This is a genomic window from Methylopila capsulata, from assembly GCF_016907975.1.
Lineage (GTDB): Bacteria > Pseudomonadota > Alphaproteobacteria > Rhizobiales > Methylopilaceae > Methylopila > Methylopila capsulata.
The window spans coordinates 1009698-1065535 of sequence record NZ_JAFBCY010000002.1; the positions used below are offsets into that span (position 1 = coordinate 1009698).

Annotated in this window: 54 protein-coding genes and 1 tRNA gene (1 of these 55 only partly in view); 25 read left to right on the forward strand and 30 right to left on the reverse strand. The window is 70.5% G+C overall.

What is annotated here, in order from left to right:
- The 7 genes from JOD31_RS10445 to JOD31_RS10475 form a co-directional block, all read left to right on the forward strand.
- Positions 1 to 650 carry the 3' portion of a pyruvate, water dikinase regulatory protein gene (locus JOD31_RS10445; protein WP_204950248.1) on the forward strand. It extends 217 nt beyond the left edge of the window, so only the last 650 of its 867 coding nucleotides appear in the window; its start codon lies off the left edge, out of view; its stop codon occupies positions 648 to 650.
- Positions 651 to 744: 94 nt separating this feature from the next.
- Positions 745 to 1365 (forward strand): Maf family protein, encoded by a 621-nt coding sequence (locus JOD31_RS10450; RefSeq protein WP_204950249.1) that lies wholly within the window; start codon positions 745 to 747, stop codon positions 1363 to 1365.
- The gene (locus JOD31_RS10455; protein ID WP_204950250.1) at positions 1362 to 2219 is read left to right on the forward strand and encodes a shikimate dehydrogenase; all 858 of its coding nucleotides are present in this window, start codon (positions 1362 to 1364) and stop codon (positions 2217 to 2219) included. Before JOD31_RS10450 ends, JOD31_RS10455 begins: the two co-directional genes overlap by 4 nt.
- Positions 2220 to 2233: 14 nt before the next feature.
- A complete protein-coding gene (locus JOD31_RS10460; protein ID WP_204950251.1) occupies positions 2234 to 2446 on the forward strand; it encodes a hypothetical protein in 213 nt (70 codons plus the stop codon).
- Positions 2443 to 3048: a dephospho-CoA kinase gene (gene coaE, locus JOD31_RS10465; protein WP_204950252.1), complete on the forward strand. Its 606-nt coding sequence runs from the start codon at positions 2443 to 2445 to the stop codon at positions 3046 to 3048. The genes JOD31_RS10460 and coaE overlap by 4 nt, the downstream gene beginning before the upstream one ends.
- A complete protein-coding gene (gene dnaQ, locus JOD31_RS10470; RefSeq protein WP_204950253.1) occupies positions 3041 to 3751 on the forward strand; it encodes a DNA polymerase III subunit epsilon in 711 nt (236 codons plus the stop codon). The genes coaE and dnaQ overlap by 8 nt, the downstream gene beginning before the upstream one ends.
- A gap of 80 nt (positions 3752 to 3831) precedes the next feature.
- Positions 3832 to 4506, forward strand: a complete 675-nt coding sequence (locus JOD31_RS10475) for a YggS family pyridoxal phosphate-dependent enzyme (protein WP_204950254.1) — start codon at positions 3832 to 3834, stop codon at positions 4504 to 4506.
- A gap of 325 nt (positions 4507 to 4831) precedes the next feature.
- Here the strand turns inward: JOD31_RS10475 and JOD31_RS10480 are convergent, their stop codons facing one another.
- The 9 genes from JOD31_RS10480 to hemC form a co-directional block, all read right to left on the reverse strand.
- The gene (locus JOD31_RS10480) at positions 4832 to 5320 is read right to left on the reverse strand and encodes a tellurite resistance TerB family protein (RefSeq protein WP_204950255.1); all 489 of its coding nucleotides are present in this window, start codon (positions 5318 to 5320) and stop codon (positions 4832 to 4834) included.
- 128 nt (positions 5321 to 5448) lie between these two features.
- Positions 5449 to 5524: transfer RNA gene (locus tag JOD31_RS10485), tRNA-Thr, on the reverse strand.
- Positions 5525 to 5590: 66 nt separating this feature from the next.
- The gene (locus tag JOD31_RS10490) at positions 5591 to 7225 is read right to left on the reverse strand and encodes an OpgD/OpgG family glucan biosynthesis protein (RefSeq protein WP_246482417.1); all 1635 of its coding nucleotides are present in this window, start codon (positions 7223 to 7225) and stop codon (positions 5591 to 5593) included.
- Between the two features lie 137 nt (positions 7226 to 7362).
- Positions 7363 to 7815: a DUF302 domain-containing protein gene (locus JOD31_RS10495; RefSeq protein WP_204950257.1), complete on the reverse strand. Its 453-nt coding sequence runs from the start codon at positions 7813 to 7815 to the stop codon at positions 7363 to 7365.
- Positions 7816 to 7875: 60 nt separating this feature from the next.
- Entirely contained in the window at positions 7876 to 10113 is a 2238-nt protein-coding gene (locus JOD31_RS10500; protein WP_204950258.1) for a heavy metal translocating P-type ATPase, read from the reverse strand.
- Positions 10114 to 10179: 66 nt separating this feature from the next.
- Complete coding sequence (locus JOD31_RS10505) at positions 10180 to 11877, reverse strand: heme biosynthesis protein HemY (protein WP_204950259.1); 1698 nt, start codon at positions 11875 to 11877, stop codon at positions 10180 to 10182.
- A 12-nt stretch (positions 11878 to 11889) separates the two neighbouring features.
- Entirely contained in the window at positions 11890 to 13494 is a 1605-nt protein-coding gene (locus JOD31_RS10510; RefSeq protein WP_204950260.1) for a COG4223 family protein, read from the reverse strand.
- A 61-nt stretch (positions 13495 to 13555) separates the two neighbouring features.
- A complete protein-coding gene (locus tag JOD31_RS10515; RefSeq protein WP_204950261.1) occupies positions 13556 to 14305 on the reverse strand; it encodes a uroporphyrinogen-III synthase in 750 nt (249 codons plus the stop codon).
- 12 nt (positions 14306 to 14317) lie between these two features.
- Positions 14318 to 15247, reverse strand: coding sequence for a hydroxymethylbilane synthase (hemC, locus tag JOD31_RS10520; RefSeq protein ID WP_204950262.1), 930 nt, complete (start codon positions 15245 to 15247; stop codon positions 14318 to 14320).
- A 203-nt stretch (positions 15248 to 15450) separates the two neighbouring features.
- Between hemC and JOD31_RS10525 the strand changes: the two genes are divergently transcribed.
- The 3 genes from JOD31_RS10525 (at position 15451) to JOD31_RS10535 (ending at position 18381) form a co-directional block, all read left to right on the forward strand.
- Positions 15451 to 16212: an alpha/beta hydrolase gene (locus JOD31_RS10525; RefSeq protein ID WP_204950263.1), complete on the forward strand. Its 762-nt coding sequence runs from the start codon at positions 15451 to 15453 to the stop codon at positions 16210 to 16212.
- A 99-nt stretch (positions 16213 to 16311) separates the two neighbouring features.
- On the forward strand, positions 16312 to 17085 hold the full coding sequence (locus JOD31_RS10530; protein ID WP_204950264.1) for a M48 family metallopeptidase: 774 nt from the start codon (positions 16312 to 16314) through the stop codon (positions 17083 to 17085).
- Between the two features lie 93 nt (positions 17086 to 17178).
- On the forward strand, positions 17179 to 18381 hold the full coding sequence (locus JOD31_RS10535; protein ID WP_204950265.1) for a multidrug effflux MFS transporter: 1203 nt from the start codon (positions 17179 to 17181) through the stop codon (positions 18379 to 18381).
- Between the two features lie 4 nt (positions 18382 to 18385).
- On the opposite strand, the gene trmB is transcribed toward JOD31_RS10535, so the two are convergent.
- The 8 genes from trmB to miaB all read right to left on the reverse strand — a co-directional run bounded on the left by trmB (position 18386) and on the right by miaB (position 26531).
- On the reverse strand, positions 18386 to 19075 hold the full coding sequence (gene trmB, locus JOD31_RS10540; RefSeq protein ID WP_204950266.1) for a tRNA (guanine(46)-N(7))-methyltransferase TrmB: 690 nt from the start codon (positions 19073 to 19075) through the stop codon (positions 18386 to 18388).
- A gap of 42 nt (positions 19076 to 19117) precedes the next feature.
- Positions 19118 to 20290, reverse strand: a complete 1173-nt coding sequence (gene metK, locus JOD31_RS10545; RefSeq protein ID WP_204950267.1) for a methionine adenosyltransferase — start codon at positions 20288 to 20290, stop codon at positions 19118 to 19120.
- A gap of 96 nt (positions 20291 to 20386) precedes the next feature.
- A complete protein-coding gene (locus JOD31_RS10550; protein ID WP_204950268.1) occupies positions 20387 to 20794 on the reverse strand; it encodes a helix-turn-helix domain-containing protein in 408 nt (135 codons plus the stop codon).
- Positions 20795 to 20936: 142 nt separating this feature from the next.
- A complete protein-coding gene (gene lnt / locus JOD31_RS10555) occupies positions 20937 to 22532 on the reverse strand; it encodes an apolipoprotein N-acyltransferase (RefSeq protein ID WP_204950269.1) in 1596 nt (531 codons plus the stop codon).
- A 31-nt stretch (positions 22533 to 22563) separates the two neighbouring features.
- On the reverse strand, positions 22564 to 23562 hold the full coding sequence (locus tag JOD31_RS10560; RefSeq protein WP_204950270.1) for a transporter associated domain-containing protein: 999 nt from the start codon (positions 23560 to 23562) through the stop codon (positions 22564 to 22566).
- A gap of 4 nt (positions 23563 to 23566) precedes the next feature.
- Positions 23567 to 24082, reverse strand: coding sequence for an rRNA maturation RNase YbeY (gene ybeY / locus JOD31_RS10565; protein ID WP_204950271.1), 516 nt, complete (start codon positions 24080 to 24082; stop codon positions 23567 to 23569).
- Positions 24079 to 25149, reverse strand: coding sequence for a PhoH family protein (locus JOD31_RS10570; RefSeq protein WP_428980904.1), 1071 nt, complete (start codon positions 25147 to 25149; stop codon positions 24079 to 24081). The genes ybeY and JOD31_RS10570 overlap by 4 nt, the downstream gene beginning before the upstream one ends.
- Positions 25146 to 26531 carry a tRNA (N6-isopentenyl adenosine(37)-C2)-methylthiotransferase MiaB gene (gene miaB, locus JOD31_RS10575; protein WP_204950272.1) on the reverse strand — a complete coding sequence of 462 codons (1386 nt, stop codon included), beginning with the start codon at positions 26529 to 26531 and terminating at the stop codon, positions 25146 to 25148. Before miaB ends, JOD31_RS10570 begins: the two co-directional genes overlap by 4 nt.
- A gap of 158 nt (positions 26532 to 26689) precedes the next feature.
- Between miaB and JOD31_RS10580 the strand changes: the two genes are divergently transcribed.
- Positions 26690 to 27751: an FUSC family protein gene (locus tag JOD31_RS10580; protein ID WP_204950273.1), complete on the forward strand. Its 1062-nt coding sequence runs from the start codon at positions 26690 to 26692 to the stop codon at positions 27749 to 27751.
- Positions 27752 to 27761: 10 nt separating this feature from the next.
- Here JOD31_RS10580 and JOD31_RS10585 read toward each other — a convergent pair whose 3' ends face one another.
- The 3 genes from JOD31_RS10585 to JOD31_RS10595 all read right to left on the reverse strand — a co-directional run bounded on the left by JOD31_RS10585 (position 27762) and on the right by JOD31_RS10595 (position 29404).
- Positions 27762 to 28175 carry a dihydrofolate reductase family protein gene (locus tag JOD31_RS10585; RefSeq protein ID WP_204950274.1) on the reverse strand — a complete coding sequence of 138 codons (414 nt, stop codon included), beginning with the start codon at positions 28173 to 28175 and terminating at the stop codon, positions 27762 to 27764.
- A gap of 60 nt (positions 28176 to 28235) precedes the next feature.
- Entirely contained in the window at positions 28236 to 28670 is a 435-nt protein-coding gene (locus JOD31_RS10590) for a GlcG/HbpS family heme-binding protein (protein ID WP_204950275.1), read from the reverse strand.
- Positions 28671 to 28750: 80 nt separating this feature from the next.
- Positions 28751 to 29404 (reverse strand): pyridoxamine 5'-phosphate oxidase family protein, encoded by a 654-nt coding sequence (locus tag JOD31_RS10595; protein WP_204950276.1) that lies wholly within the window; start codon positions 29402 to 29404, stop codon positions 28751 to 28753.
- Between the two features lie 220 nt (positions 29405 to 29624).
- On the opposite strand from JOD31_RS10595, the gene rimP reads away from it, so the two are divergent.
- From rimP to JOD31_RS10640, 9 genes are all read left to right on the forward strand, one after another.
- On the forward strand, positions 29625 to 30374 hold the full coding sequence (gene rimP, locus JOD31_RS10600) for a ribosome maturation factor RimP (RefSeq protein ID WP_428980905.1): 750 nt from the start codon (positions 29625 to 29627) through the stop codon (positions 30372 to 30374).
- Positions 30375 to 30379: 5 nt separating this feature from the next.
- Complete coding sequence (gene nusA, locus JOD31_RS10605) at positions 30380 to 32002, forward strand: transcription termination factor NusA (protein WP_204950278.1); 1623 nt, start codon at positions 30380 to 30382, stop codon at positions 32000 to 32002.
- A gap of 20 nt (positions 32003 to 32022) precedes the next feature.
- Positions 32023 to 32712, forward strand: coding sequence for an RNA-binding protein (locus JOD31_RS10610; protein ID WP_204950279.1), 690 nt, complete (start codon positions 32023 to 32025; stop codon positions 32710 to 32712).
- Positions 32709 to 35444 carry a translation initiation factor IF-2 gene (infB, locus tag JOD31_RS10615; protein ID WP_204950280.1) on the forward strand — a complete coding sequence of 912 codons (2736 nt, stop codon included), beginning with the start codon at positions 32709 to 32711 and terminating at the stop codon, positions 35442 to 35444. Before JOD31_RS10610 ends, infB begins: the two co-directional genes overlap by 4 nt.
- A 143-nt stretch (positions 35445 to 35587) precedes the next feature.
- Positions 35588 to 36019, forward strand: a complete 432-nt coding sequence (gene rbfA, locus JOD31_RS10620) for a 30S ribosome-binding factor RbfA (protein ID WP_204950281.1) — start codon at positions 35588 to 35590, stop codon at positions 36017 to 36019.
- The gene (gene truB, locus JOD31_RS10625; RefSeq protein WP_204950282.1) at positions 36016 to 36945 is read left to right on the forward strand and encodes a tRNA pseudouridine(55) synthase TruB; all 930 of its coding nucleotides are present in this window, start codon (positions 36016 to 36018) and stop codon (positions 36943 to 36945) included. The genes rbfA and truB overlap by 4 nt, the downstream gene beginning before the upstream one ends.
- A 42-nt stretch (positions 36946 to 36987) precedes the next feature.
- Entirely contained in the window at positions 36988 to 37257 is a 270-nt protein-coding gene (gene rpsO / locus JOD31_RS10630; protein ID WP_020187213.1) for a 30S ribosomal protein S15, read from the forward strand.
- A gap of 332 nt (positions 37258 to 37589) precedes the next feature.
- Positions 37590 to 39815, forward strand: a complete 2226-nt coding sequence (gene pnp / locus JOD31_RS10635; RefSeq protein ID WP_204950283.1) for a polyribonucleotide nucleotidyltransferase — start codon at positions 37590 to 37592, stop codon at positions 39813 to 39815.
- A gap of 274 nt (positions 39816 to 40089) precedes the next feature.
- Positions 40090 to 42858: a response regulator gene (locus JOD31_RS10640; RefSeq protein ID WP_204950284.1), complete on the forward strand. Its 2769-nt coding sequence runs from the start codon at positions 40090 to 40092 to the stop codon at positions 42856 to 42858.
- A gap of 6 nt (positions 42859 to 42864) precedes the next feature.
- On the opposite strand, the gene JOD31_RS10645 is transcribed toward JOD31_RS10640, so the two are convergent.
- The 8 genes from JOD31_RS10645 to fabA all read right to left on the reverse strand — a co-directional run bounded on the left by JOD31_RS10645 (position 42865) and on the right by fabA (position 49423).
- On the reverse strand, positions 42865 to 43056 hold the full coding sequence (locus JOD31_RS10645; protein ID WP_204950285.1) for a hypothetical protein: 192 nt from the start codon (positions 43054 to 43056) through the stop codon (positions 42865 to 42867).
- 74 nt (positions 43057 to 43130) lie between these two features.
- Positions 43131 to 43910 (reverse strand): anti-sigma factor family protein, encoded by a 780-nt coding sequence (locus JOD31_RS10650; protein ID WP_204950286.1) that lies wholly within the window; start codon positions 43908 to 43910, stop codon positions 43131 to 43133.
- Positions 43897 to 44433 carry a sigma-70 family RNA polymerase sigma factor gene (locus JOD31_RS10655; RefSeq protein ID WP_204950287.1) on the reverse strand — a complete coding sequence of 179 codons (537 nt, stop codon included), beginning with the start codon at positions 44431 to 44433 and terminating at the stop codon, positions 43897 to 43899. Before JOD31_RS10655 ends, JOD31_RS10650 begins: the two co-directional genes overlap by 14 nt.
- 61 nt (positions 44434 to 44494) lie before the next feature.
- A complete protein-coding gene (locus JOD31_RS10660; protein ID WP_204950288.1) occupies positions 44495 to 45145 on the reverse strand; it encodes a YitT family protein in 651 nt (216 codons plus the stop codon).
- Positions 45146 to 45193: 48 nt separating this feature from the next.
- Complete coding sequence (locus JOD31_RS10665) at positions 45194 to 46453, reverse strand: beta/alpha barrel domain-containing protein (RefSeq protein WP_204950289.1); 1260 nt, start codon at positions 46451 to 46453, stop codon at positions 45194 to 45196.
- A 63-nt stretch (positions 46454 to 46516) separates the two neighbouring features.
- Positions 46517 to 47356 (reverse strand): enoyl-ACP reductase FabI, encoded by an 840-nt coding sequence (gene fabI, locus JOD31_RS10670; protein ID WP_204950290.1) that lies wholly within the window; start codon positions 47354 to 47356, stop codon positions 46517 to 46519.
- Positions 47357 to 47574: 218 nt separating this feature from the next.
- Positions 47575 to 48786, reverse strand: a complete 1212-nt coding sequence (fabB, locus tag JOD31_RS10675; RefSeq protein WP_204950291.1) for a beta-ketoacyl-ACP synthase I — start codon at positions 48784 to 48786, stop codon at positions 47575 to 47577.
- A 115-nt stretch (positions 48787 to 48901) separates the two neighbouring features.
- Positions 48902 to 49423: a 3-hydroxyacyl-[acyl-carrier-protein] dehydratase FabA gene (fabA, locus tag JOD31_RS10680; protein ID WP_020187203.1), complete on the reverse strand. Its 522-nt coding sequence runs from the start codon at positions 49421 to 49423 to the stop codon at positions 48902 to 48904.
- Positions 49424 to 49672: 249 nt separating this feature from the next.
- On the opposite strand from fabA, the gene irrA reads away from it, so the two are divergent.
- Both irrA and JOD31_RS10690 read left to right on the forward strand, forming a co-directional pair.
- Positions 49673 to 50176 (forward strand): iron response transcriptional regulator IrrA, encoded by a 504-nt coding sequence (gene irrA / locus JOD31_RS10685; protein ID WP_246482419.1) that lies wholly within the window; start codon positions 49673 to 49675, stop codon positions 50174 to 50176.
- 252 nt (positions 50177 to 50428) lie between these two features.
- Positions 50429 to 51304 (forward strand): alpha/beta hydrolase, encoded by an 876-nt coding sequence (locus tag JOD31_RS10690; RefSeq protein WP_271206126.1) that lies wholly within the window; start codon positions 50429 to 50431, stop codon positions 51302 to 51304.
- Between the two features lie 17 nt (positions 51305 to 51321).
- Here JOD31_RS10690 and JOD31_RS10695 read toward each other — a convergent pair whose 3' ends face one another.
- Complete coding sequence (locus tag JOD31_RS10695; RefSeq protein WP_204950292.1) at positions 51322 to 51888, reverse strand: SH3 domain-containing protein; 567 nt, start codon at positions 51886 to 51888, stop codon at positions 51322 to 51324.
- A gap of 179 nt (positions 51889 to 52067) precedes the next feature.
- Here JOD31_RS10695 and JOD31_RS10700 point away from each other — a divergent pair, with 179 nt between their 5' ends.
- Both JOD31_RS10700 and JOD31_RS10705 read left to right on the forward strand, forming a co-directional pair.
- A complete protein-coding gene (locus tag JOD31_RS10700; RefSeq protein WP_204950293.1) occupies positions 52068 to 53063 on the forward strand; it encodes a 2-hydroxyacid dehydrogenase in 996 nt (331 codons plus the stop codon).
- Positions 53064 to 53184: 121 nt separating this feature from the next.
- On the forward strand, positions 53185 to 53553 hold the full coding sequence (locus tag JOD31_RS10705; protein WP_204950294.1) for a hypothetical protein: 369 nt from the start codon (positions 53185 to 53187) through the stop codon (positions 53551 to 53553).
- A gap of 159 nt (positions 53554 to 53712) precedes the next feature.
- Here JOD31_RS10705 and JOD31_RS10710 read toward each other — a convergent pair whose 3' ends face one another.
- Positions 53713 to 54531, reverse strand: a complete 819-nt coding sequence (locus tag JOD31_RS10710; protein WP_204950295.1) for a HesA/MoeB/ThiF family protein — start codon at positions 54529 to 54531, stop codon at positions 53713 to 53715.
- Positions 54532 to 54822: 291 nt separating this feature from the next.
- On the opposite strand from JOD31_RS10710, the gene JOD31_RS10715 reads away from it, so the two are divergent.
- Entirely contained in the window at positions 54823 to 55830 is a 1008-nt protein-coding gene (locus JOD31_RS10715; RefSeq protein ID WP_204950296.1) for a TraB/GumN family protein, read from the forward strand.
- Positions 55831 to 55838: the final 8 nt, after the last annotated feature.

Genomic DNA, 55838 nt, shown 5'->3' on the forward strand with positions numbered 1-55838 from the left:
ACCTGATCGGGAAGCTCGAGAGCCGCTGCCGCGACCTCGGCTGTCCCTGTCTGTCGGTGCTGGAGCCGGTGTTCACGCTGCTGCGCTCGTATCTCGGGACCGAGCAGAACAAGCAGCCGGGCGCCCAGCACGTGCTGAACGCCGACTACTTCAAGCGCATCGACGCCCTCAACTACACCATGGCCCACGACGACGGGCAGTACGCCGACGACCTCGCCGCGGCGGACGTGGTGCTGCTGGGCGTCAGCCGCACGTCCAAGACGCCGACGTCGATCTATCTGGCGAACCGCGGGGTGAAGACCGCGAACATTCCGCTCATTCCCGATCTTCCGCCGCCGCATGGGCTCGAGAAGCTGAAAGGCCCGCTGATCGTCGGCCTGGTGGCGTCGCCCGAGCGCATCGTCGCCATCCGCCACAATCGCGTGCTCGGTCTCGAAGGCGCCATGCCGGGCCGGCTGCAGGACGGGGCCTATGTCGACCCGGATCTGGTGGCCGCTGAGATCACCGCGTCGCGTCGGTTCTGCGCCCGCCACGGCTGGCCCACGATCGACGTCACGCGCCGCTCGATCGAGGAGACGGCCGCCGGCGTCATCGCCATGCTGAACGAGCACCGGGCCAAGCGCTTGGCCGCCGTGATCGCGACGACGTAAAGCTTATGGCGTCGCTTCTGGGCGCTGGCCGGACCCCAGGCTGTGTCGTGAACCGCTCCATCGTCCAGACAAGTCTCACTCCCGGAATGTCCGTATGACCCACCCGCTCTGGCTCCCGTCCGCGCCCCTCGCGCTCGCCTCGAAGAGCGCGATCCGGGCCAAGGTCCTCACGGACGCCGGCCTGCCGGTGGAGGCGTTGCCAGCGGAGATCGAGGAGCGCGAGGTCGAGGCCGGCCTGACCGGCGACGGCGCGACGCCGGCGAACGTGGCGGGCGCGCTGGCGGCCGCGAAGGCGGTGGACGTGTCGCTGCGGCTGCCGGGGCGCCTCGTGGTCGGCGCCGACCAGACCCTCGCGCTCGATGGCGAGCGCTTCACCAAGCCCGTCGACCGCGACGCGGGACGCCGCCAGCTTCAGCGGCTATCGGGCCGCACGCACACGCTGTCGTCGGGCGTGGCGCTTGCGCTCGACGGCGTCGCGCTCTGGACCGATGTCGCCGAGGCGCGTCTCACCATGCGCGCGCTCTCCGACGCCTTCATCGAATCCTATCTCGACGCCGCCGGGGAGGGCGCGCGCCTGAGCGTCGGCGGCTATCAGTTCGAGGGCGTCGGGGCGCATCTGTTCGAGGCGGTGGACGGCGACTTCTTCACCATCCTCGGACTCCCGCTTCTCCCGCTGCTCGCGGCTCTGCGTCGCGCGAAGGCGGTCGCCGCGTGAGCACGGAGCCGCGCGCCTGCGTGCTTGGATGGCCCGTCCGCCAATCGCGCTCGCCGATGATCCACGGCCACTGGCTGAAGATCTACGGCCTGCTGGGCTCCTACGAGCATGCCGAAGTGCCGCCTGAGGATTTCGAAGCCTTCGTCCGCGCCTTCGCGGAAAACGGCTTCGTGGGCGGCAACGTGACGGCTCCTCACAAGGAGGCGGCTTTCGCGCTGCTCGACCATGCGGAGCCGAGCGCGGCTGCGCTCGGGGCGGCCAACACGCTGTGGTTTGCGGACGATCGGCTTCACGGCGCGAACACCGACGGCTTCGGCTTCCTCGCCAATCTCGACGACCGCGCGCCCGGCTGGGAGGGCGGTCGCAAGGTCGCGCTCGTGCTGGGCGCCGGAGGCGCGTCGCGGGCTGTGGCGCATGCTCTGGCCGGGCGCGGCTTCGAGCGGGTCGCCGTCGTGAACCGGACGGTGGAGCGGGCCGAGACGGTCGCTGCGCTCGCCGGCGCGGCGGGCGTCGCCTGCGGCTACGACGAACTCTGGCGCTGGCTGGCGCTGGCCGACGTGGTGGTCAACGCGACCTCGCTCGGCATGGCGGGCAAGGGCGCGCTGGACGTTCATCTCGGCGAGATGAGGGACGAGGCGGTGGTGACCGATCTCGTCTACGTGCCGCTGGAGACGCCGTTTCTCGCGGCGGCCAAGGCGCAGGGCAACCGCACTGTCGACGGCCTGGGGATGCTCCTGCATCAGGCGGTCCCCGGCTTCGAACGCTGGTTCGGCGTCCGCCCCGAGGTGACGCCGGAACTGCGCGCGCTGGTGATCGACGATATCCTGCGCGGCCAGGACGGCGGCCGCTCGTAGGAAGGGAGACGCTCGTGGGACTGACGTTCGCGCTTCTGGCGCTGAAGCTTGTGTCGCTTGCCGGTTCGATCGCGACCACCGCGGGTTTTGTCGGCCTGTTCGCCTTCAAGGACCTGCTCGGCCCCCACGTCGCGACGCTGCTGATCGGCGGGTTCCTCGCGATCGCGGTCGGCGAAGGCGCGGCCTGGCTGGTCGCGCGGAACGCCAAGGCCAAGGTTGAGGCGTGATCGTCATCGGCCTCACCGGCTCCATCGGCATGGGCAAATCCACCACCGCGAAGCTGTTCGCGGAGGAGGGCGTTCCGGTGCACGACGCCGACGCTGTGGTCCACGCGCTCTACGCCGGCCGTGCGGTCCCGTTGGTGGAGGCGGCGTTTCCGGGCGTCGCGCGCGACGGCGCGGTGGACCGGAAGGAGTTGGGGACGAGGGTGATCGGGGACGCCGCCGCTCTGGCGAAGCTGGAGGCGATCGTCCATCCTCTCGTGCGTGAGGCCGAGGCCGCCTTCCTCGCCGCCCGCCGCGCCGAGGGCGCCGACGTCGTCGTGCTCGACATCCCGCTGCTGTTCGAAAGCGGCCGAGACGGCGCCGTCGATCTCGTCGTCGTGGTCAGCGCCGGCCCCGGGGAGCAGCGCCGCCGGGTGATGCAGCGGCCCGGAATGACCGAGGAGACCTTTCGCGCCGTGCTCGCCCGCCAGACCCCCGACGCCGACAAGCGCGCCCGCGCCGACGTGGTGATCGACACCGCGCAAGGTATCGAGCCTGCCCGCGCGCAAGTGCGCGCGCTGCTCGTCCGCCTCCGGTCGCGCGACGGAGGCCTGACCGATGCGTGAGATCGTCCTCGACACCGAGACCACCGGCCTCGATCCGCTCAAGGGCGATCGGGTCGTCGAGATCGGGTGCGTCGAGTTGCTCAACCGCATCCCGACCGGCGCGCATTGTCATCTTTATGTTAACCCCGAGCGCGACATGCCGGAGGAAGCGTTCCGTGTCCACGGCCTGTCGGCGGAGTTCCTGAGCACCAAGCCGGTCTTCGCCGCGGTCGCCCAGGAGTTCCTGGAGTTCATCGCCGACGATGCGCTGGTGATCCACAACGCGGCCTTCGACGTCGGCTTCCTGAACATGGAGCTCCGGAAGATCGGCCAGCCGGAACTCGCCCAGCACCGCATCGTCGACACCCTGCAGCTCGCGCGCCGGCGCAATCCCGGCGGCTCAGCCTCGCTCGACGCGCTCTGCCAGCGCTATGGCATCGACAACTCGCGCCGCACCAAGCACGGCGCGCTGCTCGACAGCGAGATTCTGGCGGAGGTCTATCTCGAGCTGTTGGGCGGTCGTCAGGCGACGCTCGGCCTCTCGCACCTCACCGACCGCAACCTCCGCGGCGGCCGCGCCGTCGCGCCGCGTCCCACGCCGCTGCCGTCGCGCCTGACGGCCGACGATCTCGCCGCCCACGCCGCCTTCATCGCGACCCTCGGGGGCGGCTCGCCGATGTGGCGGGAGTATCTGGACGCGCCGGACGCGGTCGCCGCCGAGTAGCGACGCCCCTTGATCTCGTTTACGTTTCGGCGTTTCGCACGCGCGTGAAGGGCGTGTTCTGCGTGTCCCGAGGAGCCGTTATGTCCGACGCCCCCGCCCGTCTCGCCCTGGTGCGCGCCGCCCTCGCCAAGGCGGAGCGCGCCGCCGGCCGCCCGGAGGGCGAGACGACGCTGATTGCGGTGTCCAAGACCTTCGACGCGGCGGACATCCTGCCCGTGCTCGAGGCCGGCCAACGCACGTTTGGCGAAAACCGGGTGCAGGAGTCCCAGGCCAAATGGCCGGAGCTCAAGGCGCAATTTCAGGACGTCGAGCTCCACCTCATCGGCCCGCTGCAGTCCAACAAGACGGCGGAGGCGGTCGCGCTGTTCGACGCCATCCACACCGTCGATCGGCCGAAGATCGCCCAGGCGATCGCCAAGGAGATGGCCGCGCAGGGCCGCAGCCTGAAGCTCTTCGTGCAGGTGAACGTGGGGTCCGAGCCGCAGAAGGCCGGCGTCGATCCCGAGGACGCCGACGCCTTCGTCGCGCAATGCCGAGACGCCTACGGCCTCGAGATCGAAGGGCTGATGTGCATCCCGCCCGTGGACGAACCGCCTGCGCCCTACTTCGCGCTCCTCGACCAGATCGCGCGACGCAACGGGCTCAAGGGCCTGTCGATGGGGATGAGCTCCGACTTCGCGGACGCCGTGCCGTTCGGCGCGACGCATGTGCGCGTCGGCAGCGCGATCTTCGGGACGCGGCCGAAGCCGGAGTGAAAGTCGGGATGCGGAGGGGGGTCCCAAAACGCGACGACGAAACCCCGCCTCCGCCCGAACTGACGCCGGTACGCATGAACCAGATCCGGCGATCCTGAGTGTGCAAGCGCCTTGCCAGTCCACGATGGCGCCTTCGCGCCCAAGATGTGGGGCTTTGAGGGCGCAGACGGTCAACAGCTAGTGAGTCTGCCAAGAGCGTTTCGCAGCGCGCGTCGCGTTTTGCGACGCGGTTCGCAAATTGCGAAACCGACGGAATGATCGGCGTCCCGGTTCGGATCGGGTCTCGCGCCCGCGCCGTCGTCGACCGGCAAGCCGCGCGTGGACGTCAGTCCCTGACGGGCGTGTCCGACAACGGACGGGCGCGGGCGGCGATGCGTCGTTTCAGCTCGACGCGTTCCCGCGTCGAAACGCCGAGCAGTTCGGCGACGCGCCACACCACGTTGTCCTCGAGCTCGTTGACCGCGCCGTCCGAGAACACGAGCTCCCACATCATCTCGATGACGCCGGCCCGGCCCTCCGCGTCCAGCGAGCGCTTGAGCACGCTCGTGAAGGCATAGAGGTCGACCGCCTCCTGATCGCGCCGGCGGGCGAGGGCGAGAAGCTCGTCGGTCTCGCTTTCGGACAGACCGAATCGCGACCGCACGATCCCGTGCAACGCGTCGCGCTCCTGCTCCTCGACGACGCCGTCGACGCCCAGCAGGTGAACCATCAGCGCTGCGGCCGCGACGCGGTGGTCGGACACCGAAAACGGCTCCGTCGCCTCCTCGCCGGTGCCGGCGAGCTCGTTCATGAAATGCCGCAGACTGTCGAACATGCGTCCCCGCTCCGCCCAAGACGCCGATCAGCGTCCGTCCCGCAGGGCGTCAGCGGCAGGTATAGACGGCCGCCGCCCAGGTCCGGTAGGACGCGGAAGCGACACTGACGCGATTTCGAACGGAGGAATGGTGCCGCTTGCGTGACTCGAACACGCGACCCCGTCATTACGAATGACGTGCTCTACCAACTGAGCTAAAGCGGCGACGGCGCACCCTCTACCGAAAGGGCGCTCCGAATGCAAGGCGCGACGTGCGAAGCGTCGCCGAAATCAGGCCGGCGGGATGTACTGGTACAGCCACGTCTCGGTCAGCACCCGATCCCCGACCTTCATGTAGCAGCGCATTTCGACCGGCTCCGTCCCCTCCGCCGTCAGGTCGAACTGCGCGCGCCAATGGCCCGGAACGTCGCTCGGCACCGCCTCGGCGAAGACGTAGGAGAACGTCCCGCGGGACGCCCAGAGCACCGGCTCCACGGTCTGGCCGTAGGGGATGTCGGTCAGCGGCCCGCCGAGGAACTCGATCATGAACTTGCGCACGCCCGGCGGCCGCGGCAGGCCGGGCTGGCCGCCCCGGCCGAGCCTGGTGGCCACCACGCGGCCGAGCGGAGTGGGGTAGGGCTCTTCGTCCAGCCAGTGCAGCTTGTAGGCCAGCGCCACGGTGTCGCCCGCCTTGGTGGGCTCAGAGGGGATCCAGTAGGCCACCACGTTGTCGTGGATCTCGTCGTCGGTCGGCAGCTCCACGAGCTGCACCACACCCTTGCCCCAGTCGCCCACCGGCTCGATCCAGGTCGAGGGGCGATCCTGGTACTTCACGCCGTCCTGGTAGTGGTCGAACACCCGGTCGCGCTGCAGAAGGCCGAAGCCGCGCGGGCGCTCGTCCGTGAAGCTCGAGGTCATGATGCGCGGCGGGTTGTTCAGCGGCCGCCAGATCCGCTCGCCGGCGCCGGTCCACATGGCCAGGCCGTCGGAGTCGTGCACCTCGGGGCGCCAGTCGATTAGCGACGGCTTCTGCGCTTCCGAGAACCAGTACATTGAGGTCAGCGCGGCAAGCCCGAGCCGCGGCACGTCCTGGCGCATGGTCACGGTCGCTTCGATCTCCATCAGCGTGCCGGCGGTGCGATGGATCAGGAAGCGATAGGCGCCGGCGAGCGACGGGCCGTCGAGCAGCGCGTAGACCGTGACCGGGTCGCCGTCGGTCTTTGCCGGTTCGAACCAGAAGGCGGTGAAGTCCGGGAACTCCTCCGCCGCGCCGGGCTGAGGAAACAGCGCCACGCCGCGCGCGGACATGCCGACCTGTCCCTTGCCCCCGATGGCGCGGAAGTAGGAGGCGCCGAGGAAGGTCGCGAAGGGCTCGCGCGTCTTCCAGTCGCCCTTGTCGGTGACCTGGTCCTTGGCCTCGCGGACCCAGAGGCCCGCGTAGGCCGAAGGCTGCGGCGGCAGGCCCTTGGCGACGTGGTCGGCCGGCATGTCGAAGTAGGCGGGATCGTAGAGGATCTCGCGCGACTTGCCCTCGGCGACCGCGTGCATGCGGACCGTCTTGGGGAAGAACTGGCCGACGTGCATGAAGGTGATGGGATAGGCGCCCGGCGATTTGCCGTAGAGCGCGTGCTCCGGGTTGAACTTCAGCTTGCCGTGGGCGTCGTAATCGATCTTCCGGACGATGTCCGGGTTCGGCCGCGGGGGCTCGGCGTAGGGCTTCGAGGCCTTCGCCTTCGCGAGCGCCTTCAGCCCGTCGTAGGAGAAGGGCTCTGCCGGACCGAATTTCAGGTCGTCGCCGGCTGCGCCTTGCGCAAAGGCGGGCGTCCCCAACGCGATCGCCGCCTGCGCGGCGAGGCCGATCTGCAGCAGCGCGCGGCGGTCGAGGAGGGAAACGGAGGAGGCGTCGGGCGAAGGCCGGCGGGACATGAAGCTCTCAAGCGTCGAGGAAGGACGGTGGAGCTTCGTGATATAGCGCGATTTCGGTCGCGAGAAGGCCAAGGCGCTCGCGAGCGATCACGTGTCCGCGCCGACGCGGGAGCGCGTCGACGACAGAGAGCCCGCTGTCAGGAGCCGGCGGCCTCGGCCACCACGGCGGCGACGGCGCGGCCGGCGGCGGCGGCCTCGTCGGCGCTGAGGCCATGGCGCTTCGACAGCGCCTTCGGATCGTCATAGGCGATCGAGACGAAGTCGCCTTCCATGTAGACAAGAGCACGCAGCGGCAAGTCGAGCGCATCGAGCGCACGGGCGGAGGCGTCGGCTGTGTGATGGGGGTCGGCGAAGAGCACGAGGGTCGCCGGGGTGGCGGAAGCGGACTGCTCGACCTTCACGACCGTGGAGACGCCGCGGCGGCGGAGCGAGGCTTCGAGCGCCTGGACCGTGGGGGCCACGCCGTGGGCGCTGCGCACCACGATTGGCTCTCCGGATTTGGTGACGGCCTCGGCCGGTCCGCTCATCGGCAGCAGAGCGACGGCGAGCACGAAGAGCAGGATCGCCGAGACGAAAATCGCGACGCGCATTTTAGAACCCCCGAGAGACGCAAACGCCCGTGTGACGCGCCTATAACGCGCTCGGAGGGATTAAGGATCCATTCTCCAACGCGAAAGCCTCAAGGCGTTGAGGACCACGCTCACGGAGGACAGCGCCATCGCGGCGCCGGCGAGCGCGGGGGACAGAAAGCCAAGAGCCGCAAGGGGCAGGCCCACCACGTTGTAGGCGAAGGCCCAGACGAGGTTCTGGCGGATTGTCGCCACGGTGCGGCGCGAAAGCGACAGTGCTGCAGGCGCGAGAAGCAGGTCCGGACGCAACAGGGCGATTCCGGCGGTCTCGAGCGCCACGTCCGCGCCGCCGCCCATCGCGACGCCTATGTCGGCGGCCGCAAGCGCCGGCGCGTCGTTGATCCCGTCGCCGACCATCGCGACGACGCGGCCTTCCGCCTGAAGCCGCGCGATCGTGGCGAGCTTGTCGGCCGGTCGGGCGCCGGCCTCGACGCGCTCGATGCCGACGCCTCGGGCGATCGGGGCCGCCGCCTCCGCCGAATCGCCGGTCAGCATCACGATCTCAAGGCCGTCGTCGCGCAGCCGGCGCACGGCTTCCGCGGCGTTCGGTCGGGCGGCGTCGGAGAACGCCAGCACGCCCTTGGCGCGGCGCCCTTCCGAGATCGCCACGGCGGTGCGGCCCTCGGCGGCGTGCCGCGCGAGCATCGCCTCGATCGGCGCGGTGTGGGCGCCGATCTCCGTCAGCAACCGCACGCCGCCGATGGCGATCCTCGACCCGTCGACGGTGCCGGTGATGCCCTCGCCGGACACGGCGCGGATGTCGTGGGCGACGGGAATGTCGAGGCCCTGACCCTCGGCGGCTTCCACGACGGCGTGCGCCAGCGGATGCTCCGATCCCCGCTCGATCGCGGCGGCGAGAGCGACGAGCCGCTGGCTGTCGCCGTCGAGCGCGTCGGCCGCAACCAAGGCGGGCCGGCCCGCAGTCAGCGTTCCCGTCTTGTCGAACACGACCGTGTTGATCCGCGCCGCGCGCTCGAGCGCTTCGATGTCGCGGACCAGGATGCCGGCGCGCGCGCCCGCGCCGGTGCCGGCGACGAGCGCGGCCGGAGTCGCGAGGCCGAGCGCGCAGGGGCAGGCGATGACGAGCACGGCGATGGCGTGGCCCAGCGCCGCGCCCGCTCCGGCCCCCGCCAGCAGCCAGCCGACGAAGGTCGCGGCCGCGATCCCGACCACCACCGGCACGAACACCGCGGTGACCCTGTCCACCAGTCGTTGCACGGGCGCCTTGGCGAGCTGCGCGCGCGCCACGAGCCGGCCGATGCGGGCGGGGGTGGCGTCCTCGCCGACGGCCGAGGCCTCCACCAGCAACGACCCGGAGCCGTTCATCGCCCCGGCGATCACGGCATCTCCCGCGGCCTTGGCGACCGGCTTGCTTTCACCCGTGACGAGCTGCTCGTCGGCCTCGCTGCGCCCCTCCACGACCAGACCGTCCACCGGGAAACGCTCGCCCGGCCGCACGCGCACGATGTCGCCGGCATGCAGAGCGCCCACCGCGACGTCCTCCTCGCGGCCGTCGGGCCGGTGGAGGCGAGCGTGCGCCGGAGTGAGTTCGCCGAGCGCCGTCAGCGCCGCGCTGGCCCCGGCGGTGGCGCGCGCCTGAAGCAGGTTGCCGAGCAGGACGAAGCCCAGCACGGCCACCGAGGCTTCGAAATACAGGGCCCTGTGTCCGCCGTAGACGAGCACCTCGACCGCGCTCCAGCCATAGGCGGCGGTCACCCCGAGGGCGACCAGCACGTCCATGTTGGCGGCGCCGCCCCGCAACGCCGCCCAGGCGCCGCGGTAGAACCGCGCGCCGACGAGCAGTTGGACGGGGGTGGCGAGCGCAAGCTGGAGCCAAGGCGGCAGCAGTCCGTGGGCGCCCACCGCCATGCCCGCCATTTCGACGAGGAAGGGCGCGCCCAAGAGGGCCGTCATGATCAGGAGGGCGGCGGTGCGACGCTCGTCGGCGCGGCGGGCGACTGCGCGCGCCTCGTCGGCCGCGCGCCGCGCCTGCGAACCTGACGGGCGAACATGCGCCTCGTAGCCGGCGCGCCGCACCGCGGCGACAGCGGAGGCCGGATCGGCTGGTCCGTCGAAGCGGACGTCGGCGCGTTCCAGCGGCAGGTTCACGACGGCAGAGGCTATGCCCGGCGTGCGACCCAGCACGCGCTCGATCCGCTCCGCGCAGGCGGCGCAGTGCATCCCCTCGACGTCGAGCGTCACGCTCGCCGGCGCAGAGGCGTCGGCGGCGAAGGCGTGTGCGGGTTCGGGCCGTGTCATGGGTCTTGTCCTCGGGTCGCTCCTAAATGCGGCGTGGAGCGTCGTGGGACAAGGTGAGGTCGAAGGCTAGAAGCTCGGCCGGTCCGCTGGAAACCGTTTGGTCGCGACTGCGTCGACGGGCTCCGCGGCGCCTGGACCCGGGTCGTCGGGCGCGCGGGTCAGCGGAAACACGGCCGCGGTCGGCTTGGCCGCCAAGGGCTTCGACGGCATCGGCATGGCGGTCGCGACGGCGGGGGCCTCGCTCTTCGGGGGCGGGACCACCTCGACGACGCCGGTCTTCACCGCATCGGTCTTGGGCGCTTCGGCCTTCGAAACGACGGGCTTGGCGACGACCGCCTGCGCAGCGGGCGGCGCATCCGCGGGGTCCATCAGTTCGGGCATCTTGCGCGGCAGCACCGAGGACGGCGCGCTGGGCGCGATCATGCTGGCGTCGGCGCCCGGCCGCTGGTCGAGCCAGGCGTCCGCAGCGAGCTTCGGGCGCGTCTCTTCGACCGGAACCTTCCAGACGAAGGCGTCGAGCCGGCCGGTGACGGGCGACACGGGCGCCCATGTGTCGCTGGCCACGCCGTCGGCCACCCAGGCCGGGTCGCGCGCGGCACGCAGCGCGCGGGCGAGCCACTGGCGGGCGCTGCCGGTGTCGCCGCTCTCGATGTCCTCGAGTTCGGCCATAAGCAGGCAGGCGCGGGCGGTCGGACGGATCGAGATCAGCTTGTCGGCGGCGGCGCGGGCGGTCTCGAACTCGCGGGCCGCGATCGCGGCGCGGGCGACCGCCAGCAGCCCTTCCGGATCGTCGCCGGAGCGTTCGGCGAGGGCCTTGGCGCGCTTCAGCTTGGCGAGCGCCGGGTCGCCGGGCTTCACGTGCACGTAGACCTCGGCGAGATCGGGATGGGGCGCCTTGGCCCAGGTCGCTTCGACGATCTTCGACGCCTTGCGCGGGTCGCCCTGCTCGGCGAGCAGCCGTCCCGCCAGCGCAGCCGCAGGCACGAAGTCCGGAGCCAGGCCGTGGGCCTCACGGGCACGCTTCACGGCGAGCGCGGGGTCGGCGGCGGCGCCGTCGGTCGCCTGGGCCGTCAGCAGCACGGCGCGCCGGCGCTTCACCTCGGCCTTGTCCATCAGGCGGTTGGCCGACAGCCGCTCGAGCGTCGAGAGCGCCCCGCCCCAGTCGCGCTCGGCGCACTGGAAATCGAACAGCGCCTGGCCGGCCCAAGGGGTCTCGGGCGACTGGCGCGCGGCCTCCTCGGCGAGGGCCTTGGCGCCCGCGCGGTCGCCGCGGCGTTCGGCCTCGACGAACAGCCCGCGCAGGCCGAGCGAGCGCGTCTCGGGCGAATCGGTCATGGCGCGGAAGGCGGCTTCGGCGCCGGTGCGGTCGCCCGCGAGTTGCGCGGCCTGCGCCGCCAGCACCAGAGTCAGCGGCTCCTTGCCAAGCAGGCGTCGCGCCTCGGAGGCCTCGCGCCCGGCCTGGCGGGCGTCGCCGGTGCCGACCGCCACCACTCCGCGCGCGATGGCCTTATAGCCCTTGGCGCGGCGCCGGTTGCGCCGGAACAGCGCAAAGGCCTCGGGCCCCGCGAGGATCCAGCGCATCACGTTCCACAGCACGACGGTGGCGCAGACGAGCGCCGCCACGAAGGCGAGCGCGACCGCGACGCTGGTCTCCACACGGTAGCCCTGCCAGGTGAGCACCAGCTCGCCGGGGCGGTCGACGATCCAGACGGCGCCGAAGGCGAAGACCCCGACAAGAGCGAGGTAAATCAGAACGCGAACCATGTTCGATGGACCTCAGTCGGTGGCGCCGAGGCGCGCAAGCGCGGCGGTGCGGGCGGTGGCGAGGGCCTCGTCGGCGGCGAGACGGGCTTTCGCCTTGTCCGCCCACGCGGCCGTGGCGGCCTTGGCGTCCGGATCGAGCGCCTCAATGTCGGCAAGGGCGCCCTCGACGTCGCTGGCGGAAGCCTTGGCGGCGACCCGGGCGCGTACGTCCGCGGGCGCCGATCCGGCCGGCGCGGTCGCCGGCGTGACCTTGACCACCGAGCCCGCGCTCGCGACGAGGCGGTCGAACACGGACGCGTCGGCAGCTGGCTTGAGCGACGGCAGCTTCGCCATCACGTCCTTAAGCTCGGCGCCGAGCGCGGCCTTGGTGGGCGCGCCGCCAGCCGCATAGGGCTCGAGCGCAGCGACGTCGCCGCCGGCGGCCTTCGCGGCGGCGAGCTCCGTCGGAAACGGCCGGCCGGCGGCGACGGCCTGGTCGATGGCGGCGAAGGCCGTCACCAGCCGCGCCGCGGGATCGCCCACCGGGCGGGCCTTGAGCGCGGCGTCGAGCGCCGCGATCTTCTCGTCCAGCGGCTTCACCGCGGCGTCGATCCGGGCGCCGAGTTCGGCGATCGCTTCGCGGGTCGGCATGTCGGCGATCTTCGACTCGAGTCCGTCGACGCGCTTCGTGAGGGCGTCGACGGCGGCAGGGTCCACGGTCGGCGCCTGTTCGCGACCCGCGAGGCCGCGAATCTCGCCCTCGAGCGCTGCGACGCGCGCGCCGGAGCCGTCGATGGTCCGGGCGAGCTCGGAGATGCGGGCTTCGATGGCCGAAGTGTCGGCGGTCTGGGCGGTCTGGCCCGAACGTTCGCGGAGAGCGGCCACATCGAGGCCGACCGCGTCGAGCTTGCTCTCGACCTCAGTGACGCGCATCGACTGGCTCCCGTCCCCGCCAATGAGCTCCTGGCCATAAAGCGCGACCACGCCCAGCGCGATCGCGGCGCCGAACAGCGCGGACCCGGCGAGGCCCAGCACCCCGGCGCCGCCGCGCGCCGGGGTCACGGCCGCCGCGACGCGGGTCGGGGCGCCGGTGTCCGCAGGCTTCGGATCGACAGGCTTGGACTCCGAAGGCTTGGACTCCGAAGGCCTGAGGTCCGCCGGCTTGCCGGGCTCGCCTTTGCCGAGGTCCGACTTCGAAGAGTCGGACTTGGCGCCGGTCTTGGACAGGTCAGGCCCCGTGGCGGCGCCTGGTTTGGGCGAGCCGGATTCGGTCGGCTTCGCGCCGCCGAAGCTGGGCGTCGCGCCGGCCGGGCGCGCGCCGGGACCGCCGGCCGACGTCGGACCAGCCGACGCGGGAGCCGCGGCGCTCGAGGACGGCTGTTTGACGTCGGCCGCTTTGGCGTCAGGCGCGCCTGTGGGCGATGCGGCGCCCGACTGCGGCGCGCTCGCCGTCGAGGCCGGGCTGGAAGGCTTGGGCGCGTCTTTGGGGTCGGCGGGCGTCGCCGTCGCGGAGGACGGGTCCTTCGCCGCATCCTTGGGCGTCACGTCGGCGGCCTTCAGGTCGAGCGTCGGAGCCTTCGGCCGCGCGGAGGGCGCGCCGCCGCCGGTCGTGGTCTCGGGTCCTTTGGGGTCCGCCATAGGCCGCTCCTGACTGGTCACGGGAAGATCGGGCCGTCCGTCTCCGGGCGTCCGCCGCTCCCTAATTAGAACGCTCGCCCCCGGATTGCGAGCCGGGGTTGATCACGCCGGCGAGCGCGTCGAACAAGGCGGCCTCGTCCGGTCGCGTCGCTACCCCAACGATCGGGCAACCGGCCGCGAACAGAGGCTCCGCCACCCGCAGCGCCAGCGCCGCGTGGGGGAGGGGACGGATCGCCTCCGTCAGCCCCGCGGCGGCTGCAAGCGTCAGGAAGGTCTCGGCGATGCGCCGGGAGTGGTGCAGCACGGCGTCGACTTCGCCGGCGGAAAGCGCGGTCCGCGCCGCGTCCGGCAGGGCGGGGGCCGCGGTCGCCCGATAGAGCTCGACCACGTCGATCGCATGGCCATGCGCGGCCAGCGCGCCCGCCACGTCGAAGGCGCGGTCGGCGCCGGCGGCGTGCAGGAAACGCGACGGCGTCGGAAACCGCGCGGCGGCGTCCGCCACCAGCGACCGGCCGTCGCCCTCGGCGACGTGCACGACGGCGAAGCCCGCCTCGCGGCCGGCCTCCGCCGTGCGGTCGCCGACGGCGATCAGCGGAACCCGGCGCAGGCGTCCGATCTCCGGCCGGCCCTTGAGCTTGCGCAGGCCGTTGGCGCTGGTCGCGAGGACGGCGTCATAGACGACCTCGGGAATGACCGCGTCGAGCGTCTCGATCGCGAGCACAGGCGCGAGGACCGCCGTCATCCCGCGCGCCTCGAGCGCACGGGCGGTGCGTTCCGCGGCGCGTTCGGGGCGAAGGACGAGGACCTTCATCGCCGCCGCCCGTCAGCCGAAGGCCGCGAGCAGATCGGCGGGCGTGCGCGCCTTGACGTCCCGGCCGAGCTCGGCGCCGAGCCGCGCGGCGTCCGCGGCGTCGCCCTCGATCGCGCCTTCGACCGTGCGCGCGCCGTCGATCGACAGCACCAGCCCGAGGAACCGGAGCCGGCCCTCCTCGGCGCGTGCGAGGCCCGCGATCGGCGTGCGGCACGAGCCGTCGAGGACGGCGAGGAAGCTGCGTTCGCAGGCGAGAGCGGCCGCCGTCGCCGCATGGTCGAGCGCGCGCAGGGCCTCGCGGGTGGCGTCGTCGTCCTCGCGCGCCGTCACCGCGATCGCGCCCTGCCCAAGCGCCGGGGGAAAGTCATCGACGTCGAGGATCTCGGTGGCGTGGCCCTGGAGGCCGAGGCGGGTCAGTCCCGCGAGCGCGAGGAGCGTGGCGTGGGCCTCGCCGCGCCCGAGCTTGTCCAGCCGGGTCTGCACGTTGCCGCGAAAGGAGACGACCTCGAGATCGGGCCGGAGGCGCCGCACCAGCGCGCCGCGGCGCAGCGAAGCGGTGCCAACGATCGCGCCGGCAGGCAGCTCCTTCAGAGTCCGCGCCGACCCGCCGATGAGCGCGTCGCGCACGTCGGCGCGCTCCAGCGTGGCGGAGAGCGCAGTGCCGGGCGCAAGCTCGGTGGGCAGGTCCTTGGCGGAATGCACGGCGAGGTCGACGCGCCGGTCGAGCAGCGCCTCGTCGATCTCCTTGACGAACAGCCCCTTGCCGCCGGCTTCCGACAGCGGCCGGTCCTGGATGGCGTCGCCCGTGGTCTTGATGGTCACAATCTCGACCGCCTCCGGCGCAAGGCCATGGGCTGCGATCAGGTCGTCGCGCACCCGGTTCGCCTGCCAGAGCGCGAGCGGGCTGCCACGGGTGCCGATGCGAAAGCGAGGAGAGGTCATGAAGGAGGTCTTCCGCCGCAGAACGTCGCCTGCGGGGTTAGCAGCCTCCGCCGGGCTTGCGCAATGAGCCTGGACTGAAGCGCGGTGCCGGGCCCTCCTTCCCGTCGCCGACGGCGTGACGTCCGCGCCGTCCTGTGGCAAGCGTGCGCGCCATGATCCTCCGCACCCCCGCGAGGATCATTCCAACGCAGCGGGGCGAGCGCATGTCCGAGATCACCTCCCTCAGACTGACGGTGGGCGAAGGCGCGAAGGCGCGCGAGATCGCGCTGCTCGTGCGGCCCGGGACGGGTCCTTGCGTGGTCTGGCTCGGGGGCTTCCGCTCCGACATGACGGCGACCAAGGCGACCGCGTTGGATTCCTGGGCGGCCGAGAGAGGTCGCGCGGCGCTGCGGTTCGACTATTCCGGGCATGGCGCCTCCGGCGGGAGGTTCGAGGACGGCACGATCGGTTCCTGGACCGAGGACGCGCTCGCCGCGATCGAGGCGCATGCCGGTCCGGCGCCCGTGCTGGTCGGCTCCTCGATGGGCGGCTGGATCGCTCTGCTGGTCGCGCGGCGCATGGCGCGGCCCCCCTCCGGCCTCGTACTGATCGCGCCGGCGGTCGATTTCAGCGAGACGCTGATGTGGGACCGCTTTTCGGAGGAGGTTCGCGCCGAGATCCTGGAGACCGGCCGGTGGCTTCGCCACAGCGACTACGCGCCGGAGCCGTACCCGATCACGCGGCGGTTCATCGAGGAGGGCCGCGCCCATCTGCTGCTCGGCGGTCCGATCCGAGTCGGCGCGCCGATCCACATTTTGCAGGGCATGCGCGACCCGGACGTGCCGTGGGAGCACGCCCTCCGCACGGTCGAGCGCCTCGCCGAGGACGACGTGGTGGTCACGCTGATCAAGGACGGCGACCATCGCTTGTCGCGCGACGAGGACATCGCGCGGCTGCTCGAAGCCGTGGACGGCGTCGCGAGCTGAGCATGAAGGGGTCGCGCAGCTGGAATCCGCGCGGCTAAAGTCGGCGGCGACGCTGATTCGCCGCCTCGCCGGCCGTCGGCCCACCACCGTCCGGTCGCCATGTCGCTGTTCCGCGCCTTCCGTGCCCTGCCGCTTCTCGCGCGTCCCGACGCGCGTCTGCAGGACGACGCGCTGCGCGTCGACACCCGGCTCGGAGAGGTCGCGATCGCGATCCGACGGAACGCCCAGGCGCGGCGGATGACGCTGCGGGTGCGCTCCGCCGCACGCGACGTGACGCTGACCTTGCCGGCGCGCACGTCGCTCGCGGCCGCGCGCGACTTCGTGGAGCGTCATGTCGGCTGGATCGAGCAGCGGCTCGCCAGACTGCCGGAGCACGTGCCCTTCGCTCATGGCGAGATCATTCCGCTGCGGGGAGAGCCGCACCGCATCGTGCTGAAGGAGAGCGTTCGCGGGCTCGTGCGCGTCGAGCCGGGCCTTCGGGGGGACACGCCGATCCTCGCGGTCTATGGCCTCGCCCCGCACGCGGCGCGCCGGCTCGGCGACTTCCTGAAGCGCGAGGCGCGCGACGACCTCACGGAGGCCGTCCGGCGCCACGCCGCGGCGCTCGGCGTGATGGTCGGACGCATGACGATCAAGGACACCAAGAGCCGCTGGGGCTCGTGCTCGGTCGCCGGCGATCTCGCGTTCTCCTGGCGGCTCATTCTGGCGCCGCCGTACGTGCTCGACTACCTCGCCGCGCACGAGGTCGCGCACCGAAAGGAGATGAATCACGGGCCGCGTTACTGGGCGCACGTCGCCCGCATCGTTCCCGACTACGACCGCGCGGAGGCCTGGCTCAAGGCCCACGGCGCGACGCTGCACCGGTACGGCTGAGACGTCGCGCATCGGCGCCATGCCGCGACGCGCCTCGACCTCGCCGGTCCCCGGCCTATCTGCGCAGCCTCCCGCCCCGTCTCCCGGCGTCCGATGCATCTGCGGCCCGACACCTTCGCCCTGACCTGCCTGCTCGCGCTGCTGACGGCGGTCGGGCCGCTTGCGATCGACATGTATCTGCCGTCGCTGCCCCATCTGACGGCCGCGCTTGGCGCAAGCCCGGCCGCGGGACAGCTCACGCTCTCCGCGTTCCTGCTGGGGTTCGCGGCGGGGCAGATCGTCTACGGGCCGATGTCGGACGCGCGAGGCCGCAAGCCCACGCTGATCCTGAGCCTCGCGCTGTTCACCTTTGGAAGCGCGCTGTGCGCGCTCGCGCCGTCGATCGAGATGCTGATCGCCGCCCGCTTCGTGCAGGCGTTGGGAGGCGCGGGGCCGGTCGTGCTGGCGCGGTCGATCGTGCGCGATCTCTATTCCGGGCCGCGCGCGGCCCGCGAACTCGCGCGGATGGCGACGATCCTCGGGGTGGTGCCCGCGGCGGCGCCCCTGATCGGCGGCGTGCTCGAGACGACCTTCAACTGGCGCGCCACCTTCGTGCTGCTGACCGTCGTGCTCGCCCTCGAGATGCTCGTCGTCGCCTTCCTGCTGCCGGAGACTCTCAGGACGCGGACCACCGGCGCGCTCAGCCCGCGCACGGTGCTCGCAAGCTACCAGGTGCTGCTGCGGCACAAGGGGTTTCTGTCCTATCTTGGCCTGACCGTGATCGCCTTCGGCGGGCTGTTCGCCTACATCTCGACGTCGTCTTTCATCCTCCAGTCGGTCTACAGGCTGTCCGAGATCGCCTACGGCGCGGCCTTCGCGATCGGGGTCATCGGCTTCATCGGCGGCACGCTCGCCGCAGGACCGCTTGTTAAAACGCGGGGCCTCGACGGCGCGATTGGCGTCGGCGCCTGCGCGGTCGCCCTCGGCGGTTGCCTGATGCTGGGCCTCGTGACCCTGGGGCCGGGCTCTCCCGCGGAGGTGGTCGTGCCGATGATGATCTACATGTTCGGTGTCGGGCTGGTGATGCCGCAGAGCATGGCGTCCGCGCTGCAGCCGTTCCCGGAGCGCGCCGGCGCGGCCTCCTCGCTCGTCGGCTTCAGCCAGATGGCCTTCGGGGCGATCGTCGGCGTCGCGCTGGGCCGCACGATCGGCGCAGGCGGCGTTCTCCCGCTGCCGCTCACCGTCGCGTTCTTCGGCGTGGCGACGCTCGTGCTGTTCCGCCTGTCGCGGGCGGCCCGGCGTGGAACGGCGGTCTGAGGCGTCAGACCCGGCGGAAGATCAGATAGCTCCCGCGCCGCCCTTCGCGGATCGCCTTCGCCTCGTAGCGGGTGCCCGGCCATCCGGCCCAGGGCTCGCGCCAGTCGGCGGCGCGGCGCGCGGTCCACTCAAAAGCGTCCGAACGGCGCGCATGCTCCAGCGTCCAGGCGACGTAGGTGTCGATGTCGGAGGCGAAGCGGAACGGCGCGCCGGGCTTCAGCGCGCGGGCGATGCGGCCGAGATTCTGGTCCGAGACGAAGCGGCGCTTCCAGTGGCGCGTCTTGGGCCAGGGGTCGGGATAGAGCAGATCGACGCGCGCCAGCGAGGCCGGCGGCAGCCGGTCGAGCAACTGGGTCGCGTCGTCGTCGTAGAGACGAACGTTGCGCAAGCCGCGCTCGGCGACGCCCGCCAGGCCCTTGGCCAGGCCCGAGAGGAAGGGCTCGACGCCGATGAAACCGATGTGCGGGTTGGTCTCCGCCTCATGCAGCAGGTGCTCGGCGCCGCCGAAACCGATCTCGAGGCGCACTTCGGAGACGGGGGCCTCGAACAGCCGGGTCAGATCGTCGGGGATAGCCTCGAGGTCGACCCTCAGCCGGGGCAGGTCGTCCTCGATCCGCGCCGCGCGGCCGGCGCGGAGCGGCTTGCCGCGGCGGCGGCCGAAGAACGAGCCCTCGTAGCGCGTGTCGTCGGACATGGGACGTTCGATCGCTCGCGCGGAAAAGACGTCTGGCCGAACTCAGCCGACCGCGGACTTCAGGGCCTCGGCGAGGTCCGTCGCTTCCCACGAAAAGCCGCCGTCGGCGTCCGGCGCGCGGCCGAAGTGGCCGTAGGCCGCGGTGCGCGCATAGATCGGGCGGTTGAGCTGAAGCTTCTCGCGAATGCCCCGCGGCGACAGGCTCATCGTGTCGCCCAGGATCTTTTCGAGCTTCGCCTCGTCCACTCGGCCGGTGCCGTGGAGGTCGACATAGATCGACAGCGGCTGCGACACGCCGATGGCGTAGGATAGCTGGATCGTGGCCCGGTCCGCGAGGTCGGCCGCGACGACGTTCTTCGCGAGGTAGCGCGCGGCATAGGCGGCCGAGCGGTCGACCTTGGTCGGGTCCTTGCCCGAAAACGCGCCGCCGCCGTGCGGGGCCGCCCCACCGTAGGTGTCGACGATGATCTTGCGGCCGGTGAGCCCGCAGTCGCCGTCGGGACCGCCGATGACGAAGGAGCCCGTGGGGTTCACGTGCCAGATCGTCTCATCGGAGACCCAGCCGTCGGGCAGGGTCTGGCGGATGTAGGGTTCGACGATCGCGCGGATGTCGGCGGAGGTCTGGGTCTCGTCGGTGTGCTGGGTCGAGAGCACGATCGAGGTGACGCCGACCGGGACGCCGTTCGCGTAGCGCACGGTCACCTGGCTCTTGGCGTCCGGTCCGAGCGTCGGCTGCTCGCCGGAGTGCCGGACTTCGGCCAGGCGCTTCAGGATCTTGTGGGCGTAATAGATCGGCGCCGGCATCAGCTCGGGCGTCTCGCGGCAGGCGTAGCCGAACATGATGCCCTGGTCCCCGGCGCCTTCGTCCTTGTTGCCGGAGGCGTCAACGCCCTGCGCGATATGCGCGGACTGGGCATGGAGGTACACGTCGATTTCGGCGGTCTTCCAGTGGAAGCCGTCTTGCTCGTAGCCGATGTCCTTGATCGCCGCGCGCGCGGCCTCGACGATCTGGTCCTTGGTGATGCTGTCGGGGCCGCGCACCTCGCCGGCGATCACCACGCGGTTCGTGGTCGCAAGCGTTTCGCAGGCCACGCGCGCCTCGGGCAGGGCTCCGAGGTAGATGTCGACCACTTCGTCGGAGATCCTGTCGCAGACTTTGTCCGGATGACCCTCGGAGACCGACTCGCTGGTGAACAGGTAATCAGCACGCGCCACAAGCGGTCTCCTGCGACAGAAAAGGAAGACAAAACCGTCCGGTAGGCCGAACGGTTTTGTTCCTCGCAGAAGCCGCGCGGACGGTCAAGAACGCGTTCAGGCCGCGGGTTCGGCGAGCGCGGAGACCAAGTCCACGATCTTGCGACGGACCTTCGGGTCGGCGATCCGCACGAACGCTTTGTTGAGCTGGAGGCCTTCGGTGGTGGTCAGGAAGTCCACCACGTAGTCGGAGCTCGGAGCTTCGCCGAAGCCGGGCTGACCCTCGCCCAGGGCGCCGGGCGCATCTTCGAAGAAGTACGACACCGGAACGCCCATCACCGTGGCGATCTGCTGCATCCGGCTGGCGCCGATGCGGTTCGTGCCCTTCTCGTACTTCTGAATCTGCTGGAACGTGATGCCGAGAGCTTCGCCAAGTTTTTCCTGGCTCATGCCGATCAAGACACGACGCATCCGCACCCGGCTGCCGACGTGCTTGTCGACCGGGTTCGGCGTCTTCTTAATCATCAAATTCTCCTCGCACACTTGAGCGTGCGGCGTCGCCCCCGCCGAACCTGCTTCGTTTCGCTTTGCGCATGCGCTAGCGCAGAAAGATCAAAACACCCAACATAAACAACGTTCCCAATTTTGATCTTGCCGCGTTTCCCTGTCAAACGCGGGAACGCTTTATGCATACAACGACCAAAAATACCACAGGCAGCAGAAGGAAAAGCCAGCCCCCGGTACGTGAGTACAGTGTGGCGGCTATTGGACGCGGCAGCCGCGCGTCGACTGTCCCACGTTGACCCAACGGGAGCGACGCGACGACCCGTCCATAGGCGTCGACCACCGAGGACACCCCGCCATTTGCCGAACGCACCATCGGCAGACCCTGCTCGACCGTCCTCACGCGGGCCTGCGCCGCATGTTGATAGGGGCCGGGTGTGTGGCCGAACCAGGCGTCATTGGTGACGTTCAGCAGGAAATCCGGCCTGTCCCCGCGGGCGATCTCCTCGGGAAAGATCGCCTCGTAGCAGACGAGCGTGCGGAAGCGCGGCCCCTGCGGCAGCGCGATCAGGTTCGCCCGCTCCCCCGCGGAGAAGCCGCCCTGCAGGCGCGTCAGCTGCTCCAGCCCGATCGCTTCGAGCCAGGACTGCAGCGGCAGGTATTCGCCGAACGGCACGAGGTGGATCTTGTCGTAGGTGGCGAGGATCGAGCCGTCGTCGCCCACGAGGTGCAGCGCGTTCCAGAAGTCCGCGCCGGAGCCGTCCGCTCGCCGCTCGCCGCGCACGGAGCCGGTTGCGAGCGTCGCTCCCGGCGCGAGGCTGCGGCCTATGCGGTCGAGCGCATCGGGGGCGCGCGACAGCAGGAAGGGGAACGCGGACTCCGGCCACACCGTCAGCGTCGCGTCGGCGAAGCCGCGCGCCTCCGGCGAGTGGGCCTCGTCCGACAGCGCGAGGTAGGCGTCCATGATGGTGTCGCGGGCCGCCTCCTGCGTCTTCAGGTCCTGCGGGATCTCGGGCTGCAACGCCCGCACCGTGACGCTCGGATCGAACTCCGTCTCGCCCGCGAGCGTGAGGCGCGCGACGCCGAACACGGCGAGGCCCGCGAGCGTCGCCGCGGCGAGGCCGACGAGGCCGACGCGTGGACGCAGGTCGCCGAGGACAGCGGGCGCGGCGAAGATTGCGAGGCACAGGAAGGTCAGGCCCTCGACGCCGATCACAGAGGCGAACTGGCCGAGCCAGAGCTGGTCGGCGAGCGCGTAGCCGAAGGAGTTCCAGGGGAATCCGGTGAGCACATGGCCGCGCGCGAGCTCCGCCAGGCCGAGGCCGAGCGCGAAGGCGAAGACCCGCCGCGCGCCGCCGCTCCACATGAGCCGCGCGAGCGCGAAGCCGGCGGCCGGAAACAGCGCGAGCCCCATGGGCAGACCGACGACCGCGAAGGGCATCAGCCAGCCGAACACGTCGGCGTCCACCAGGAAGGCCGAGCCCACCCACCACAGGCCTGCGAGGAAGTAGCCGAAGCCGAAGCACCAGCCGATGCGGGCCGCGGCGAAGAGGCTGCGAAGCCGCGTCGCGCCGGAGGCCCCGTCGATCAGCCAGACGGCGACGGGGAATGTGAGGGCGAGCGCCGGCCAGACCGAAAACGGCGGCATGGCGAGGGCGGAAACGGCGCCGGCGAGGACGGCGGCCAAGGCTCGCCGCCAGCCCGAAAGCAGCGTCAGCCGTTCCGCGAACGACGATAGGCCCTCGAGACGTCGCGGCATGGCGGTCGGGCCCTGTGATGTCGAAAACGGCTCAGGCCGCGTCCGCGGCGCTCCCGGGCGTATCCGATTCGTCCGTCGCGCGCGCGGGGTCGGTTCCGCCGCGCACGATGCGCACCGACACGACCCGCCGCGGATCGGCCTTCAGCACCTCGAGGCGGTGCCCGCCGGGGCCGGCCACCACGTCTCCCTCCGCCGGCACCCGGCCGGCGAGCGTCACGATCAGCCCGCCGAGCGTGTCGACCTCGTCGATGAAATTCGAGATGTCGAAGGCGGGGCCCACCGCCTCCGCCACGTCCTCCAGCGCGGCGCGGGCGTCCGCCACGAAGCCGCCCTCGCCATCGGCCGCGATCCGCACCTCTTCCTCGTCGTCGTGCTCGTCCTCGATGTCGCCGACGATGGTCTCGACGATGTCCTCAATCGACACGAGCCCGTCGACGCCGCCGTACTCGTCGACCACGAGCGCGAGATGGATGTGCAGCGACTGCATGCGGGCGAGCAGGTCGGTCGCCGCCATGGAGGGCGGCGCGTAGATCACCGGCCGGATCAGGTCGGCGTCGCCGATGCGGGCGGCGACGTCCACCGTCGCGAGGTCGAGGGCCGTTCCTTCGCCCTCGGCGCCGCGGGCGAGGACCGCGAGCGCGTCCTTGACGTGGATCATGCCGCGCGGCTCGTCGAGCGAGCCCTGGTGCACCGGCAGCCGCGAATGACCCGCCGCGGCGAAGGTCGCGAGCAGCTGGCCGAGCGTGATGTCGTCGGACACCGCCACGATTTCGCTGCGGGGCACCATCACGTCGTCGACGCGGGTGCCACGCAGGCCGAGCACGTTGCGAAGCAGCACCCGCTCCTGCGGCGAGACGGACAGATCGGTCTCGTCCGTCTCGTCCAGCGCCTCGGCGAACTCTTCCCGCAGAGTCTGCGGCGCGCCGAGCCCGACGAAGGCCCGCAATCGCTCGATCCAGTTGTCGGAACGCCCGTCGGAGTCGCGGCCGTGGGCGGCGCGTTCGCGGGCGGGGGTGTCGGAGGAAGACATGGGGTCAGACCGTTCGGAGAGTTTCAGGCGCGTCGGCGTAGGGGTCGGCGACCCCGATGCGAGCGAGGGCGCGGGTCTCGATCGCCTCCATCTCCTCCGCCGCGGCGTCGACGACGTGGTCGAAGCCGAAGAGATGCAGCACGCCGTGGACGACGAGATGGGAGAGATGGGCGGAGAAGGGCTTGCCTTCATCCTCGGCTTCGCGGGCGACGGTCTCGTAGGCGAGGATCACGTCGCCGAGCATCGGCGCGTCGGCCATCTGGTCCGGCTCAAAAGCCGGGAAAGTGAGCACGTTGGTGGGCGTGTCTTTAGCTCGCCACGCTGCGTTGAGCTCGCGGACGCGGGCGTCGTCAGCCAGCGTCACCGCAAGCTCCGCGTCGGGGAGGGCGTCAAGCTCCGCCTCGTCGAAGGCGGCGATGACGGCGGCGGCCACAAGCGCCTCGGCGTCGGGGAGGGCGTCCCAGAGTTCGCTGTCGCGCACGGTTTCGAGCGCGACGGGGGGAGATCGATCCGGGCTCATACGCTCGGACTCTCGTGCGCGCCCTCGTAGGCGCGGACGATCCGCGCGACGAGCTCATGGCGCACCACGTCGGCGGCGGAGAATCGCGTCACCCCGATGCCCTCGACGTTCTCGAGCAGGCCGACCGCCTCGGCGAGCCCGGACACTTGGCCCGGCGGCAGGTCGATCTGCGTCGGGTCGCCCGTGATGATCATGCGGCTGTTCTCGCCGAGACGTGTCAGGAACATCTTCATCTGCATGGATGAGGTGTTCTGCGCTTCGTCGAGAAGCACCACGGCGTTGGCGAGCGTCCGGCCGCGCATGAAGGCGAGCGGGGCGATCTCGATCATGCCCGAGGTCATGCCGCGCTCGACCTTCTCGGCCGGCATCACGTCGTAGAGCGCGTCGTAGAGCGGGCGGAGATAGGGGTCGACCTTCTCCTTCATGTCGCCCGGCAGGAAGCCGAGCCGCTCGCCGGCCTCGACCGCGGGGCGGGACAGGATGATGCGGTCGGCTTCGCCGCGCTCGATCAGAGCGGCGGCCCAGGCGACCGCGATGTAGGTCTTGCCGGTGCCTGCGGGCCCGGTCGCGAACACCAGCTCGTGGCGTCCGAGCGAGCGGATGTAGGCGTCCTGGGCCGCGGTGCGGGCGACGATGGTCTTTTTGCGGGTCGCGACCTGGGCGAAGCCGGGGCGCGGGCCGTCGCCGTCGGCGGGAAACAGCTGCCCCTGCGACGCCGCCATGCGGATCGCGCCGTCGACGTCGCCGAGGGCGACGGACTCGCCGCGCTTCACCCGGTCGTAGAGGCTCTCCAGCACCTTGCGGGCCTGGCGGCAGGCCTCGGCCGGGCCGCGCAGCGCCACATGATTGCCGCGCACCGTGGCCTCGATGCCCAGCCGTCGCTCGAGGAAAGCGAGGTTCTGGTCGTGGCTGCCCATCAGGCTCGAGGCGTGCCGGTTGTCGTCGAAGGCGATGGTGACTTCCGCTGGCGAGGAGGTCTCACGGGCGAAGCCGGGTTTGCGCGGGGACGGCGTGGCCGCGTTCCCCCGCAACGGATCGAAACCTTTGACGGTGCTGTCCGCGCTCAAGCGGTCGCCTCCGCGGGCTCACGATGGGTGTCGCGCGCGCCGCCCGCGGGCGCGGCGAACAAGCTGTTGGCGCCGACGTCGGTCACCACGGCGTCGATCACGTCGCCGAGGTTAGCCCCGGGAGCGACGATCTGCACAGGCTGAAGATAGGGGGAGCGCCCGGCGAGCTGGCCCGCATGGCGTCCCGGCCGGTCGAGCAGGACGTCGATGCGGCGCCCGATCAGCGAGCGCGCGAAGGCGGACTGCTGCTCGGAGATCAACGCCTGCAGCCGCTGCAGCCGTTCGTCCTTCACCGTTTCCTCGACCTGGCCGGCCATGTCGGAGGCCGGCGTGCCGGGCCGCGGGCTGTACTTGAAGGTGAAGGCGCTGGCGTAGTCCGCCGCGCGGGCGATCGCCATCGTCGCCTCGAAGTCGGCGTCGGTCTCGCCGGGGAAGCCGACGATGAAGTCGCCGGAGAGCGCCAGGTCCGGCCGGGCGGCGCGCACCTTGTCGATCAGCCGGAGGTATTCGTCGGCCGTGTGCTTGCGGTTCATGGCGGCAAGGATGCGGTCGGACCCGGACTGCACGGGAAGATGCAGGTAGGGCATCAGCTTGGGCAGGTCGCGATGGGCGGCGATCAGGTCGTCGTCCATGTCGCGGGGATGGCTGGTGGTGTAGCGCAGCCGCGCGAGGCCCTCGACCTCGGCCAGGCGTTCGAGCAGGCGCGCCAGCGACCAGGCCCGGCCGTCCGGTCCCTCGCCGTGGAAGGCGTCCACGTTCTGGCCGAGCAGCGTCACTTCGCGTACGCCGGCGGCGACCAGGCGCTCGGTCTCGGCGACGATCTGCGCCACCGACCGGGAGGCCTCCGCGCCGCGGGTGTAGGGCACCACGCAGAAGGTGCAGAACTTGTCGCAGCCTTCCTGCACGGTGACGAAAGCCGTGACGCGGCGGCCCCGGATCGCCTTCGGCGCCGGCCGCGAGAGGTGGTCGAACTTGTCCTCGACCGAAAATTCGGTGTCGACCGGCCGGCGGCCTTCCGCGGCCTCGCGCAGAAGCTCCGGCAGGCGGTGGTAGCTCTGCGGGCCGACGACGAGGTCGACGACCGGCGCACGCTTCAGGATCTCGGCGCCCTCGGCCTGCGCGACGCAGCCGGCGACCGCGACCTTCGGGCTGCGGCCGGTTTCCTGCTTCATCTTCCGGATGCGGCCGAGCTCGGAATAGACCTTTTCGGCGGCCTTCTCACGGATGTGGCAGGTGTTCAGGATGATGAGGTCGGCGTCGTCCGCCGACTGGGTCTCGACGTAGCCTTCGGGCGCGAGCGCGTCGGCCATGCGCTCCGCGTCGTAGACGTTCATCTGACAGCCGTAGGATTTGACGAAGAGCTTGGGAGTGTGGGCTGTCATTCCAGAACGGTCTTTGAAGCTCCGCGGGGCGGCGGAGGCCGCCCGTTCGAACCCCAGCTTTAGCCCGAAACCGCGTGCGAGAGAATAGCGGAGCGTGATCTCGCGGGTCTTCGCGCCGGCGCCGGTCGCGCCATAACGTCATCGACGGGACATATGCGATGCGCCTCACCTTCGCCGACCGGCACGCCGCCGACCTGAAGTTCGCCGCGAAGGTCGCCGTGGCGTCGGCGTCGGCCTTCGTCGCGGCCACGCTACTGTCGCTGCCGCAAGGCTACTGGAGCGTGATTTCGGCGCTCATCGTGGTCCAGACGAGCGTCGGCGGCACGGTGGCTGCGGCCCAGGAACGGGCCGTCGGGACGGTGGTCGGCGCGATCGTCGGCGGAGCCGCGGGCTTTCTCCATCCACAGTCCCTGGTCGCGACCTCGGTCGTGCTGACGGCGACGGTCGCGCTGCTGTCGTTCGCGGCGGCGGGGCGTCCCATGCTGCGGCTGGCGCCGATCACGGCGGCGATCCTGCTGGTGGCCACCGCGAACCAGTCGGGCGCCCTTGTGGTCGCGGCGGAGCGCGTCGCTGAGGTGCTGCTCGGCTGCGCGATCGGCGTGGCGACGACGCTGATCGTGTTCCCCGCGCATGTGGACCGGGATCTCGCCCGCGAGGCGCGCGGCGTGGCGCAGGACATCGCCGCGTTGCTCCGCGGCGCGCCGACCCGCCGTCGCGGACCGGAAGGCGCCCATGCGCTGCTTGGCGCGCAGGACGCGATCCGCCGCAAGCTCGCGGCGCTGGAGAAGACGGTGGCCGACGCGCGCCGCGCGCCCGGCGCCCGGTCGGGCGCGGAGGGACGGGCGGCGCTCGCCCGGACGCTCTGGCGGGTCCGCAACGACGCGGTGGCGGTCGAGCGCGCGTTGAACGCCGCGCCGGACGCGACCCGCCGGCTGGTCGGGCCGCTGGCCGACGCGGTCATCCTGGCGGCCGCCGACATGCTCGACGGCGTCGCCTCCGGCCGCGACGTGACCTCCGAGCGGGATGAGGCCGACGCCCGGCTCGCCGCGCTCGACGACGCCGTGGCGCATCTTCGCGACGGCGAGACTGTTCGGTTGATCGATGTGGCGGCCGCCGTCCCGACCATGGGGCTCGTGTTCGCGCTCAGGAATCTGGTGGGCAACCTGGCCGATCTCTCCGACCGGCTTGGCGAGGCGAAGGAGCGGTTGGCGGTGGAGTGAGCCTCGCGGCTCAGAACTCCAGCGCCTGCCCGCCCGCCAGCAGCCAGGCCGGGTCGAACCAGCGGTCCGCATCCCCGTCGTAGGGGAGGCGGTTGATGTCCCAGTGCCGGATGTACGGCGCATAGGCGCCCCAGGCGACGGGCCCGCCGCCGACGTAGACGATGCGGTCGGGGAAGCGGGCGAGCACGTCGCGCGGCTCCATCGTGCGGTCGGTGACGAACAGCGTGCGGTCGCCGCGGGCGAACTCCGGGATCGCCTCGATGGTCTTGCGGCCCGCGACCAGCACGTGTCCGCGGGTGATGTCGAAGAAGCGCGCGACGTCCTCGACGAAGGGCGCGCGACGGTCGCCCTCCCAGGGGAGCACGCCGTGAAGGCCCATCTGGCCGCGGAGGCCGATGGCGCAGATCGAGCGGACGTCGGGCATGAGCGTGAGGCCTCCTAGGCGCGGCGCAGGTCGCCGCGCCGGCGGTCTTACGGCGTTCGCTCAGGTCCTCCAAGGGTGCGCGGGGAGCTCCGACGAGCCGAGGGCCTCGACGCCTGCGGTCGCCACCGCGTGGTCGTTCTCGACCGAGCTGCCGCTCACCCCGATCGCGCCGATCATGACGCCGTTCTCGTCCACGATCGGCAGGCCGCCGGGGAAGGTGATCAGCCCGCCGTTGGAATGCTCGATCCCGAACAGCGGCGCGCCCGGCTGCGACAGCTTGCCGATCTCGCCGGTGGGCATGCCGAAGAACACGGCGGTTTTCGCCTTCTTAATCGCGATGTCGATGCTGCCGACCCAGGCGTCGTCCATGCGGTGGAAGGCCTTCAGGTCGGCGCCGGAATCCACCACTGCGACGCACATGAAGGTGTTGATCTCGCGGGCCTTCTCGATCGCCTTGGCGATGGCGGCTTCGGCGTTCTCTAGCGTGACGTGCATGACGCCCTCCTGTTCCTGATGCGAGCGACGAACTAGGGCGGAACCATCGGGCTGCGACTGCGACGAAGGAACGACGAGCCTCAGGCGTCGCCGGTCACGAGCTTCGCTTCATAGGAAGGCAGGTCGAGCAGGCCTTCGCTCTCCGCCCGCGCGCGCTCCTCCGGGGGAAGCGTCTCCTGCACGATGTCGAGCCGCTTCCAGGCGGCGAGCGGCGTGGTCTTCCCGGCTTCCGGAACGTATTTCGAGGTCTCGACCCGCACGTGCTTATGGATGTAGCGCGGACAGTTGACCCAGGCCTTGGTCACGTCGACCCGGACCACGTATTTCGCCTCCGGCCACGCCCCGATCAGCGGATCCTCACGCTGCACCCGCGCCGTTCCCTGCACGCGCAGCCGGTGCGGCGTCTCGAAATCGATGAACAGCAGCCCGACCTTGGCCTGCCCCTCGACGTTTCCCATCGAATAGAACATCCCGTTGCCGTCGAAGCCGGGGAAGGCGAGGGCGTTCGGCCCGAGCACCTTCACCACGCCCACCGGCCCGCCTTTGTAGGAGACGGTCGGCATGCCCTCGGGATCGACGGTGGACAGGAAGAAGTAGTCCCGCGAGGCCACGAAGGCCAAGTCCTTATCGCTCAGAGCGTCGGTGACGTGATGTTCGTCAAGGAAGCCTGCGAGCCGGGTCGACCCGAACTCCTCCTGCAGCGCCCGATGCTCGGCCGAATACAGCGAACCCATGATGCGGTCCTCCCGATGACGTTTGTTGTTGTTGGGCCGCATGTCTGCACGGGCGGCCGCGGCCTGTCCATCGGCGGCGGACCGGGGCCGCGCTCTTGCGATCCGCCCGCAAGGCGCGTATATCCGCCTCACTCAATGACATCGTCGACTGGCTCGGATGAGCCCTTCGAGGGTGGGTCCTCCCGGGCCCGCTCCCAAACCTTTTAGCCGAATGGATTTCATGGCCGACGCCATCGCGACCGAGATCGACAGCCCGCTCGACGAACCCCGCCTCGTCACCGAGAGCGGCGTCGACGCGCGCGTGGCGTCGATCGTGGGGCCGACGCTGATGGACCTCGGGTTCCGCCTCGTGCGGGTGAAGTCCTCCGGACGAAACGGCTACACGCTCCAGATCATGGTGGAGCGCCCGGACGGCACCTTCACGGTCGACGACTGCGAGGTCGCGTCCAAGGCGGTGTCGCCGGTGCTCGACGTCGAGGACCCGATCGAAAAGGCCTACCACCTCGAGCTGTCGTCGCCCGGCATCGACCGGCCGCTGGTGCGGGTCTCCGACTTCGCCCGCTGGGCCGGCCACCTCGCCAAGGTCGAGATGGAGATCCCGGTCGACGGCCGGAAGCGCTTCAAGGGCTTTCTCGAAGGCGTCGCCGGCGACAAGGCGATCCTGCGCCGCGACGACGCGGCCAAGGACGAGGTGGCCCGGGTCGAACTGCCGATCGCCGACGTCGGCGAGGCGCGGCTGATCCTGACAGACGAGTTGGTCCGCGAGGCGCTCCGGCGCGCCAAGGCCGCGGGCCGCGCGCCCGAGGACGCCGACGAGGACGTGCCGATGACGGACGACGGCGCGCCGTCTCCGGCTGCGAACGACGAAGACACTGACGCCGCTGCGCCGTCCGGCGCGCGGCCGGCCCGCCGGTGGAGCGGGAATGCGAAGGGGAACGGCGCAAAGCCGGCCCCTAAGGGACGGAGGTGACGTCAATGGCGGTCAGCGCCAACCGGCTCGAACTGCTGCAGATCGCCGAAGCGGTCGCTCGCGAGAAGGTCATCGACAAGAGCATCGTGCTCGAGGCGATGGAGGACGCGATCCAGAAGGCCGCGCGTTCGCGCTACGGCCAGGAGACGGAGATCCGCGCCGAGATCAATCCGAAGTCGGGCGAGATCCGACTGTCGCGGCTGATGCTCGTGGTCGACCTCGTCGACAACGACAACATCGAGATCGCCGTCGAGGACGCGCGCAAGCGCAACCCCGCGGCGCAGCCGGGCGACTACATCGCCGACACGCTGCCGCCGTTCGACTTCGGCCGCATCGCCGCCCAGTCGGCCAAGCAGGTGATCGTGCAGAAGGTGCGCGACGCCGAGCGCGACCGTCAGTACCAGGAGTACAAGGAGCGCATCAGCGACATCGTCAACGGCCTGGTGAAGCGCGTCGAGTACGGCAACGTGATCGTCGACCTCGGCCGCGGCGAGGCCATCGTGCGCCGCGACGAGCTGCTGCCGCGCGAGATGTTCCGCCCCGGCGACCGCGTCCGCGCCTACGTCTACGACGTGCGCCGCGAGCCTCGCGGGCCGCAGATTTTCCTGTCGCGCACGCATCCGCAGTTCATGGCGAAGCTGTTCGCCCAGGAAGTGCCGGAGATCTACGACGGCGTCATCGAGGTGAAGGCGGTCGCCCGCGACCCCGGCTCGCGCGCCAAGATCGCCGTGATCTCGCGCGACGGCTCCATTGACCCCGTCGGCGCCTGCGTCGGCATGCGCGGCTCGCGCGTGCAGGCCGTGGTGCAGGAGCTGCAGGGCGAGAAGATCGACATCATCCCGTGGTCGCAGGACGCGGCCACCTTCATCGTCAACGCGCTGCAGCCGGCGCAGGTGGTGAAGGTCGTCCTCGACGAGGACTCCGAGAAGATCGAGGTGGTGGTTCCCGACGACCAGCTCTCGCTCGCCATCGGCCGCCGCGGCCAGAACGTGCGCCTCGCGTCGCAGCTGACCGGCTGGGACATCGACATCCTCACCGAAGCCGAGGAGAGCGAGCGGCGCCAGAAGGAATTCACCGCGCGCACCCAAGCCTTCATGGAAGCGCTCGACGTCGACGAGACGCTCGGCCAGCTGCTCGCGGCGGAAGGCTTCGCCTCCGTCGAGGAGCTCGCCTATGTCGAGCCGTCCGAGCTCGCGACCATCGAGGGCTTCGACGAGGACATGGCGGCCGAGATCCAGGCCCGCGCTCAGGACTATCTCGCCCGCATCGAGGCGGAGCACGACGCCAAGCGCATCGAACTCGGCGTCGACGACGCGCTCAAGGAAGTGCCGGGCGTCACCACCGCCATGCTGGTCGCTCTCGGCGAAAACGATGTGAAGAGCGTCGAGGATCTCGCGGGCTGCGCCACCGACGACCTGATCGGCTGGATCGACCGTTCCGGCCCCGAGCCGAAGCGGGAGGCCGGCGCGCTCGACGGCTTCGACCTGTCGCGCGACGAGGCGGAGGCCATGATCATGGCCGCCCGCGTCAAGGCGGGCTGGATCGACGAGGCCGACCTTCTGCCCCCCGAGCCGGAAGCGGTCGAGGGCGAAGAGGCCTACGTCGCGGACGGCGAGGCGCGGGTCTGAGCGGAGCGGACGAGGCGGACGTGGCTGAACGCGAGGACGACCGCAAGGCGCCGGAGCGCACCTGCGTCGCCACGCGCGAGGCGAAACCCGTCGAGGACTTGATACGTTTCGTCCGCGCGCCGGACGGAACGGTGGTCCCGGACCTGAAGCGCGAGCTTCCAGGCCGGGGCGTGTGGGTGACGGCGACCGCGGACGCGGTTCGCCTCGCCCTGAAGAAGAAGGCGTTCGCGCGCGGGTTCAAGGACGGCGCGACCGCGGTGGATCCCGCGCTCGATGCGAGCGTGCGCGATTTGATGGAGCGCCAGGCGCTCGCCATGCTCGGCTTCGCCAACAAGGCGGGCCGTGTGATCTGCGGCTTCGCAAAGGTCGAGGCGGCGCTCGCGAAAGAGCCCGTCCTGGCGCTGGTGGAGGCGAACGACGCGGGAGCCGACGGCCTCCGCAAGCTGAGACAGACCGCCACGCGGCTCGGAAAAGGCTCCGGTCTGCGGGTGATGAGCCTGTTTCGCTCAGGTCAATTGGACTTGGCGTTGGGGCGGTCGAATGTGGTACATGCAGCGCTGCTCGCAGGTCCGGTCAGCGCCGCCTTCCTCGCACGATGCGACGCGCTCGCGCGTTATGAAGGCGTAAGCGGCGACGGACCCCCTCCGACGGACGCCGTCGGAGCGACAGTTACAGGCGCGGGCGAGCCCGCGGGAACGGACAAGGCATGACGGATACGAAAAACACGGGCGACAAGACGCTGACCGCTTCGCCGAAGACGCTGACGTTGAAGCGTTCGTCGGAGCCGGGCGTCGTGCGGCAGAGCTTCAGCCATGGGCGCACCAACGCGGTGGTCGTGGAGAAGGTGAAGCGGCGCACGCTCGGACCGGGCGAGACCGCCAAGGCGCCGGCTGCGCCGACGCAGGCGGCGGCTCCCGCCGCCCCGCGCCCGGCCGCGCCCCAGGCGCCCGCCGCGAGCGCGCCGCGTCCCGCGGCGCCGCAGTCTCCTGCAAGTGCGAGCCCGCAGCGCCCCGCGCCGAGCGGACGTCCGAGCGGCCCGTCGCGCGGCGGCGGCCCCGGCGGCATGGTGCTGCGCACCCTGACGAGCGACGAGATGGGCGCCCGCGCCCAGGCGCTCGCCGGCGCTCGCGTCCGTGAGGCCGAAGATCGCAAGAAGGCCGAAGAAGAAGCCCGCGCGCGGATCATCCGCGAGGCGAACGAGGAGCGCGAGCGTCTCGCCGCCGAAGCGCGCAAGCGCGAGGAGGACGCGCGCCGGGCCCAGGAAGACGAGACCAAGCGCCGGGCCGAGGCCGAGGCCGCGAAGCGTCTTGGCGACCAGGCGCCTGCGCCGACGTCCTCGTCTCCGACGGCGTCGCCCGCTCCGTCCGCCGCGTCCCCTGCGGTCCGCCGTCCCAGCGCGCCGACCTCGGCCGCGCCCGGCGGCGTGCGTCGCCCGACGATGGCCGAGCCCGAGGAGCCCGCGCGCGCCGCGCCGCGGCGTCTCGGCGCCGCCCCGTCACGCCCCGTCACGCCTGCAAAGCCGGAGCGCGCCAAGACCGCTCCGACCAAAGAGCGCGGCCGCCTGACCATCGCGACCGCGACGGGCGCGACCGGCGAAGACCGCACCCGCTCCGTCGCCTCTTACCGCCGTCGCGTTCAGCGCATGTCGGGCAAGGGGCACCAGGAGCCCAAGGAGAAGCTGGCCCGCGAAGTGATCATTCCCGAGACGATCACCGTTCAGGAACTTGCGAACCGCATGTCGGAGCGCGCGGTTGACGTGGTGCGCCTGCTGATGAAGCAGGGCGTCATGAAGAAGATCAACGAGTTGATCGACGCCGACACCGCGCAGCTGGTGGCCGAGGAGCTTGGCCACACCGTCAAGCGCGTCGCCGAGTCCGACGTTGAGGAAGGCCTGTTCGACGCCGCCGATGTGGACGGCGAGGCCGTGACGCGGCCTCCGGTCGTCACCATCATGGGCCATGTCGACCACGGCAAGACGTCGCTGCTCGACGCCATCCGCCACACGGCGGTGGTGAAGGGCGAGGCCGGCGGCATCACCCAGCACATCGGCGCCTATCAGGTGACCTCGCCGCTTGGCGGCAAGATCACCTTCATCGACACGCCCGGCCACGCCGCCTTCACCGCCATGCGCCAGCGCGGCGCGCGCGCCACGGACATCGTGGTGCTGGTGGTGGCCGCCGACGACGGCGTCATGCCGCAGACCGCGGAAGCGGTGAACCATGCCCGCGCCGCGGGCGTGCCGATCATCGTGGCGATCAACAAGATCGACAAGCCGGACGCGAACCCGCAGCGGGTCCGCACCGACCTGTTGCAGCATGAGATCCAGGTCGAGTCGCTCGGCGGCGAGACGCTGGAGGTCGAGGTGTCGGCCAAGGCCGGGACCAACCTCGACAAGCTGCTCGAGGTCATCCAGCTGCAGGCCGAGCTTCTCGACTTGAAGGCGAACCCGGATCGGGCCGCCGAGGGCATTGTGATCGAAGCCAAGCTCGACCGCGGCCGCGGTCCGGTCGCGACCGTGCTCGTCCAGCGCGGCACGCTGAAGCAGAGCGACATCGTCGTCGCCGGTTCCGAATGGGGCCGGGTGCGCGCGCTGGTCGACGACCAGGGCGCCACGCTGACGCAGGCGGGACCCTCGACCCCGGTCGAGATCCTGGGCTTCAACGGCGCGCCGGAGGCGGGCGACCGCCTCGCGGTGGTCGAAAACGAAGCCCGCGCCCGCGAGATCGCCGATTATCGTCAGCGCCAGAAGCGCGAGCAGGCCGCGGCGCGCGCCACGGTGCGCGTCTCGGGCCTCGAGCAGATGATGTCGCAGATCAAGGTGGCCGGCAAAAAGGAGTTCCCGCTCGTCATCAAGGGCGACGTGCAGGGCTCCGTGGAGGCGATCGTCCAGGCGCTGGAGAAGCTCGGCAACGACGAGGTGGGCGCTCGCGTCCTGCTCTCAGGCGCCGGCGGCGTGACCGAAAGCGACGTGATCCTGGCCGCGGCCTCGAACGCGGCCGTGATCGGCTTCAACGTCCGCGCGCTGAAGGAAGCTCGCGACGCCGCCGACCGCACCGGCACCGAGATCCGCTACTACAACATCATCTACGATCTCGTGGACGACATTAAGTCCGCGATGTCCGGGATGCTGTCGCCGGAGCGGCGCGAGGACTTCCTCGGCAACGCCGAGATTCGCGAGATCTTCGCGGTGTCGAAGGTCGGCAAGATCGCCGGCTGTCTCGTCACCGACGGCGTGGTCCAGAAGGGCGCCAGCGTGCGCCTCATCCGCGACAACGTGGTCATTCACGAAGGCAAGCTCTCGACGCTCAAGCGCTTCAAGGACGACGTCCAGGAAGTCCGCGCCGGCACCGAGTGCGGCATGTCCTTCGAGAACTACCAGGACATGCGCGCGGGCGACGTCATCGAGTGCTACCGCGTGACGGAAGTGAAGCGCACGCTCTAAACGCGTCCGACGTTCGAACCGTTTGCGACCCGCGGCTCACGCCGCGGGTCGTTCGTTTATCCGCTCACGGCCGGTCCGATCCCGGCCCTGACGGCGCAGCTGGCGAAGCCAGCCGCCGCATAGGCGCATGAGGAACAAGCCAAATGTCCCGTTCTCCCGGGGGCTCTAAAGCCCCGTCGCAACGCATGCTCCGCGTGGGCGAACTCGTGCGCCATGCGCTGGCCGACGTGCTGCAGCGGCGCGAGATTCCCGATCCCGTGCTCGAGAAGCACGTCGTCACCGTGCCCGAGGTGCGGATGACGCCGGATCTCAAGCTCGCGACCGCCTATGTCATGCCGCTCGGCGGCAAGGACGTGAAGAAGGTGCTCACGGCGCTCGAGGCCAACCGCAAGCAGATCCGCATGCTGGTGGTGAAGCGGCTGGAGTTGAAGTCGGCGCCCGACATCCGCTTCCGCGTCGACGAAAGCTTCGAGCGTGGCGCGCAGATTGACGCCCTGCTGCGTTCGCCCGAGGTGAAGCGCGACCTCGAGGCCGACGACGACGCGTCGCCGGACGGGCCGGAGGACGGCCGGTGAGCCGCCGCAAGAAGGGCCTCGAAATCTCGGGCTGGCTGATCCTCGACAAGCCGATCGGCGTCACCTCGACCCATGCGGTGTCGAAGGCGCGCTGGCTCTACCAGGCGAAGAAGGCGGGCCACGCGGGCACGCTCGATCCGCTGGCCTCCGGCATTCTTCCGATCGCCTTCGGCGAGGCGACCAAGACCGTGCCCTACGTGATGGACAGTCGAAAGGTCTACCGCTTCGAGGTGCTGTGGGGCGTCGAGACCGACACCGACGACGCCGAGGGCGAGCCGATCGCGAGCTCGGACGTCCGGCCGACCGTGGAGCAGATCCGCACGCTGCTGCCGTCGTTCCACGGCTCGATCGAGCAGACGCCGCCGAAGTTCTCGGCGATCAAGATCGACGGCCAGCGCGCCTACGATCTCGCGCGCGAGGGCGAGGAGGTCGAGCTCGCGGCGCGCACCATCGAGGTGCATCGGCTGGAGCTGGTCGAGACGCCGGGGCCGGACCGCTCGGTGTTCGAGGCCGAATGCGGCAAGGGCACCTATGTCCGCGCGCTCGCCCGCGACATGGGCCGGGCGCTCGGAAGCCGCGGCCACGTGACGGCGCTCCGCCGCACCGTGGTCGGCGGGTTCACCGAAGAGGACGCGATTTCACTGGACGAACTGGAGCAATTGCGACAGGGTGCCGCCGGCGAGCATGGTCTCGCTGACGCTCTCCTTCCGGTCGAGACGGCGCTGGACGACATCCCGGCGCTCGCCGTCAATCGGGCGGAGGCGGCTCGGCTGCTCAATGGGCAACCGGTGCTGCTGCGCGGACGGGATGCCCCGACCTTCCAAGGTACGGTCTCCGTGACGACCGACGGCGCGTTGATCGCGCTCGGCGAGATCGAACGCGGCGAACTTCATCCCCGACGCATCTTCCACATCGCGCGGCCCTGAAGGCCGGGCGACGCCTAAAACCGATCGAACGAGAGAGACCCGATGTCGATCACTCCAGAACGCAAGCAGGAGCTCGTCTCCGAGTACGCCACCAAGCAGGGCGACACCGGCTCGCCGGAAGTCCAGGTCGCGATCCTCACCGAGCGCATCTCCAACCTGACCGGCCACTTCAAGAGCCACGCGAAGGACAACCATTCGCGTCGCGGCCTGCTCAAGCTCGTCAGCCAGCGCCGTTCGCTGCTGGATTACGTGAAGGGCAAGGATCACGCTCGGTACCAGAGCCTGATCGAGCGTCTCGGCATCCGCCGCTGACGCCACGCTGAAGGGCGGTCGCCGATCGACCGCCATCCGCCTGTCATGCGACGGTGAGACGAGCATGACGGAGACCGCAGACGGCGGCCTCCCAAGGCGACCAAGACGATAAGGGTGGTCGGCGCATGGGGCGCCGGCTCACGCCACGAACGAAGGGACCCGGGACGCCATCGGGCCCGAACGTCATGGGGCAGGATCGCAGGGCGCTTTCCCGGCCGACGTCGCGAGACGACGGCCCGAGTTCGCGGAGAAGCGCCGCGCCGTCTTGCCCATGGCCTTCACGACGCCCGACGGCCTCCTTGACGGTTCCAGACCGCAAGGACTGATTTTGCATGTTTGAGATCCACCGCGAAAAGATCGAGTGGGCCGGCCGCACGCTGACGCTCGAGACCGGGCATGTCGCCCGCCAGGCCGACGGCGCCGTCCTCGTGACCTACGGCGACACCACCGTGCTCGCGACCGCCGTGTCGGCGAAGTCGCCGAAGCCCGGCATCGACTTCTTCCCGCTGACCGTGAACTACACCGAGAAGTACTACGCCGCCGGCCGCATCCCGGGCGGCTACTTCAAGCGTGAGCGTGGTCCGACCGAGAAGGACACGCTGACCTCCCGCCTGATCGACCGCCCGATCCGTCCGCTGTTCGCTGACGGGTACAAGAACGAGACGCAGGTCGTCATCACGGTTCTCTCCTACGACCTCGAGAACGACGCCGACATCGTCGGCATGGTCGGCGCCTCCGCCGCGCTGACGCTCTCGGGCGTGCCCTTCATGGGCCCGATCGGCGGCGCGCGTGTCGGCTACATCGACGGCGAGTACGTGCTGAACCCGGTCCAGGACCGCATGGCCTCCTCGGCGCTCGACCTCGTGGTCGCCGGCACACAGGACGCGGTGCTGATGGTGGAGTCGGAGGCCAAGGAGCTCTCCGAGGACGTCATGCTCGGCGCCGTGATGTTCGGCCACGCCGGCTTCCAGCCCGTGATCGACGCGATCATCCGCCTCGCCGAAAAGGCCGCCAAGGAGCCGCGCGACCATCAGGTCGCCGACGTCTCCGAGCTTGAGGCCAAGCTGCGCGAGCTGGTCGAGGCCGACCTCCGCGACGCCTACAAGATCAAGCGCAAGCAGGATCGCCAGGACGCCGTGAGCGCCGCCAAGAAGAAGGCGCTCGCCGCCCTCTCCGGCGAAGGCGTCGAGAACCCGGTCGAGCCGCTGAAGCTCGGCGCGGTGTTCAAGGAGCTCGAGGCCAAGATCGTCCGCTGGGGCATCCTGGACGACAAGATCCGCATCGACGGCCGCGACCTCACGACGGTTCGTCCGATCCTCGCGGAAGTCGGCGTCCTGCCCCGCACGCACGGCTCGGCGATCTTCACCCGCGGCGAGACGCAGGCCCTTGTGGTCGCGACCCTCGGCACCGGCGAGGACGAGCAGTTCATCGACGCGCTCTCGGGCACCTACAAGGAGCGCTTCCTGCTCCACTACAACTTCCCCCCCTACTCGGTGGGCGAGACCGGCCGCATGGGCGCGCCCGGCCGTCGTGAGATCGGCCACGGCAAGCTCGCCTGGCGCGCGATCCACCCGATGCTGCCGGAAGTGACGGAGTTCCCCTACACGCTCCGCATCGTGTCGGAGATCACCGAGTCCAACGGCTCGTCGTCGATGGCGTCCGTCTGCGGTGCCTCGCTCTCGGCCATGGACGCCGGCGTGCCGCTGAAGCGCCCGGTCGCGGGCATCGCGATGGGCCTCATCCTCGAGGGCGAGAAGTTCGCCGTGCTCTCCGACATCCTCGGCGACGAGGATCACCTCGGCGACATGGACTTCAAGGTGGCCGGCACCGATCAGGGCGTCACCGCGCTCCAGATGGACATCAAGATCGCCGGCATCACCGAGGAGATTATGAAGGTCGCCCTCGCCCAGGCGAAGGACGGCCGTCTCGGCATCCTCACCGAGATGTCGAAGGCGATCGAGGCCGGTCGCACCGAGCTCGGCGAGTACGCGCCGCGCATCGAGGTCATCAAGATCCCGACCGACAAGATCCGGGAAGTGATCGGCACCGGCGGCAAGGTCATCCGCGAGATCGTGGAGAAGACCGGCGCCAAGGTGAACATCGAGGACGACGGCACCGTGAAGGTCGCCTCCTCGGACGGCAAGGCCATCAAGGCCGCGCTCAACTGGATCCGCTCGATCGCGTCCGACCCGGAAGTCGGCGTCGTTTATGACGGCACCGTCGTGAAGGTCGTCGAGTTCGGCGCCTTCGTGAACTTCTTCGGCGCCAAGGACGGTCTCGTCCACGTGTCGCAGATCAGCCGCGAGCGCGTCGCCAAGGTCTCGGACGTCCTCAAGGAGGGCGACAAGGTCAAGGTGAAGCTCATGGGCTTCGACGACCGCGGCAAGACCCGCCTGTCCATGAAGGTCGTCGACCAGGAGACCGGCGAAGACCTCGAGGGCAAGGGCGGCGCCGAGGGCGGCGAAGCCCCGGCGGCCGAGGCCTCCGAGGGCGGCGAGGAGCGCTCGGGCGGTCGTCGCAGCGGCGGTCGCCGCCGCCGCGAAGAGGCGGCTGAGTAAGCCAGCCTCGCGCTGACCGATGATTGAAAGCCCGCCGGCGGCGACGCCGGCGGGCTTTTTCATGCCGCCGCAAAGCCGCAGGCGCGTGGTGGAGGATCTCGGACATCCATGTTTATCCAGTAATTGCCCCGATCTGGACGAGCGGGCGCCGCAGGCGCTAACTGCTCCGATGGGATGCGGCGCGCGTCCCCAGGCTCCTGCGCCTCGACGATCGAGCCTGCCGCGCCCCCGGCCCGTTCCCTGGGTCTCGCCAATGACGGACCACATGAGCTCTATGACCGGACCCGTCGCTTCGGACTGGCCCCACGGGGGAGGCGACGTCGGCCGCCTGATGCGCGTCCCGGGTTTCGAGGCGGCGGGCCTCGGCCCTGTGGACGCCTGGCCCGGCGCTCTGCGATCCCACGTCGACACGATGCTGGCGTCCCGCCAGTCGATGTACGTGGCCTGGGGGCCGGATCTCGCCTTTCTCTACAACGACGCCTACGTGCCGATCTTCCCGGAGCGCCATCCCGGCGCCCTCGGCCGGCCGTTCTCGGAGGTGTGGTCCGACGTCTGGGCGCAGTTCGGCGGCACGATCGCGGGCGTGCTGGGCGGCGAGCCGGCCCTGTTCGAGAACCTGCCGATCCCGATGATGCGGGCCGGCCGTCTCGTCGATACCTGGTTCACCTTCTCGTTCACGCCGCTGCGCGGAGACGGCGGCGCGATCGACGGCCTCCTCTGCATCACCACTGAGGTGACCGAGGGCGTGCTGGCGGCCCGACGCGAGCAGGAGGCGCTTGCGGCCCTGAAAGCGCGCACGGACGCGTTGGCGACGGTTAACCGGGCGGGCGTGGCCATCACGTCCGAGCTCGACGTGCAGCGTGTCGCCCAGACCACCGTGGACGCGGGCGTCGCCCTCACCGGCGCGGAGTTCGGCGCATTTTTCTACAACACCAAGGACGAGCGCGGAGGGGGTTATAGGCTCTACGCCCTGTCCGGCGCCGATCCGGAGGCCTTCGCGAGCTTTCCGCAACCGCGAAACACCGCGCTGTTCGCCCCCACCTTCGGCGGCGAAACCGTCGTGCGGTCGGACGACGTCACCCGCGACCCGCGCTACGGCCGCAACGCTCCCCACGCAGGGATGCCGGACGGGCACCTCCCCGTGCGCAGCTATCTCGCGGTGCCGGTGAAGTCGCGGTCGGGCGAGGGGATCGGCGCGCTGCTCTTCGGTCATGGCGAGCCGGCGCGGTTTGACGCGGCGGCTGAGGCGAGCCTGCTCAGTCTCGCGGGTCAGGCGGCGGTCGCGATCGACAACGCGCGCCTGTTCGCGCAGCTCGAGCGCCAGCTGCGGCACCGGGCGCGGGCCGAGGATCAGCTGCGTCAGCTCAACGAAACGCTCGAAGCGCGGGTCGCGTCCGAGATCGTGGACCGAAGGCTGGCCGAGCGGGCGCTTCAGCAGGCGCAGAAGATGGAGACCATCGGAAAGCTCACGGGAGGCGTCGCGCACGATTTCAACAACCTGCTGCAGGTGATCTCCGGCAATCTCCAACTGCTGACCCGGGACGTGGCCGGAAACGAGCGCGGCGAGCGGCGGGTGGCCAACGCGCTCGCCGGCGTATCGCGCGGCGCGAAGCTCGCGAGCCAGCTCCTGGCCTTTGGCCGACGGCAGCCCTTGGCGCCGAAGGTCGTGAACGTCGGCCGCCTGATCGCGGGCATGGACGACATGCTGCGGCGCTCGATTGGCGAGGCCGTCGAGGTCGAGACTGTCGCGAGCGCCGATCTCTGGAACACGCTGATCGATCCCACGCAGGTCGAGACCGCGATCCTGAACCTCGCCATCAACGCCCGCGACGCCATGAACGGCGCCGGCAAGCTGACGATCGAGGCCGGCAACGCCGTGCTCGACGCGGACTATGCGCGGCGCCACAGCGAGGCGAGCGCGGGTCAGTACGTGATGGTGGCGGTCACCGACACTGGCTCCGGCATGACGCCGGAGGTGCTCGAGCAGGTGTTCGAGCCGTTCTTCTCGACAAAGCCGGAGGGCAAGGGGACGGGGCTCGGCCTGTCGATGGTCTACGGCTTCGTCAAGCAGTCCGGCGGGCACATCAAGCTCTACAGCGAGCCGGGCCAGGGCACCGCCGTGAAGCTCTATCTGCCGCGGGCGGATCAGGTCGAAGACGTGCAGGTCGCGCTGGACGGAACCCCGGTGCGCGGCGGAACCGAGACGATCCTGGTGGCGGAGGACGACGAGGAGGTCCGCGCCACCGTCGTCGAAACGCTCGGCGACCTTGGCTACCGGGTGCTGACCGCCAAGGACGCCGCGAGCGCTTTGAGCGTGGTCGAAAGCGGCGTCCCGATCGACCTGTTGTTCACCGACGTGGTGATGCCGGGAACGCTGAAGAGCCCCGAGCTCGCCCGCAGAGCGCGCCTGCGCCTGCCGAACCTCGCGGTGCTGTTCACCTCGGGCTACACCGAAAATTCAATCGTGCACGGCGGCCGGCTCGACGCGGGCGTGGAGCTGCTGTCGAAACCCTACGCCCGCGAGGCGCTGGCGAGGAAGATCCGGCACGTGCTGGCGAACCAGGCCCAGCGGACGCAAGCCGCCGCGCCTTCGGCTGCTTCGGAGACGGCCGCCGCGGTCGAACCCGCGGGCGCGCTCGAGGACGCCGCGCCGTTGACCGTCCTGCTGGTCGAGGACGACGCGCTGATCCGCGCGAACGCGGCGGAGATGCTCCACGGCTTCGGCCACGTCGTCGTCGAGGCCGGCAGCGCGGAAGAGGCGGACGCGGCGCTCCAGACCGTGCCGGTTGATGTGTTGATGACCGATCTCGGGCTGCCCGGCGTTTCGGGCGGAGCCTTCGCGGCGCGTGCCCGCGCGCTGCGGCCCGGCGTGGGCGTGGTCTTCGCCACCGGCAGCGACCACGCGCCCGAGGTCGACGGCGAGGCGCCGCTTCTGCTGCGGAAGCCCTACGACGCCGAAGCGCTCAAGGCGGCGCTCGCCGCCGCGCGGCCCGCTGTCGCGGGACCGACGAAGGCCGCCTCCGCGCTCGTCCGGGAAGACTGACCGAGCCTAGTCTTCGACGCGGCGTGGGTGGACGTCGTGAGGGCAAAGCCGCCTGAGCGCGGACAGTGGCGAAGGCACGCGGCCGCCCATGGCGCGCAGCAGCCCGACGACGTTGCCCCGTGGCCGCGGCGGCGCCGTCTCGGCGAGGGTCTCCTCGATGAACTCGTCGACGCGACCGGCGCACAGCGCGTCGCGCAAGCGCGACCTGCCGGGTGTCGGCCGCTCCGTCTGCGCCGCCGGCGCCGGGCGGCGAAGGACGATGACTTCACCCCTCATTTGCGCCGCCGCGCCAGATCGCCCGCGACCTCGACGAGGCCGCCGGCGTCCACGCCGGGATTCGCCACAAGGACGTAGCCGACCTCGCCCTTGCGCCAGAAGGCGGCGGTCGCGCCGTCCGTCTGCGCGATCGCAGCCGGCTCCGTACGCCGGTCGCCTGGGCGGGACGCGTAGAGCGAAAGGACCCCGAAGGGCTCGGTCGCGAGCGTCATCTGGACGCTCGGTCCGTAAGTCGAGGGAAACACCTGGACGTCGAGCGCCTTCCAGCCCGACGGCAGCCGCGGCATCATGATCGCCGTCGCCGACCGCACCTCGTCCGGATCGTAGTCCGGCGCCTCGATCTGGGACCGCATCTCGCCGCGAAGCAACGCGGTGCGATGGGCCATGACCGCTTCGGACACGAAGGTCGGCGGCTGCGTCGACGCGGAGACCTTGCTGACGAGCAGATTGTCCAGCTGCTCGTTCGCGACCCAACCCGCGCCGATCAGCAACAGAACGGCCGCGGCGCGCCGGAAGCCGGAGAACCGCGTGTCCAACCAGGCGGCGCGCTGCAGGCGGCGCGCGCCCGCAAGAGACCCCGCCGTCGGGGTGGGAACGTTTGCGAAGGCGAGCCTCAGCTCGTCGCGCGCGCGAAGATCCGCCATCACCCGGCTGGCGAGAGCGGGGTGGCGAGCGAGATGGCCCTCAACCTCCACCCGCCGCCCGGCCGGCAGTTGGTCGTCCACATAGGCGTCGAGATCGATCTCGGACATCTGGTCGTCGTCAGCGCTGGTCATCCGAACCTCCAACGAGCCGCAGGCGCACCGGACCCGAAGACGCGACGGTCTCCGGCGCCCGCAGCGCGGCGCGCGCGCGGCCGAGCCGCGACATCAATGTGCCGATGGGCGCGCCGATCGCGGCGGCGGCCTCCTGATAGGAAAGGCCCTCGATCGCCACGAGGTGCAGCGCCGCGCGCTGATCCTCGGGAAGGGCGTCGAAGCGTGCGCGCACCTCGGAGAGGCGCACGGCGTGCTCCTGCGGCGCGTCGAGCGCCGTCGCCACCGCCTCGCTCACCTCGAGCCGGGTCAGCTCCGCGCGCCGGCGGCGAACGCCGTCCACGAACACGTTGTGCAGGATCGTGAGCAGCCAGGGCCGCAGAGCCATGTCGGGGCGAAAGCTCGCCCGCCGCTCCAACGCGCGGGCGAGCGCTTCCTGCACCAGATCGTCCGCGTCGCCGTGGGGGCCGGCCAACGCCCGGGCGTAGCGACGCATGGGGTCAAGCTCCCCTGTCACGTCGAACCCGCGCGTCGGTGTTTTCATGATGCGTTTACGGAGCCGGCCGGCGGTTTAATCCCGGCGTTCCCAAAAAAATGCGTCGCGGTCAGAATCCTGCGTAGCGGCCGGGCTTGTGGTTCAAGACGAGCACAAGGCTCAGCGTCAGGGCGCTCAGCACCGAGAGCGCCAGATGCTCGAGGTCGAGCACCGTCGCGGCCGCCGCGAGCACCAGGAAATCGGTCAGGGCCTGGACGTGGCCCGCCCGCATCCAGCCGCGCTCCTGGGCGTAGAGCGCAAGCGCGCTCGTGCCGCCGACGCTCGCCCTGTGGCGGGCCAGAGCGAGCACGCCCATGCCGAGCAGCACGCCGCCGGCGAGGGCAGCGAACACGCCGTTCTTCGACTGCAGGGCGAAGACGTGCGGCGCGAGCGCGCCGAATCCGGCGAGCATCGCGTTGACGATCAGGGTCTTCAGGGTGAACTCGCCGCCCATGGTGCGGTAGACGAGCGCGTAGAACGGCAGGTTGACCAGCAGAAACAGCACGCCTGTCGGCCAGCCCAGCGCGAAGTGCAGGATCAGGGCGATTCCCGCAACACCGCCGGTGGCGAGCCCGGCCGCCTGCAGCAGCGCTAGGCCGAAGCCGATCAGCAGCACCGCGATGCAGAAGGCGAGGGCGTCCTCCAGCCGCGTGTGCTTGCGCGCGTCGCCCCGCGGCTTCAGCTTTTCGGCGAGGCGGGCGGCGGGCTTGCTGATGTCCATGGCCGCAGCAAGCCACGGTCGGACGCCGGCGTCCACGCCGGCAGAGGCCTAGCTGATCTTCAGAAACTCGCGGCCGACCTTCACCAGGTCGAAGCGCCGCCAGCCGCCCCCGGCCTCCGGCAGTTCGTAGCGCACGATGTCGGCGGTGGCGTAGGTGCGCGAGAGCTTGGACGGCAGGAACGAGCCGGTGCCGACCACGTCGACCGGCGCCGAGAGATTGCCGAACACGCGGCATTTCAGCGTGTCGAAGCCCGAGGAGGCGACGATCTTCGGCTGCTTGAAGCCGGCGTCGTCGAGCGCCTTGCGGAAGAAGATCACGGCCGCCGCGGTCACCCCCGTTCCGAACAGGACCTTGTCGCGGATCTCGTCGGCGGACAGCCCGTCGAGTTCAGCCAGGTCGAAGCCCTGCAGCGCGAGCTTCGCCACTTCGCCGGGCGTGTGCCGGTGGGTCCATTTGAGCAGCGTGCGGACGCTCTCGTCCCAGTCGAGCCCTTCGAGGTGGCGGCCGCCGTGAGTGTCGAGCCGGAAGCTCAGCGTCCTTCCCGCGTCAGCTGGGCCGCCCGGCGCGTAGAACCACCGGCAGACGGCGAGCGCATCGGTCACCTCTCGCCCGTCGTAGTCGACGAGCACCGTCATGCCGGGTTCGTCCGGAAACTGCGCGGCGTAGAGCTTGGCGGCCTCCAGCGTCGCGCTCTCCACCGTGGGGTCGCGCCCGTCCTTCAGCATCAGCGCCTTGGCGTAGCCGATCAGCGAGTGCGGCATGGTGCCGAGCCCGTGGGCCGTTCCATAGAGCGGAGCTGCGAGGTCGGTGGAGGTCCCGATGAAGCCCTTCGCGCCCATCAACTGCGCGGTGCGCGACCCGACGCTCGCGCCGTAGGAGCAGGCGATATGCATGTCGTCGCCGGTGGTGTGGCGGGCCTCCATGGCGAGGAAGGCGCAGTCCGGCAGCGCGAGCGCCATGGAGAAGGCGTTGAACGCCGACACGCAGGCGAAGCCGATCCGCTGCAGCAGCAGCGTCTCGATCGGCGACAAGGCGGCCAGCGAGCCGGTGACGTAGAGCATCGGCTTGCCCGGCGCGAGCGCGGCGCCTTCCGGCGCCGGACGGTCGAGCGTCAGCGGGATCGCGGCGTTAGCGGGATAGATGTCCTCCAGGAAGGCGATCGCCCGGTCGAGCGCGACGACGGCGTCCGCGCGCAAGAACACCGCGTAGGTGACGCGCGCGTCGCCATGGGCCGCAACGATCTCGGCGGTCTTGGCGAAGTAGGCGTCTGTGCGTTGCGCAACGAAGTCGGACGGTTGGTCGCTCACGTGCATCGCTCCGAAGCGCTCTCGCTCGTTCACAGGGGTGGACGATCGCTGAGCTCACTGGGCTCAGCCGCCGCCGGCCTTCTCCGCCGCGTCTTCCGCCGCGACGATGGTCTTCAGGCTTTCTGGCCGCGGCATGGAGATGATGTTGTAGCCGGCGTCCACGAAGTGGATCTCGCCGGTGACTCCCGAGGACAGGTCCGAGAGCAGATAGAGCGCGGCGCCGCCGACGTCCTCGATGGTGATCGGGCGGCGCAGCGGCGCGTGGCGGCGCTGGTGCTCGTACATCAGCCGCGCGTCCGAGATGCCGGCGCCCGCAAGCGTCCGGACCGGGCCGGCGGAGATCGCGTTGACGCGGATCCCCTGCGGGCCGTAGTCGGCGGCCAGATACCGCACGCTCGCCTCCAGCGCGGCCTTGGCGACGCCCATGACGTTGTAGTTCGGCATGACGCGGGTCGCGCCGCCGTAGGTCAGCGTGATCATCGACCCGCCGTCGGTCATGAGTTCGGCGGCGCGCTTCGCGACCTCGGTGAAGGAGAAGGCCGAGATCACCATGGTGCGCGAGAAGTTCTCGCGGCTGGTGTCGGCGTAGCGGCCCTTCAGCTCGTTCTTGTTGGAGAAGCCGATAGCGTGGATCAGCAGGTCGAGCCCGCCCCAGCGCTCCTTGAGCTCCGCAAACACGGCGTCGACGGAGGCGATGTCCTCCACGTCGCAGGGCAAAACGAGATCGGAGCCGACGCTCTCCGCCAGCGGCCGGACGCGCTTGCCCAGCGCGTCGCCCTGGTAGGTGAAGGCGATCTCCGCGCCGGCCTGCGCCAGCGCCTTGGCGCAGCCCCAGGCGATGGAGTGGTCGTTCGCGACGCCCATGACGAGGGCGCGCTTGCCTGAAAGAAGTCCGGCGACCATTCAATTTCTCCGAAGGCTTGCGCCGGGCTGGGTCCGCCTCGCGGCCAGTTCCACCCCTCCGCGTCATCCTCCAGCTTGACCGGAGGATACATGTTTCCGCGAGCGCCCGCTCGGCCATGTGGCGCGCGACGCCCGAGATGGGTCCTCCGGTCAAGCCGGAGGACGACGAGCGTTTTACGTTCGGCGTCGAGCGGTTTGATGCGCCGCCGCGAAGGAGGTCACACCCGCTCGAACACCAGCGTGGCGTTGGTGCCGCCGAAGCCGAAGGAGTTCGACATCACGGCGTTCAGCGTCTTGTCGGTGCGCTCGCGCAGGATCGGCATGTCGGCGAAGGCCGGATCGAGCTCCTCGATGTGCGCGCTCTCGGCCATGAAGCCGCCCTGCATCATCAGCAGCGAGTAGATCGCCTCCTGGACGCCGGCCGCGCCGAGCGAATGGCCGGTGAGCGACTTGGTGCCGGAGATCGGCGGGCACTTGTCGCCGAACACCGCGCGCAGGGCCTCGATCTCCTTGGCGTCGCCGACGGGGGTCGAGGTGGCGTGCGGGTTGACGTAGTCGATCGGGTTGCGGGCGGTCTTCATCGCCTGGCGCATGCAGCGCATCGCGCCTTCGCCCGAGGGGGCGACCATGTCGTAGCCGTCGGAGGTCGCGCCGTAGCCGGTGAGTTCGGCATAGATCTTGGCGCCGCGCGCCTTGGCCCGCTCGTACTCCTCCAGCACCAGCACCCCGGCGCCGCCGGCGATGACGAAGCCGTCGCGGTTCTTGTCGTAGGCGCGCGAGGCGGTCGCGGGCGTGTCGTTGAACTTGCTCGACATGGCGCCCATGGCGTCGAACATGTCCGACAGCGTCCAGTCCAGCTCCTCGCAGCCGCCGGCGAACATCACGTCCTGCTTGCCGTACTGGATCATCTCGGCGGCGTTGCCGATGCAGTGGCTGGACGTCGCGCAGGCGGAGGAGATCGAGTAGTTCACGCCCTTGATCTTGAACCAGGTGGCGAGCGTGGCGGACGCCGTCGAGGACATCGCCTTCGGCACGGCGAACGGCCCGATGCGCTTCGGGCCGCCCTTCTCGCGGGTTATGTCGGCGGCCTCCACCACGACCTTGGTCGAGGGGCCGCCGGAGCCCATGATGATGCCGGTCATCTCGTTGGAGATGTCGCTCTCCTCGAGCCCGGAATCCCGGATCGCCTGGTCCATGGCGACGTGGTTCCAGCCGGAGCCGCCGCCGTGGAAGCGCATGGCGCGACGGTCGACCACCTCGGCCGGATCGAGCGTCGGCGCGCCCTGAACCTGGCACTTGAAGCCATGGGCCGCAAACTGCTCCGCGCGGGTGATGCCGGATTTCGCCTCGCGCAGGGAGGCGACGACCTCCTGCGTGGAGTTTCCGATCGACGACACGATTCCCATGCCGGTGACGACGACGCGCCTCATGGGGAGCCTCCAGTTCCGTGACGGCCCGGGGTCCGCAGCCTCTTGCGCGGGACGCGGGCCGGATCAGGTTGACGCGCCGCGTCGCGGCGCCGGGGGGTAAGGCGACCTCCGCGGCTCAGGCCGCAGCGGCCTCGGCCTTGAACAGGCCGACCTTCAGGTCCTTCGCCTCATAGATGGTCTGCCCGTCGGCCTGAAGCCAGCCGTCGGCGATGCCGAGCACGAGGCGGCCGCGCACGACGCGCTTGAAGTCGACGCCGTAGACCACCTTCTTGACGCTCGGGAGCACCTGGCCGGTGAACTTGATCTCGCCCGTGCCCAGCGCACGGCCGCGGCCCGAGGACCCGGTCCAGCCGAGGAAGAAGCCGGTCATCTGCCAGAGCGCGTCGAGGCCGAGGCAGCCCGGCATCACCGGATCGCCCTTGAAGTGGCAGTCGAAGAACCAGAGGTCCGGCGTCACGTCGAGCTCGGCGCGGACGAAGCCCTTGCCGTGCGGGCCGCCGGTCTCGGAAATCTCGGAGATGCGGTCGAACATCAGCATGGGCGGCAAGGGAAGCTGGGCGTTGCCCGCCCCGAACAGCTCCCCGCGGCCGCAGGCCAGAAGGTCTTCGTACTCGTAGCTGGCCTTGCGTTCGGTCATGTGACTGCGTCTGCGTCCTTATGGATCATTGCGTTCAATACGTCCGCCAGAAGTCCGGCGCGCGAAGCGCGGCTTTGCTAGCACACATGTCGGACCGGCGAAAAGCGTTCCGAGCGAAGGAGGTTGCTCGCTGCGTTGCGACACGGTACGATTACGCATGCTTTCGCTGCGCATTGCTGCGCGCGTGTCCTTGTCCGGCGCGGCCGTCCTTCGGCTCAGCCTTCAACATGAGCGTACCCGAGACCGACGATGGCCGAACTGATCACGACCACCGCCGCCCCCGTCGCTTCCTCCGCTGCGGCCGATCGCTCGGTCGACTGCGGCCTGCGGCCTTCCCTCTGCGTCGCGCGCGACGTCGGCGGTCTGCTGCGCGACTCCGGCCTCCGTCCCACCCGCCAGCGCATCGCGCTCGGCCGTCTGCTCTACGCCAAGGGCGACCGGCACGTAACGGCCGAAATCCTGCACGAGGAGGCGATGCGCGCCCGCGTGCCGGTGTCGCTCGCCACCGTCTACAACACGCTCCACCAGTTCACTGAAGTTGGCCTGCTGCGCGAGCTCGCGGTCGACGGCTCCAAGACCTGGTTCGACACCAACGTGACCGAGCACCACCATTTCCTGGTCGAAGACGACAACCGCCTGATGGACATCCCGGGCGCGCACGTCTCCGTCGACCGCCTGCCGGAAATTCCGGACGGCATGGAGATCGCCCGCGTCGACGTCGTAGTCCGCCTGCGCCGCAAGCGCGTGAGCTGACTCTCGGCCGGGACCGGCGATATGATGATGCGGAAGGCCGTCTCCCTGCGAGGCGGCCTTTTGATTTTTGCGCTCCTTGTCGCGGGCCTGATCCCGGCTCCGGGCGTCGCGGCTGAGTCGGTTGACGCTCCTCCCCCGCACCATCGGGCGGTGCGCGCGATCGGCGACAAGGCGCTGCCTGTCGGTGCCGGGACGCGCCTCGGAGCCCTTCGTCTCTACGCATCCCAAAGTCTCGACGCGCCCGATCCTGCGGTGCGACGCGCGATCGTCCTGGTGCACGGCCGGTTGCGCAATGCGGACGTCTACTTTCGCTCGGCCGAGACCGCCCGCGCGGCCGCGGGCGAGCAGGCGGCCGGCGCGCTGCTGGTCGCGCCCCAGTTCCTGGCCGACCCGGACGCCGACCTCGCCGGCGGCCTGCCGCCCGACGCCTTGCGCTGGACTCCCGAGGGCTGGATGGGCGGCGAGGCGGCCACGGCGCCCGCGCCGATCAGCTCGTTCGAGGCGCTCGACGCGCTCGTCGCCCGGCTCGCCGACCGACGGCTGTTCCCGAATCTCGCGGAGATCGTGGTTGCGGGGCACTCCGGCGGCGGGCAGGTCGTGCAGCGCTACGCCGCGACCTCGCAGGAGGCCGACGCGCTGGCGAAAGACCGCGCGCCCGGCGGAGCCGTGGTGCGCTTCGTGGTCGCCAACCCCTCGTCCTATCTCTACTTTTCGCCTGAACGCCCCATGGCCGGCGGCGGGTTCGCGGCGCTGGACCTTGCGACCTGCCCACGAGCGGACCGCTGGAAATACGGCCTCGCCGACCGGCCGCCCTACGCCGCTGGCCGGTCCGGGGCGGAGATCGAGGCGGCCTATCTCAGCCGGGACCTCACGATGCTTCTCGGCGCCGAGGATCGGAACCCGAACCACCCGGCGCTGGACAAGAGCTGCGCCGCGGAGGCGCAGGGACCGAACCGGATGGAGCGGGGGCTGGCCTACGCCCGTTATCTCGCGGCGCGCCACGGCGCGGCCTTTCGGCATGTGGTGCGGGTGGTCCCCGGCGTCGGCCACGACGGCGATGGAATGTTCACCTCGCCCTGCGGCGTCGAGGCCCTGTTCGCAAGCGAGCCCTGTCCAGCCGCGCCCTGACCTGGCGCCCGACAGCCTCAGTCGAAGCGTTCGCCAGGATAGACGCCCCAGAGCCGGTCCTGCGGGATGAAGCCGTCGAAGCCGTCGCCCTCGACCTTGCACCACGAGCCGTCGCAGCGGCGCACCTCGACCAGCACCTTCGGCTCCAGCCGCGCCGAAAGGCGCGCATCTGCGGTCGCCGAGGCGCGGATCGGAAGCGCGCTGTCCTTCGACCAGGGCGCAACCAGCGCCGTGCGTCGGCCGGACAGCAGGCTGTGCCACACCCAACCTTCGGACCCCTCGGAATCCCGGATGCGCCGCCAGTTGTCGTACTCGGCGACGATCTCGACCGGCTCGCCGGCGCGGCGGTAGACGAACGCCACGGGGTGGTCCTTGGTCGGGCCCTGACGCACGTAGACCTTCGCGCTCTTCAGGCTGACGTAGCGCGGCACGGGAAGGCCCGACACCGGGCCGATCATCACCCCGGCCTCCGTCTCCTTTGCGGCCTGCGCGCGCGCCGCGCCGCTCAAGCCGGCGAGAACGCCGAGAGCCGTCGCCGCCGCCAGCGCCGCCCGCCCGAAGGGCTTCAGTCGATTCCCAGCCATGCGCGTCGCACGCTCCGTCTTTCGTCGCCGTCTTGCGTTCCGCCCTCCGTCTGCTAGAGACGCGAGGGGTCGCCGCGGGTCGCGTTCGCCGCATCCGCGCGGCCTCGAACAAGCATCCACCGTCCGCGTTGACGATGGATTAACCGTACGCCCGAGCTCCTCCAGAAAGGTCGCCGGCCATGAAGAAGCGTCCGCTCGTCGTCGTGACCCGTCGGCTGCCCGACGTGGTCGAGACGCGCATGCGCGAGCTGTTCGACGCGCGGCTGAATCACGACGACAGGCCGATGACGCCGGACGAACTGGCGACCGCCGTGCGGGAGGCCGACGTGCTGGTCCCGACCGTGACGGACCGCATCGACGCCGCGCTGCTCGCCCAGTCCGGGCCGAACTTCAAGCTGATCGCGAATTTCGGCAACGGCGTCGACAACATCGACGTCCAGAGCGCGCTCGACCGCGGGATCACCGTCACCAACACGCCCGGCGTGCTGACGGAAGACACCGCCGACATGACCATGGGCCTGATCCTGACGGTGCCGCGGCGCATCGCCGAGGGGGCCCGCGTCGTGCCGGACGACCACGAGTGGTCCGGCTGGTCGCCGACCTGGATGCTCGGCCGCCGCATCTGGGGCAAGCGCCTCGGCATCGTCGGGATGGGCCGCATCGGCCAGGCGGTGGCGCGCCGCGCCAAGGCCTTCGGCCTGTCGATCCACTACCACAACCGTCGCCGGGTGGCGGCGCACGTCGAGGACCAGCTCGAGGCGACCTACTGGGAGAGCCTCGACCAGATGCTGGCCCGCATGGACATCGTCTCGGTCAACTGCCCGCACACGCCGGCGACCTACCACCTGCTCTCGGCGCGCCGGCTGAAGCTGCTGAAGAAAGAGGCCTACGTCGTCAACACCGCGCGCGGCGAGGTGATCGACGAGAACGCGCTGGCCCGCATGCTGGAGGCCGGCGACCTCGCTGGCGCTGCGCTCGACGTGTTCGAGAACGAGCCCGCGGTGAACCCCAAGCTCGTCAAGCTCGCGCGCCAGAACAAGGTGGTGCTGCTGCCTCATCTCGGCTCGGCCACCCTCGAGGGCCGCATCGACATGGGCGAGAAGGTCATCGTCAACATAAAGACCTACATGGACGGCCACCGCCCGCCGGACCGGGTGCTGCCCTCGATGCTGTGAGCGGCTGACGCCCTCGACGGCCGACGCGAAAATCGAACGCGCCGCAACCGGCTTGACTCGTCAAAAGCGCTGTGCTGCATTTGTTCCGTGAACAAGTCACGAACATAGGGCGGAGGGCGGCATGCGCATCATCGGCATTCTGGCGGGAGTGACCGCATTGGCCGGGAGCCTTGCGTCCGAACCTGCGGGCGCTGTGGAGCTCGTCGGGCCGCAGGACCTGAAGGCCAACTGGCTCGACGGGCGCACCGTCTCGACCACCGGGCCGCGCGGCGGGGCCTCCACCTTCGCCTTTGCGGCGGACGGCAAGGTCACCCGCGCCGGGGGCCGCGCGGGCTCCGCGACCGAGGGGACGTGGCGGGTCGACGACGAGGGCTTCTGCATGAAGCTCGGCCAGGCCCGGCGGGAAAGCTGCTATCTCGCGATCAAGGCTGACGACGGCTCGCTGAAAGTGGTCCGCCGTCAGGGCGCGGCCTTCGTCTGGCGCCGCTGAGGGCCGGGAACAGGCTCCGCCAGCGTTTGCCCGGATCTCACCCGCGGGCGTCTGGGTTGGCTTGACCGGACCATCCACGTGAGGCGTCGAGCGGGACGCCGAGATGGGGGTCTCGGGGCGAGCCGGAAGGCTACGGAAAAGGTGGCCTAAGGCCCCGCGTCAGCCGCTGAATTTTTTGGCGTGGATCGACAGGTCGGTGATCGTCGGATTGTCGCCTGTGACCGGGTTGTCCGGATCCCAGCCGTAGGCGACGGTCTCGAACCGCATGGCGCGGGCGTCGACCACCAGTAGGCGACCGACGAGCCCCTGCCCGAAGCCGACGATCTCGCGCAGCACTTCGATCGCCATCATCGAGCCCATCAACCCGGCGAGGGCGCCCAGCACGCCGGCCTCAGCGCAAGTCGCGACCGAACCTGGCGGCGGCGGCTCGGGGAACAGGCAGCGCCAGGTCGGGTTGCGCTCGCCCTCCCCGTTTGTCTCGTGGGCGCGGATGGTGGTGATCGCGCCGTCGAAGGTCCCGAGCGAGGCGGTGACCAGCGGCCGTCCCGCCAGCGCGCAGGCGTCGGCCACGAGATAGCGGGTCGCGAAGCTGTCCGATCCGTCGGCGACGATGTCGTAGGCGCCGACCAGCTCCATCGCGTTGTCGGCGGTCAGCCGCGTCGGGTGCGGCTCCACCGTCACGTGCGGGTTCACCCGGGCGAGGGCGTCCACGGCGGACTCGGTTTTCAGGCGGCCGACGTCGGGCGTGCCGTGCAGCACCTGCCGCTGCAGGTTCGAGAGCGAGACGTGGTCGTCGTCGACGATCCCGATCGCGCCGACGCCGGCCGCGGCGAGATAGAGCGCGAGCGGGCTGCCCAGCCCGCCGGCCCCCACGACCAGCACGCGGGCTTTGGCGAGCTTCTGCTGGCCCGGCCCGCCCACGTCGTGCAGCACGATGTGACGGGCGTAGCGTTCGACTTCCGAAGGACTGAGCGGCATGGCCGCACCATACGCCGCAGGCCTCGGCGGGCAAGGGCGACGACGCTCCCGGCGGACGATAGAACGTCTCCGGTGGGAGCCGGGAAAGAGCGGGGCGAAGGGCGTCGTCCGTGGGACGCCGAAGCGAGGCGCCTGCGTGGCGCCCGGAAGTCCTCTCGAGTCCGCGGTCGCATGGCCGCCTCCCCGCCATCGGCCGTTAACGACGCGTCGAACTTTCCTCCGGCGTTAACCCGCCGAAAGCCCTCCCGCGCGAGGATCGGAGGCCCTCGCACGCCGGACCGCGCCCGCACCATGCTCTCCCGTCGCCTCGCCGCGGCCTTCGCCGCAGCCCTCGTCGCCTCGCCCGTGGTCGCGCAGGAGGCGGCGCCGTCCTGCGCGGGGCGAGACCTCATCTCCAAGGCGAAGGCGGAGGACCCCAAGGCCTACGCTGCCTTCGAGACGGAGGCGCGCGCCGTGCCGAACGCCGAAGGTCTGCTGTGGCGGATCACGCCGAAGGCCGCGAACGTCGCGCCGTCCTACCTGTTCGGCACCATGCACACGACCGACGCCGATCTCGTCGCCCTCAGCGAACCCGTGCGCGCCGCGCTGAAGGACGCCCGAACCGTCGCGGTCGAGATCGCGGACGCCAACGGCGCGGCGGCGCAGGCCGAGGTGGTGGCCTACGTCACCCGCAACGCCATCGATCTCTCCGGCAAAGGGCTCGAGGGCCTCGACGAGGCGCAGCGGAAGGAGGTTGGACGCCGGATCGCAGAGAACGGCCTGCCCGCGTCGGTCGCGAGTTCCCTGAAGCCCTGGTTCCTCGGGATCACGCTCCAGGTCTCCGCCTGCGAGACCAGGCGCATGGCGGAGGGGCTGCCCACCATCGACTTCGCGGTCGAGCGGATCGGGCGGGAGAACGGCGCGAAGATCGTCGGTCTCGAAAGCGTCACCGAGCAGCTCGACGCCGTCTCGAAGGTTCCGGATGAGACCGCCCGCCGAATGATCCGCGACACGGTCGCGACCCCGGAGGCGGGCGGCGACCTCCAGACCACCACGCTCGCGCTCTATCGCGCCCGAAAGGTCGGCTGGTATCTCGCCATGAAAGGCGGCCTGTTCGGCGCCGGCTTCGACGTCGAGGCCTACGCGGATTTCATGTCCGAGCTGGTGGACCGCCGCAACACCCTGATGTCCGAGCGCTCAAAGGCGCTCATCGACGAAGGCGGGGCCTTCGTTGCGGTCGGAGCGCTGCATCTGCCGGGTCAGAAAGGGTTGGTCGAGCTTTACCGCCGGGCGGGATACGTCGTCGAAAAGGCGTGGTGACCGCCCTA

Coding starts and splice junctions, on each gene's coding strand:
- JOD31_RS10450 (WP_204950249.1), top strand. CDS start 745: ATGACCCACCCGCTCTGGCTCCCGTCCGCGCCCCTCGCGCTCGCCTCG.
- dnaQ (WP_204950253.1), top strand. CDS start 3,041: ATGCGTGAGATCGTCCTCGACACCGAGACCACCGGCCTCGATCCGCTC.
- JOD31_RS10475 (WP_204950254.1), top strand. CDS start 3,832: ATGTCCGACGCCCCCGCCCGTCTCGCCCTGGTGCGCGCCGCCCTCGCC.
- JOD31_RS10480 (WP_204950255.1), bottom strand. CDS start 5,320: ATGTTCGACAGTCTGCGGCATTTCATGAACGAGCTCGCCGGCACCGGC.
- JOD31_RS10490 (WP_246482417.1), bottom strand. CDS start 7,225: ATGTCCCGCCGGCCTTCGCCCGACGCCTCCTCCGTTTCCCTCCTCGAC.
- JOD31_RS10495 (WP_204950257.1), bottom strand. CDS start 7,815: ATGCGCGTCGCGATTTTCGTCTCGGCGATCCTGCTCTTCGTGCTCGCC.
- JOD31_RS10500 (WP_204950258.1), bottom strand. CDS start 10,113: ATGACACGGCCCGAACCCGCACACGCCTTCGCCGCCGACGCCTCTGCG.
- JOD31_RS10505 (WP_204950259.1), bottom strand. CDS start 11,877: ATGGTTCGCGTTCTGATTTACCTCGCTCTTGTCGGGGTCTTCGCCTTC.
- JOD31_RS10510 (WP_204950260.1), bottom strand. CDS start 13,494: ATGGCGGACCCCAAAGGACCCGAGACCACGACCGGCGGCGGCGCGCCC.
- JOD31_RS10515 (WP_204950261.1), bottom strand. CDS start 14,305: ATGAAGGTCCTCGTCCTTCGCCCCGAACGCGCCGCGGAACGCACCGCC.
- hemC (WP_204950262.1), bottom strand. CDS start 15,247: ATGACCTCTCCTCGCTTTCGCATCGGCACCCGTGGCAGCCCGCTCGCG.
- JOD31_RS10525 (WP_204950263.1), top strand. CDS start 15,451: ATGTCCGAGATCACCTCCCTCAGACTGACGGTGGGCGAAGGCGCGAAG.
- JOD31_RS10530 (WP_204950264.1), top strand. CDS start 16,312: ATGTCGCTGTTCCGCGCCTTCCGTGCCCTGCCGCTTCTCGCGCGTCCC.
- JOD31_RS10535 (WP_204950265.1), top strand. CDS start 17,179: ATGCATCTGCGGCCCGACACCTTCGCCCTGACCTGCCTGCTCGCGCTG.
- trmB (WP_204950266.1), bottom strand. CDS start 19,075: ATGTCCGACGACACGCGCTACGAGGGCTCGTTCTTCGGCCGCCGCCGC.
- JOD31_RS10550 (WP_204950268.1), bottom strand. CDS start 20,794: ATGATTAAGAAGACGCCGAACCCGGTCGACAAGCACGTCGGCAGCCGG.
- lnt (WP_204950269.1), bottom strand. CDS start 22,532: ATGCCGCGACGTCTCGAGGGCCTATCGTCGTTCGCGGAACGGCTGACG.
- JOD31_RS10560 (WP_204950270.1), bottom strand. CDS start 23,562: ATGTCTTCCTCCGACACCCCCGCCCGCGAACGCGCCGCCCACGGCCGC.
- ybeY (WP_204950271.1), bottom strand. CDS start 24,082: ATGAGCCCGGATCGATCTCCCCCCGTCGCGCTCGAAACCGTGCGCGAC.
- miaB (WP_204950272.1), bottom strand. CDS start 26,531: ATGACAGCCCACACTCCCAAGCTCTTCGTCAAATCCTACGGCTGTCAG.
- JOD31_RS10580 (WP_204950273.1), top strand. CDS start 26,690: ATGCGCCTCACCTTCGCCGACCGGCACGCCGCCGACCTGAAGTTCGCC.
- JOD31_RS10585 (WP_204950274.1), bottom strand. CDS start 28,175: ATGCCCGACGTCCGCTCGATCTGCGCCATCGGCCTCCGCGGCCAGATG.
- JOD31_RS10590 (WP_204950275.1), bottom strand. CDS start 28,670: ATGCACGTCACGCTAGAGAACGCCGAAGCCGCCATCGCCAAGGCGATC.
- JOD31_RS10595 (WP_204950276.1), bottom strand. CDS start 29,404: ATGGGTTCGCTGTATTCGGCCGAGCATCGGGCGCTGCAGGAGGAGTTC.
- rimP (WP_428980905.1), top strand. CDS start 29,625: ATGGCCGACGCCATCGCGACCGAGATCGACAGCCCGCTCGACGAACCC.
- nusA (WP_204950278.1), top strand. CDS start 30,380: ATGGCGGTCAGCGCCAACCGGCTCGAACTGCTGCAGATCGCCGAAGCG.
- infB (WP_204950280.1), top strand. CDS start 32,709: ATGACGGATACGAAAAACACGGGCGACAAGACGCTGACCGCTTCGCCG.
- rbfA (WP_204950281.1), top strand. CDS start 35,588: ATGTCCCGTTCTCCCGGGGGCTCTAAAGCCCCGTCGCAACGCATGCTC.
- rpsO (WP_020187213.1), top strand. CDS start 36,988: ATGTCGATCACTCCAGAACGCAAGCAGGAGCTCGTCTCCGAGTACGCC.
- pnp (WP_204950283.1), top strand. CDS start 37,590: ATGTTTGAGATCCACCGCGAAAAGATCGAGTGGGCCGGCCGCACGCTG.
- JOD31_RS10640 (WP_204950284.1), top strand. CDS start 40,090: ATGACCGGACCCGTCGCTTCGGACTGGCCCCACGGGGGAGGCGACGTC.
- JOD31_RS10650 (WP_204950286.1), bottom strand. CDS start 43,910: ATGACCAGCGCTGACGACGACCAGATGTCCGAGATCGATCTCGACGCC.
- JOD31_RS10655 (WP_204950287.1), bottom strand. CDS start 44,433: ATGAAAACACCGACGCGCGGGTTCGACGTGACAGGGGAGCTTGACCCC.
- JOD31_RS10660 (WP_204950288.1), bottom strand. CDS start 45,145: ATGGACATCAGCAAGCCCGCCGCCCGCCTCGCCGAAAAGCTGAAGCCG.
- fabI (WP_204950290.1), bottom strand. CDS start 47,356: ATGGTCGCCGGACTTCTTTCAGGCAAGCGCGCCCTCGTCATGGGCGTC.
- fabB (WP_204950291.1), bottom strand. CDS start 48,786: ATGAGGCGCGTCGTCGTCACCGGCATGGGAATCGTGTCGTCGATCGGA.
- fabA (WP_020187203.1), bottom strand. CDS start 49,423: ATGACCGAACGCAAGGCCAGCTACGAGTACGAAGACCTTCTGGCCTGC.
- irrA (WP_246482419.1), top strand. CDS start 49,673: ATGGCCGAACTGATCACGACCACCGCCGCCCCCGTCGCTTCCTCCGCT.
- JOD31_RS10695 (WP_204950292.1), bottom strand. CDS start 51,888: ATGGCTGGGAATCGACTGAAGCCCTTCGGGCGGGCGGCGCTGGCGGCG.
- JOD31_RS10700 (WP_204950293.1), top strand. CDS start 52,068: ATGAAGAAGCGTCCGCTCGTCGTCGTGACCCGTCGGCTGCCCGACGTG.
- JOD31_RS10705 (WP_204950294.1), top strand. CDS start 53,185: ATGCGCATCATCGGCATTCTGGCGGGAGTGACCGCATTGGCCGGGAGC.
- JOD31_RS10710 (WP_204950295.1), bottom strand. CDS start 54,531: ATGCCGCTCAGTCCTTCGGAAGTCGAACGCTACGCCCGTCACATCGTG.
- JOD31_RS10715 (WP_204950296.1), top strand. CDS start 54,823: ATGCTCTCCCGTCGCCTCGCCGCGGCCTTCGCCGCAGCCCTCGTCGCC.